The organism is Burkholderia sp. BCC0398 (assembly GCF_902833245.1).
Classification (GTDB): Bacteria; Pseudomonadota; Gammaproteobacteria; order Burkholderiales; family Burkholderiaceae; genus Burkholderia; species Burkholderia sola.
Map to the genome: position 1 here is coordinate 56,411 of NZ_CADFEM010000020.1, position 56,015 is coordinate 112,425.

General features: G+C 67.4%; 54 protein-coding genes and 2 pseudogenes (1 of these 56 cut by a window edge). 33 read left to right on the forward strand and 23 right to left on the reverse strand.

Annotation, left to right across the window (positions count from 1 at the left end):
• Positions 1–48: 48 nt before the first annotated feature.
• Positions 49–1,698, reverse strand: coding sequence for an IclR family transcriptional regulator C-terminal domain-containing protein (locus tag HWX76_RS32270; protein WP_050010981.1), 1,650 nt, complete (start codon positions 1,696–1,698; stop codon positions 49–51).
• 177 nt (positions 1,699–1,875) lie between these two features.
• Between HWX76_RS32270 and HWX76_RS32275 the strand changes: the two genes are divergently transcribed.
• The 3 genes from HWX76_RS32275 to HWX76_RS32285 all read left to right on the forward strand — a co-directional run bounded on the left by HWX76_RS32275 (position 1,876) and on the right by HWX76_RS32285 (position 5,815).
• Positions 1,876–2,835, forward strand: coding sequence for an MBL fold metallo-hydrolase (locus HWX76_RS32275; protein ID WP_176016883.1), 960 nt, complete (start codon positions 1,876–1,878; stop codon positions 2,833–2,835).
• Positions 2,836–3,018: 183 nt separating this feature from the next.
• Positions 3,019–4,371 carry an MFS transporter gene (locus HWX76_RS32280; RefSeq protein ID WP_050010983.1) on the forward strand — a complete coding sequence of 451 codons (1,353 nt, stop codon included), beginning with the start codon at positions 3,019–3,021 and terminating at the stop codon, positions 4,369–4,371.
• Between the two features lie 94 nt (positions 4,372–4,465).
• Positions 4,466–5,815: an MFS transporter gene (locus tag HWX76_RS32285; protein ID WP_050010984.1), complete on the forward strand. Its 1,350-nt coding sequence runs from the start codon at positions 4,466–4,468 to the stop codon at positions 5,813–5,815.
• Here HWX76_RS32285 and HWX76_RS32290 read toward each other — a convergent pair.
• The gene (locus HWX76_RS32290; RefSeq protein WP_050010985.1) at positions 5,812–6,612 is read right to left on the reverse strand and encodes an SDR family oxidoreductase; all 801 of its coding nucleotides are present in this window, start codon (positions 6,610–6,612) and stop codon (positions 5,812–5,814) included. The genes HWX76_RS32285 and HWX76_RS32290 overlap by 4 nt on opposite strands.
• 133 nt (positions 6,613–6,745) lie before the next feature.
• On the opposite strand from HWX76_RS32290, the gene HWX76_RS32295 reads away from it, so the two are divergent.
• Both HWX76_RS32295 and HWX76_RS32300 read left to right on the forward strand, forming a co-directional pair.
• Positions 6,746–7,705: a GlxA family transcriptional regulator gene (locus HWX76_RS32295; RefSeq protein ID WP_050010986.1), complete on the forward strand. Its 960-nt coding sequence runs from the start codon at positions 6,746–6,748 to the stop codon at positions 7,703–7,705.
• 78 nt (positions 7,706–7,783) lie between these two features.
• Positions 7,784–8,932 carry an epoxide hydrolase family protein gene (locus HWX76_RS32300; protein ID WP_089489342.1) on the forward strand — a complete coding sequence of 383 codons (1,149 nt, stop codon included), beginning with the start codon at positions 7,784–7,786 and terminating at the stop codon, positions 8,930–8,932.
• A 101-nt stretch (positions 8,933–9,033) separates the two neighbouring features.
• Here the strand turns inward: HWX76_RS32300 and HWX76_RS32305 are convergent, their stop codons facing one another.
• Entirely contained in the window at positions 9,034–9,525 is a 492-nt protein-coding gene (locus tag HWX76_RS32305) for a 2,4'-dihydroxyacetophenone dioxygenase family protein (RefSeq protein WP_124630260.1), read from the reverse strand.
• Between the two features lie 168 nt (positions 9,526–9,693).
• Between HWX76_RS32305 and HWX76_RS32310 the strand changes: the two genes are divergently transcribed.
• Genes HWX76_RS32310 through HWX76_RS32320 form a run of 3 tightly spaced genes read left to right on the forward strand, consistent with a single transcriptional unit; the run spans position 9,694 to position 11,775 of the window.
• Positions 9,694–10,164: a MarR family transcriptional regulator gene (locus HWX76_RS32310; protein ID WP_050010989.1), complete on the forward strand. Its 471-nt coding sequence runs from the start codon at positions 9,694–9,696 to the stop codon at positions 10,162–10,164.
• 37 nt (positions 10,165–10,201) lie between these two features.
• Positions 10,202–10,537 carry a hypothetical protein gene (locus HWX76_RS32315; RefSeq protein ID WP_050010990.1) on the forward strand — a complete coding sequence of 112 codons (336 nt, stop codon included), beginning with the start codon at positions 10,202–10,204 and terminating at the stop codon, positions 10,535–10,537.
• On the forward strand, positions 10,534–11,775 hold the full coding sequence (locus HWX76_RS32320; protein WP_050010991.1) for an MFS transporter: 1,242 nt from the start codon (positions 10,534–10,536) through the stop codon (positions 11,773–11,775). The genes HWX76_RS32315 and HWX76_RS32320 overlap by 4 nt, the downstream gene beginning before the upstream one ends.
• A 12-nt stretch (positions 11,776–11,787) precedes the next feature.
• On the opposite strand, the gene HWX76_RS32325 is transcribed toward HWX76_RS32320, so the two are convergent.
• Entirely contained in the window at positions 11,788–12,738 is a 951-nt protein-coding gene (locus tag HWX76_RS32325; protein WP_050010992.1) for a LysR family transcriptional regulator, read from the reverse strand.
• A 105-nt stretch (positions 12,739–12,843) separates the two neighbouring features.
• On the opposite strand from HWX76_RS32325, the gene HWX76_RS32330 reads away from it, so the two are divergent.
• Together HWX76_RS32330 and HWX76_RS32335 are read left to right on the forward strand one after the other, a co-directional pair.
• Positions 12,844–14,199: an aspartate aminotransferase family protein gene (locus HWX76_RS32330; protein WP_050010993.1), complete on the forward strand. Its 1,356-nt coding sequence runs from the start codon at positions 12,844–12,846 to the stop codon at positions 14,197–14,199.
• Positions 14,200–14,248: 49 nt separating this feature from the next.
• Positions 14,249–15,766 carry a CoA-acylating methylmalonate-semialdehyde dehydrogenase gene (locus tag HWX76_RS32335; RefSeq protein ID WP_089489344.1) on the forward strand — a complete coding sequence of 506 codons (1,518 nt, stop codon included), beginning with the start codon at positions 14,249–14,251 and terminating at the stop codon, positions 15,764–15,766.
• A gap of 128 nt (positions 15,767–15,894) precedes the next feature.
• Here HWX76_RS32335 and HWX76_RS32340 read toward each other — a convergent pair whose 3' ends face one another.
• Positions 15,895–16,269: a hypothetical protein gene (locus HWX76_RS32340; RefSeq protein ID WP_050010995.1), complete on the reverse strand. Its 375-nt coding sequence runs from the start codon at positions 16,267–16,269 to the stop codon at positions 15,895–15,897.
• Positions 16,270–16,676: 407 nt separating this feature from the next.
• Between HWX76_RS32340 and HWX76_RS32345 the strand changes: the two genes are divergently transcribed.
• Complete coding sequence (locus tag HWX76_RS32345; RefSeq protein ID WP_124630258.1) at positions 16,677–17,054, forward strand: nuclear transport factor 2 family protein; 378 nt, start codon at positions 16,677–16,679, stop codon at positions 17,052–17,054.
• Between the two features lie 97 nt (positions 17,055–17,151).
• Here the strand turns inward: HWX76_RS32345 and HWX76_RS32350 are convergent, their stop codons facing one another.
• Positions 17,152–17,955 carry a helix-turn-helix transcriptional regulator gene (locus HWX76_RS32350; RefSeq protein WP_050010997.1) on the reverse strand — a complete coding sequence of 268 codons (804 nt, stop codon included), beginning with the start codon at positions 17,953–17,955 and terminating at the stop codon, positions 17,152–17,154.
• A 132-nt stretch (positions 17,956–18,087) separates the two neighbouring features.
• Here HWX76_RS32350 and HWX76_RS32355 point away from each other — a divergent pair, with 132 nt between their 5' ends.
• Both HWX76_RS32355 and HWX76_RS32360 read left to right on the forward strand, forming a co-directional pair.
• Positions 18,088–19,494 carry an APC family permease gene (locus HWX76_RS32355; protein ID WP_089489345.1) on the forward strand — a complete coding sequence of 469 codons (1,407 nt, stop codon included), beginning with the start codon at positions 18,088–18,090 and terminating at the stop codon, positions 19,492–19,494.
• 64 nt (positions 19,495–19,558) lie between these two features.
• Positions 19,559–20,668: a P1 family peptidase gene (locus HWX76_RS32360; protein WP_176016884.1), complete on the forward strand. Its 1,110-nt coding sequence runs from the start codon at positions 19,559–19,561 to the stop codon at positions 20,666–20,668.
• Positions 20,669–20,836: 168 nt separating this feature from the next.
• Here the strand turns inward: HWX76_RS32360 and HWX76_RS32365 are convergent, their stop codons facing one another.
• Together HWX76_RS32365 and HWX76_RS32370 are read right to left on the reverse strand one after the other, a co-directional pair.
• Entirely contained in the window at positions 20,837–21,049 is a 213-nt protein-coding gene (locus HWX76_RS32365; RefSeq protein ID WP_012338215.1) for a hypothetical protein, read from the reverse strand.
• A 136-nt stretch (positions 21,050–21,185) separates the two neighbouring features.
• A complete protein-coding gene (locus HWX76_RS32370; RefSeq protein WP_176016885.1) occupies positions 21,186–23,369 on the reverse strand; it encodes an FUSC family protein in 2,184 nt (727 codons plus the stop codon).
• A gap of 198 nt (positions 23,370–23,567) precedes the next feature.
• Between HWX76_RS32370 and HWX76_RS32375 the strand changes: the two genes are divergently transcribed.
• Positions 23,568–24,515, forward strand: coding sequence for a LysR family transcriptional regulator (locus HWX76_RS32375; protein ID WP_050011002.1), 948 nt, complete (start codon positions 23,568–23,570; stop codon positions 24,513–24,515).
• Positions 24,516–24,625: 110 nt separating this feature from the next.
• On the opposite strand, the gene HWX76_RS32380 is transcribed toward HWX76_RS32375, so the two are convergent.
• Positions 24,626–24,928: a DUF4148 domain-containing protein gene (locus tag HWX76_RS32380; RefSeq protein ID WP_050011003.1), complete on the reverse strand. Its 303-nt coding sequence runs from the start codon at positions 24,926–24,928 to the stop codon at positions 24,626–24,628.
• A 213-nt stretch (positions 24,929–25,141) separates the two neighbouring features.
• Positions 25,142–26,284, reverse strand: coding sequence for a porin (locus HWX76_RS32385; RefSeq protein WP_050011004.1), 1,143 nt, complete (start codon positions 26,282–26,284; stop codon positions 25,142–25,144).
• Positions 26,285–26,619: 335 nt separating this feature from the next.
• On the opposite strand from HWX76_RS32385, the gene codA reads away from it, so the two are divergent.
• From codA to HWX76_RS32410, 5 genes and pseudogenes are all read left to right on the forward strand, one after another.
• Positions 26,620–27,861, forward strand: a complete 1,242-nt coding sequence (codA, locus tag HWX76_RS32390) for a cytosine deaminase (protein ID WP_050011005.1) — start codon at positions 26,620–26,622, stop codon at positions 27,859–27,861.
• Positions 27,862–28,025: 164 nt separating this feature from the next.
• A complete protein-coding gene (locus HWX76_RS32395; protein ID WP_176016886.1) occupies positions 28,026–29,360 on the forward strand; it encodes a chloride channel protein in 1,335 nt (444 codons plus the stop codon).
• Between the two features lie 255 nt (positions 29,361–29,615).
• A complete protein-coding gene (locus tag HWX76_RS32400) occupies positions 29,616–29,927 on the forward strand; it encodes a helix-turn-helix transcriptional regulator (RefSeq protein ID WP_332371493.1) in 312 nt (103 codons plus the stop codon).
• The gene (locus HWX76_RS32405; protein WP_176016887.1) at positions 29,924–31,183 is read left to right on the forward strand and encodes a type II toxin-antitoxin system HipA family toxin; all 1,260 of its coding nucleotides are present in this window, start codon (positions 29,924–29,926) and stop codon (positions 31,181–31,183) included. The genes HWX76_RS32400 and HWX76_RS32405 overlap by 4 nt, the downstream gene beginning before the upstream one ends.
• A 115-nt stretch (positions 31,184–31,298) precedes the next feature.
• A pseudogene (locus tag HWX76_RS32410) lies at positions 31,299–31,445 on the forward strand (TIGR00366 family protein); the annotation flags it as partial.
• A 14-nt stretch (positions 31,446–31,459) separates the two neighbouring features.
• Here the strand turns inward: HWX76_RS32410 and HWX76_RS32415 are convergent.
• The 4 genes from HWX76_RS32415 to HWX76_RS32430 form a co-directional block, all read right to left on the reverse strand.
• Entirely contained in the window at positions 31,460–32,788 is a 1,329-nt protein-coding gene (locus HWX76_RS32415) for an MFS transporter (protein WP_050011009.1), read from the reverse strand.
• 223 nt (positions 32,789–33,011) lie between these two features.
• A complete protein-coding gene (locus tag HWX76_RS32420; protein ID WP_050011010.1) occupies positions 33,012–33,944 on the reverse strand; it encodes a 3-keto-5-aminohexanoate cleavage protein in 933 nt (310 codons plus the stop codon).
• Positions 33,945–33,979: 35 nt separating this feature from the next.
• On the reverse strand, positions 33,980–34,786 hold the full coding sequence (locus tag HWX76_RS32425; protein WP_050011011.1) for an SDR family oxidoreductase: 807 nt from the start codon (positions 34,784–34,786) through the stop codon (positions 33,980–33,982).
• A 73-nt stretch (positions 34,787–34,859) separates the two neighbouring features.
• Positions 34,860–35,570: a GntR family transcriptional regulator gene (locus HWX76_RS32430; protein WP_050011012.1), complete on the reverse strand. Its 711-nt coding sequence runs from the start codon at positions 35,568–35,570 to the stop codon at positions 34,860–34,862.
• A 287-nt stretch (positions 35,571–35,857) separates the two neighbouring features.
• Here HWX76_RS32430 and HWX76_RS32435 point away from each other — a divergent pair.
• Positions 35,858–36,309: pseudogene (locus tag HWX76_RS32435) on the forward strand (type VI secretion system amidase immunity protein Tai4).
• 54 nt (positions 36,310–36,363) lie between these two features.
• Here the strand turns inward: HWX76_RS32435 and HWX76_RS32440 are convergent.
• A complete protein-coding gene (locus HWX76_RS32440; RefSeq protein ID WP_176016888.1) occupies positions 36,364–37,155 on the reverse strand; it encodes an IclR family transcriptional regulator in 792 nt (263 codons plus the stop codon).
• A 159-nt stretch (positions 37,156–37,314) separates the two neighbouring features.
• Here HWX76_RS32440 and HWX76_RS32445 point away from each other — a divergent pair, with 159 nt between their 5' ends.
• From HWX76_RS32445 to HWX76_RS32465, 5 genes are all read left to right on the forward strand, one after another.
• Positions 37,315–38,091 carry an ABC transporter substrate-binding protein gene (locus HWX76_RS32445; protein WP_089489349.1) on the forward strand — a complete coding sequence of 259 codons (777 nt, stop codon included), beginning with the start codon at positions 37,315–37,317 and terminating at the stop codon, positions 38,089–38,091.
• Between the two features lie 88 nt (positions 38,092–38,179).
• On the forward strand, positions 38,180–38,836 hold the full coding sequence (locus HWX76_RS32450; RefSeq protein ID WP_050011016.1) for an amino acid ABC transporter permease: 657 nt from the start codon (positions 38,180–38,182) through the stop codon (positions 38,834–38,836).
• Positions 38,833–39,588 (forward strand): amino acid ABC transporter ATP-binding protein, encoded by a 756-nt coding sequence (locus HWX76_RS32455; protein ID WP_176016889.1) that lies wholly within the window; start codon positions 38,833–38,835, stop codon positions 39,586–39,588. Before HWX76_RS32450 ends, HWX76_RS32455 begins: the two co-directional genes overlap by 4 nt.
• A complete protein-coding gene (locus HWX76_RS32460; protein ID WP_050011018.1) occupies positions 39,585–40,895 on the forward strand; it encodes an FAD-binding oxidoreductase in 1,311 nt (436 codons plus the stop codon). The genes HWX76_RS32455 and HWX76_RS32460 overlap by 4 nt, the downstream gene beginning before the upstream one ends.
• A 78-nt stretch (positions 40,896–40,973) precedes the next feature.
• Positions 40,974–41,705 carry a class I SAM-dependent methyltransferase gene (locus HWX76_RS32465; protein ID WP_050011019.1) on the forward strand — a complete coding sequence of 244 codons (732 nt, stop codon included), beginning with the start codon at positions 40,974–40,976 and terminating at the stop codon, positions 41,703–41,705.
• Positions 41,706–41,729: 24 nt separating this feature from the next.
• Here HWX76_RS32465 and HWX76_RS32470 read toward each other — a convergent pair whose 3' ends face one another.
• Together HWX76_RS32470 and HWX76_RS32475 are read right to left on the reverse strand one after the other, a co-directional pair.
• On the reverse strand, positions 41,730–43,151 hold the full coding sequence (locus HWX76_RS32470) for a cytochrome c peroxidase (protein WP_050011090.1): 1,422 nt from the start codon (positions 43,149–43,151) through the stop codon (positions 41,730–41,732).
• 96 nt (positions 43,152–43,247) lie between these two features.
• Entirely contained in the window at positions 43,248–44,921 is a 1,674-nt protein-coding gene (locus HWX76_RS32475; protein ID WP_089489351.1) for an alkaline phosphatase family protein, read from the reverse strand.
• A 401-nt stretch (positions 44,922–45,322) separates the two neighbouring features.
• On the opposite strand from HWX76_RS32475, the gene HWX76_RS32480 reads away from it, so the two are divergent.
• Positions 45,323–46,180: an EamA family transporter gene (locus HWX76_RS32480; protein WP_089489352.1), complete on the forward strand. Its 858-nt coding sequence runs from the start codon at positions 45,323–45,325 to the stop codon at positions 46,178–46,180.
• 70 nt (positions 46,181–46,250) lie between these two features.
• Here HWX76_RS32480 and HWX76_RS32485 read toward each other — a convergent pair whose 3' ends face one another.
• From HWX76_RS32485 to HWX76_RS32495, 3 genes are all read right to left on the reverse strand, one after another.
• On the reverse strand, positions 46,251–46,604 hold the full coding sequence (locus tag HWX76_RS32485; RefSeq protein ID WP_235356118.1) for a hypothetical protein: 354 nt from the start codon (positions 46,602–46,604) through the stop codon (positions 46,251–46,253).
• Positions 46,591–47,451, reverse strand: a complete 861-nt coding sequence (locus HWX76_RS32490; RefSeq protein WP_244138050.1) for a hypothetical protein — start codon at positions 47,449–47,451, stop codon at positions 46,591–46,593. Before HWX76_RS32490 ends, HWX76_RS32485 begins: the two co-directional genes overlap by 14 nt.
• A 309-nt stretch (positions 47,452–47,760) precedes the next feature.
• On the reverse strand, positions 47,761–48,234 hold the full coding sequence (locus tag HWX76_RS32495; RefSeq protein ID WP_050011023.1) for an Lrp/AsnC family transcriptional regulator: 474 nt from the start codon (positions 48,232–48,234) through the stop codon (positions 47,761–47,763).
• 322 nt (positions 48,235–48,556) lie between these two features.
• Here HWX76_RS32495 and HWX76_RS32500 point away from each other — a divergent pair, with 322 nt between their 5' ends.
• From HWX76_RS32500 to HWX76_RS32525, 6 genes are all read left to right on the forward strand, one after another.
• Positions 48,557–49,942, forward strand: coding sequence for an amino acid permease (locus HWX76_RS32500; RefSeq protein ID WP_050011024.1), 1,386 nt, complete (start codon positions 48,557–48,559; stop codon positions 49,940–49,942).
• Between the two features lie 46 nt (positions 49,943–49,988).
• Positions 49,989–51,191 (forward strand): amino acid aminotransferase, encoded by a 1,203-nt coding sequence (locus HWX76_RS32505; RefSeq protein ID WP_124554254.1) that lies wholly within the window; start codon positions 49,989–49,991, stop codon positions 51,189–51,191.
• Between the two features lie 167 nt (positions 51,192–51,358).
• A complete protein-coding gene (locus tag HWX76_RS32510) occupies positions 51,359–51,757 on the forward strand; it encodes a DUF488 family protein (RefSeq protein WP_050011026.1) in 399 nt (132 codons plus the stop codon).
• Positions 51,758–51,877: 120 nt separating this feature from the next.
• Positions 51,878–52,168, forward strand: a complete 291-nt coding sequence (locus HWX76_RS32515) for a DUF1488 domain-containing protein (RefSeq protein WP_050011027.1) — start codon at positions 51,878–51,880, stop codon at positions 52,166–52,168.
• Positions 52,169–52,184: 16 nt separating this feature from the next.
• Positions 52,185–52,424 carry a hypothetical protein gene (locus tag HWX76_RS32520; protein ID WP_006479066.1) on the forward strand — a complete coding sequence of 80 codons (240 nt, stop codon included), beginning with the start codon at positions 52,185–52,187 and terminating at the stop codon, positions 52,422–52,424.
• 153 nt (positions 52,425–52,577) lie between these two features.
• Entirely contained in the window at positions 52,578–52,928 is a 351-nt protein-coding gene (locus HWX76_RS32525) for a metal ABC transporter ATPase (RefSeq protein ID WP_176016890.1), read from the forward strand.
• Between the two features lie 28 nt (positions 52,929–52,956).
• Here HWX76_RS32525 and HWX76_RS32530 read toward each other — a convergent pair whose 3' ends face one another.
• The 3 genes from HWX76_RS32530 to lhpI form a co-directional block, all read right to left on the reverse strand.
• Positions 52,957–53,733 carry a helix-turn-helix domain-containing protein gene (locus HWX76_RS32530; RefSeq protein WP_176016891.1) on the reverse strand — a complete coding sequence of 259 codons (777 nt, stop codon included), beginning with the start codon at positions 53,731–53,733 and terminating at the stop codon, positions 52,957–52,959.
• 16 nt (positions 53,734–53,749) lie between these two features.
• Complete coding sequence (locus HWX76_RS32535; RefSeq protein ID WP_050011030.1) at positions 53,750–54,154, reverse strand: response regulator transcription factor; 405 nt, start codon at positions 54,152–54,154, stop codon at positions 53,750–53,752.
• Positions 54,155–54,323: 169 nt separating this feature from the next.
• A complete protein-coding gene (gene lhpI, locus HWX76_RS32540) occupies positions 54,324–55,259 on the reverse strand; it encodes a bifunctional Delta(1)-pyrroline-2-carboxylate/Delta(1)-piperideine-2-carboxylate reductase (protein ID WP_050011031.1) in 936 nt (311 codons plus the stop codon).
• A 263-nt stretch (positions 55,260–55,522) separates the two neighbouring features.
• On the opposite strand from lhpI, the gene HWX76_RS32545 reads away from it, so the two are divergent.
• Positions 55,523–56,015: the 5' portion of a GntR family transcriptional regulator gene (locus tag HWX76_RS32545; protein WP_176016892.1), read on the forward strand. Its footprint extends 245 nt past the window's final position; 493 of the gene's 738 nt are visible here — the first part of the coding sequence; its start codon is at positions 55,523–55,525; the stop codon falls past the right edge of the window.

Below are 56,015 nucleotides of genomic sequence, written 5' to 3' on the forward strand. Positions count from 1 at the left end.
CAGAAAGAAGCGGAATCGAACGTACGTACGTCGGGGAAAAGGGCGCGGCTACCGGCCGATCCACCCGAAGCGCCAGGACAGCCGTCGCGTCGCGGCGCGCAGCGTCTGCGCCAGCGCGCTGTCCGGCCCGCGCGGGAAGCCGCGCGACGAGCCGATGATCGCGATCACGAGCCGGATGCTGCCGGTGTGATCGAACACGGGCGCGGCAATCGTGCCGATGCCCGGCACCGGCGCGTCGAACGCGAAATCGAGTTCGTCCGCGCGGATCGCCGCGAGCCGTGAGCGGAAGGCCGCGTCGTCCGGCGCGGTGCGCGCGCCGGCGAGCCGCACGGGCTCGTCGGCGAGCAGGTCGGCCAGCACGTCGTCGGACATGCCGGACGCGAAAACCCGACCGATCGCCGTATTGACGAGGGACATCACGGTGCCGACCTGCAGGCTCACGTGCTGCGGCCGCGCCGATTCTTCCAGCCGGATCACGGTCGGCCCGAGCGGCCCGAGCGTCGCGGCGGCCACGCTCATGTCGGTCGCGCCGGCGAGCGCGACGATCTCGGCTTCCGCGTCGCGCGTCGGCGACACGCGCTGCATCGCGATCAGGCCGAGCGCCTGCGCGAGCGGGCCGCCGTCGAAACAGCCGGCGTCGTCGCGGCTCAGCAGGCCGATCTTCTGCAGGCTGACCAGATGCGGAAACGCCTTCGCCGCCGGCATGCCGGCCACCGTCGCGAGATCGCGCAGCGGCAGCGCGCGGCCCGCCGACACCAGCGCGAGCAGCAGGTCGCCGGTGCTGTCGAGCGCATTGATCCCGCGCTGCGCCTTCGCGTCGTCGGCGAGCGCGGGCGGTACGCGCGCGGTGCCCGGCGCCGGTGCGGGCGCCGGCTCCGCACGCACCGCACCGAGCGACGCGGTGGCCTGCCGCGCCGCGTCGCGCAACGCCGCGGCGATCGGGCCGTTCCAGTCGACATCGATCGAACCCGTCGAACCGATGACCGTCAACGCGAGCTGCAGGCGCCCGTGCGCATCGAAGACGGGCACGCACATTCCGCTGACGCCCGGGCTCGGCCGGTCGATGCTGCGTTCGATGCCGCGCGCGCGGATCGCGTCGAGTTCGACGTGTTGCGCAGCGGCATCCGGCACGACCGGCTCGCGTTCGGCGCCCGCCAGCGTACCGCCCGCGCCGGCCTGGCTGGCCGCCATCGCGTTGATGTGCGCGGCGTCGCCGAACGCGCGGAACACCCGGCCGGTCGCCGTGGTGTCGAGCGACATCACCGAACCGACGTGCAGGTTCATGTGCAGCGGATAGCCGCCGTGCTCGATGCGCACGATCGTCGGGCCGAGCACGCCCGGCACCGACAGCGCGACGCTCAGGCCGACCGTTTCCGCGAGCCGCGCCGCATGCGGCAGCGTCGCGCGGTAGGCCGGCTGGCGCTCGATCGACATCAGCCCGAGCCGCAGCGACAGCGGGCCGGGCTCGTAGTTGCCGGTGATCGCATCGCGCTTCACCAGCGCGAGCCGCGTCAGGCTCACGAGATAGGTGTGCGCCTGCGCGGTGGAGAGCTCGGCCGCCGCGGCCAGTTCCGACAGCCCGAGCGGCTTGCGCCGGCGCGCGAACGCGTCGAGCAGCCGGCCGCCGACCTCGACGCTCTGGATGCCGCGCTGCGCCTTGGGCTGCGCGTCGTCCGCGCTGACTTCGTGGTTCTGCACGCGATGATTCTTCCGTTGACGAAACCCCGCATGGTATCCGACGCCGTTTTCAGCGCCAGCCCGCAGGTTTACCCGTATTAGACAATAGCAAGCTCGTTTGCCATTGACAAATATTCAACGCAAGCCGATGATCCGCTCATTCCCCTCAACACATGGCTCGCAGCCACGGAACGCACAATGGCCAAAGCATTCGCCTCCCAAGCCGATCTGGAAGAGAAGAAAGTCACCTGGACGAAGCTGTCCGAGAACGCGTACGCGTACACCGCCGAAGGCGACCCGAACTCGGGCGTGATCATCGGCGACGACAGCGTGCTGATCGTCGACACGACCGCGACGCCCGCAATGGCGCAGGACCTGATCGCGAAGATCCGCAGCGTGACCGACAAGCCGATCAAGCACGTGGTGCTGTCGCACTACCACGCGGTGCGCGTGCTCGGCGCGTCCGCGTACTTCGCCGAAGGCGCGCAGCACGTGATCGCGAGCCGCGGCACGTACGAGATGCTCGTCGAGCGCGGCGAGGCGGACATGAAGTCGGAGATCGAGCGCTTCCCGCGCCTGTTCGCCGGCGTCGAGACGGTGCCGGGGCTGACCTGGCCGACGCTCGTGTTCGAGCGCGAGATCACGCTGTTCCTCGGCAAGCTCGAAGTGAAGATCATGCACGTCGGCTCGGGCCACACGAAGGGCGACACGATCGTGTGGCTGCCGTCGCAGAAGGTGCTGTTCTCGGGCGACCTCGTCGAATACGACGCCGCGTGCTATTGCGGCGACGCACAGCTCGAACAGTGGCCGGCCACGCTCGAGGCGCTGCGCGCGCTGGGCGCCGAGAAGCTCGTGCCCGGCCGCGGCCCCGCGCTGCTGAATCCGGTCGAAGTGAACAAGGGCCTCGACTACACGAAGGATTTCGTGACGACGCTGCTCGCGCAGGGCCGCAAGGCCGTCGAGCGCAATCTCGACCTGAAGGCGGCGATGGCGCTCACGCGCGAGGCGATGGACCCGAAGTTCGGCCACGTGTTCATCTACGAGCACTGTTTGCCGTTCGACGTGTCGCGCGCGTTCGACGAAGCGAGCGGCATCGCGCATCCGCGCATCTGGACCGCGCAGCGCGACAAGGACATGTGGGCCGCGCTGCAGGAGTGAATCGCACGCGGCGGGGCGGCATTCGCATGATCGCCTCGCCGTTTCACTGAGGGTTGCGGCATTCGCGGCGGTATCGTGCCGCGGCGCCGGCAGCCGTATCCGGTCTCACAAGAAAGCAGGGCGCATGCACGCCCTCGGAGACTGCCGCGCGCTCGATATCGCGCGGCCCGTTTGGAGAGAGACATGCCCCAATCGCTTCCCGCCGAAGCGACGCTCGCGCACGCGAGCGCTTCGGCGCCGACTTCCGCATCCGCATTCGGCGATGCGCTGCTGTTCCGCAAGATCGCGTGGCGGATCGTCCCGTTCCTGTTCCTCTGCTACGTCGTGTCGTTTCTCGACCGCATCAACATCGGCTTCGCGCAGTTGCAGATGAAGCACGATCTCGGCTTCAGCGATGCGATGTACGGCCTCGGCGCCGCGGTGTTCTACGTCGGCTACGTGTTTTGCGAAGTGCCGAGCAACATGCTGCTCGCGCGGTTCGGCGCACGCCGCACGTTCACGCGAATCATGCTGCTGTGGGGCCTCGCGTCGACCGGGATGATGTTCGTGTCGCAGCCGTCGCATTTCTACGTGCTGCGCTTCCTGCTCGGCGTGTTCGAGGCCGGCTTCTTCCCCGGCATCGTGCTGTACCTGACCTACTGGTTCCCCGCGAACCGGCGTGCGGCGGCGATCTCCGTGTTCTTCGCGGGCGTCGCGGTGGCCGGCGTGCTCGGCGGGCTGCTGTCCGGCTGGATCATGCGCGACATGAGCGGCGTGCTCGGCCTGCACGGCTGGCAGTGGATGTTCGCGATCGAAGGCGCGCCGGCGATCCTGCTCGCGTTCGCCGCGTTCACGTTGCTGGTCGACCGGCCGCAGGACGCGACCTGGCTCACGGCCGACGAAAAGGCGCGCGTCGCCGCGCTGTGCGCCGAAGGCCGCGCACACGGCGGCGCGCACGACGGGCGCAGCGTGCTGGCCGCGCTCGCGAACCCGCGCGTGTACCTGTTCGCGTTCATCTATTTCTCGCTGACCTGTGCGTCGCTGACGCTCAACTTCTGGATGCCGCTGATGATCCGCGACTTCGGCGTGACCGACGTCGTGGCCGTGAGTCTCTACACGGTCGTGCCGAATGCGGTGGGCGCGGTGGGGCTGGTGCTGATCGCGCGCCGCTCGGACCGCACCGGCGAGCGGCGCAAGCACTTCGCATGCTGCACGATCGGCGGCGGCCTCGCGCTTGCGGCGCTGACGCTGCACCTGCACAGCTTCGCGGCGATGCTCGCGTGCCTGTCGGTCGCGGCGACGCTGGTCTTTGCCGCGCTGCCGATCTTCTGGGCCGTGCCGACCCGCTACCTGTCCGGCAATGCGGCCGCGGCCGGGATCGCGCTGATCAGCAGCATCGGGATCACGAGCGGCATCGTCAGCCCGTGGGTGATCGGGATGATCCGCACGCGCACGGGCAGCATGGATCTCGCCGTGTACCTGCTCGCCGCGCTGCTGGTCGCGAGCGGCGTGGCGCTGATGGTGGGCGTGAAGGGAGAATCCGTGCGGCGCGGCTGAACGTCGGCTTTGGCCGGTCGCCGTCGGTGGGCGGCGGCGACTGGCGTCGCGGTTCCCGCCCGGCCCGTATTCGCATCCATCGAGGAGACGATCGATGTCCATCCCCTTGCAAGCGGACGCCGCGCACGCGGCTGAGTCCGGTTCCGCCGCGCCCGGCAACGACGCGCTGTACCGCCGCATCGGCATCCGGATCGTGCCGTTCCTGTTCGTCTGTTACATCGTGTCGATTCTCGATCGCAGCAACATCGGCTTCGCGCAGTTGCAGATGCGGCAGGATCTCGGCCTGACCGATGCGATGTACAGCCTCGGCGCGGTACTGTTCTTTGTCGGCTACGTGCTGTTCGAGGTGCCGAGCAACGCGCTGCTGCGCCGCTTCGGCGCAAGACGCACGTTCGCGCGGATCATGGTCCTGTGGGGTGCGGTGTCGGTCGCGATGATCACCGTCGACAGCGCGAAGCAGTTCTACGTGCTGCGGTTCCTGCTCGGGCTGTTCGAAGCCGGTTTCTTCCCCGGGGTGGTGTTCTATCTGACGTACTGGTATCCGGCGCGCCGGCGCGCGTCGGTGCTGTCGATCTTCTATGCGGGCGTCGCGGTGGCCGGCATGATCGGCGGGCTGCTGTCGGGCTGGCTGATGCGCGCGATGTCCGGCGTGCTCGGGCTGCACGGCTGGCAATGGATGTTCGCGATCGAGGGCGCGCCCGCGATCCTGCTCGGCGCGATCGCATGGTTCTGGCTGTGCGACCGCCCCGAACACGCGCGCTGGCTGTCCGACGACGACCGGCAACGGCTCGCGGCCGACCTGGCCGCCGATCGTGCCGGTGCGCCCGCGCACGCGGCTGCTTCGCTGCGGCGGGTATTGGCCGAGCCGCGTACCTACCTGTTCGCGTTCATCTATTTCTCGCTGACGACCGCGTTGCTGATGCTGCTGTTCTGGATGCCGCTGATGATTCGCGAATTCGGCATTCACGACGTCGTGCACGTCAGCCTGCTGTCGATCGTGCCGAACGCGATAGGCGCGGCAGGCCTGATCGCGATCGCGCGGCGCTCGGACCGCAAGCGCGAACGCCGCCGGCATTTCGCCGCGTGCGCGTTCGGCGGCGCGGTGGCGCTCGCGTTGCTGACGCTGCACCTGCCGAGCATCGTCGCGATGATCGCGTTGCTGTCGATCGCGGCGATGCTGATCTTCGCCGCGCATCCGGTGTTCTGGGCCGTGCCGTCCGCGTATTTCGCGGGGGCCGGCGCAGCGGGCGGGATCGCGCTGATCAGCAGCATCGGCGTATCGAGCGGGATGATCACGCCGTGGATCGTCGGCGTGATCCGCACGCGCACCGGCAGCATGGATGCGGCGATGCTGATGATCGCCGGATTGCTGGCCGCGTGCGCGGTCGCGATGCTGCTTGGCGTGCGCGCCACGCCGCGCGGCGCAGGCCCGGCCGACACCTAGCGAGCCGCAGTGTAGCGCGGGGCCGGCGTATCGGCCGACAAATGCGGCGCCATCGTGCGGCGCGCGGCCTCGTACGCGTCCCATTCGTCACCCGCATGCAGCGAAGGGATCGTCACGAGCTCGCCGCGATCGAATCCGACCAGCGCCGCATCGACCATGTCCGGCGCCGTCATCACGATTTCCTTCGGCAGGTGCTCCAGCGGCAGGCCGCCCGTCTGCCAGAAATCGGTGGCCGTCGCGCCGGGCAGCACGGCCTGCACCTGCACGCCCTTGTCGGCGAGCTCGTGATGCAGCGACTGGCTGAACGCGAGCACGAACGCCTTGCTGCCGCCGTACACGCCGTTCAGCGTTTCCGGCGAGATCGCGACGATCGACGAAATGTTGATCACCGCGCCGCGGCCGCGCGCGACGAAGCCGGGCACGGCCGCATAGGTCAGCCGCGTGAGCGCGGTCACGTTCAGGTCGATCATCCGCGTCATCGCGTCGACGTCGCTGTCGAGCAGCGGCGCATGCGTGCCGATGCCCGCGTTGTTCACGAGCAGCGTGATGCTCGCGTCCTGTTTCAGCTTCGCTTCGACGGCGGCGAGCGCCGCGCGGTCGTTGAGGTCCGCGTCGACGATCTCGACGCTGCGCTGCGTGTCGTTCGTGATGCGCTCGGCGAGGGCGCTCAGCCGGTCGCGGTTGCGCGCGACCAGGATCAGGTCGTAGCCGCGGCGCGCGAGGCGGTCCGCGTAGACGGCGCCGATGCCCGACGACGCGCCGGTAATGACAGCGGTACCGCGATGTGCTTGCGTCATGATGTACTCCGTTTTGATGAGAATGGCCGGATGGCGTGAAGGCATTCTGGCCTCGAAGCGCGGCGACACAAATGACGTAGATGGGTATGATTTCGGACATCGGGGCCAATCGGCACGAAACCGGAGAACGCGGATGCACCGAATCGGCTTTCTGATCAGCGACGGCTTTCAGATCATGGCGCTCGCCGCGCAGTCGGTGTTCGAGTACGCGAACATGGGGATGGACGCGCCGTTCTACGCGATGGACAGCTATTCGGTCGACGGCGGCGACGTGCGCTCGTCGCTCGGGCTGCCGGTCGCCACGCGCGCGCTGCGCGGGCGGCTCGGCGTCGACACGTGGATCGTCGCGGGCGTCAACGATCCGCTCGCCTCGCCGGCGCCGGCCGGCGTCGTTGCCTACCTGCGCCGCGCGAACGGGCAGGCGCGGCGGATCGCCGGCATCTGCACGGGCGCGTTCGTGCTGGCCGAGGCCGGGCTGCTCGCGCAGCGCCGCGCGACCACGCACTGGGCGTTCGGCCGCGACATGCAGCGGCACTACCCGGAGATTCGCGTCGAGGACGACCGGATCTTCATCGTCGACGGCCCGATCTGGACGTCGGCCGGGATGACGGCCGGCCTCGATCTCGCGCTCGCGATGGTGGAAAAGGACCTCGGCGCCGACGCCGCGCGCTCGGTCGCGCACAAGCTGGTGATGCATCAGCGCCGGGCCGGCGGCCAGTCGCAGCATTCGGAAATGCTCGAGCTGGCGCCGAAATCCGACCGGATCCAGAACGCGCTCAACTACGCGCGGCAGAATCTCGGCCGCGCACTGACCGTCGAGGAGCTGGCCGAGGCCGTGCACCTGAGCCCGCGCCAGTTCAGCCGCGTGTTCACGCTCGAAACCGGGCAGTCGCCGGCGAAGGCGATCGAGCGGCTGCGGCTCGAATCGGCGCGGCTGATGATCGAACAGAGCCGCCATCCGCTGGACGTGATCGCGAAGGAGAACGGTTTTCGCGACCGCCGGCACATGCGCGACGCGTTCGTGCGCGGGTTTGGCGTGCCGCCGCAGGCGCTGCGGCGCGATGCGCGGGCGGGCGAGCGGGAAGCGGGCTGACGGGCGCAGCCGTATGCCGCCAGCGCCGGTCGGGAAAATCGCGCAGAATCCCGTCGACATGTTTCGCGAGGAGACACGATGCACGCCGAGCCGTTCGACATTGCGATACCCGATCAAGCACTTGACGACCTGCGTCGACGTCTGCACGACACCCGCCCGCCGAACCTGGCGCCTGCCGAGCCGTGGCAGCAGGGTGTAGACGGCGCGTGGCTGCATGAGCTGGCCGCGTACTGGGCCGACGGCTTCGATTGGCGCGCGGCGGAACGCGCGCTGAATCGGCTGCCGCAGTTCGTCGCGGACGTCGGCGGCCGGCGCGTGCACTTCGTGCATCGGCGCGGCACAGGCCCGAAACCCTATCCGCTCGTCGTCACGCACGGCTGGCCCGGTTCCGTATTCGAATTCCATGCGTTGATCGATCGCCTGTGCGATCCGGCCGCGTTCGGCGGCGATCCGGACGACGCATTCGACATCGTCGCGCCGTCGCTACCGGGCTTCCTGTTTTCTCCGGCGCCTGCGGTGCCCGGTACATCGGCGCTCCAGGTCGCCGACTGCTGGGCGGAATTGATGGCCGGCCTCGGCTACCGACGCTTCGGCGCGCAGGGCGGCGACCTGGGCGCGGGCGTGTCGGTCGCGCTCGGCGCGCGGCACGAGGGCGTGGTCGACGGCATCCATCTGAACTATCTGCCCGGCAGCTACGAACCGCCGATCGACGCGGCGCGGCCGCTGACCGACGACGAACAGGCGTTCCTGAAGCAGCGCGGCGACTGGGCGGCGCTGGAAGGCGGGTACGCGCACGTCCACATGACGAAGCCGCGGACGCTGGCCGTCGCGCTCAACGATTCGCCGCTCGGGCTGGCCGCGTGGATCGCCGAGAAATTCCGTGCGTGGAGCGATTGCGACGGCGACGTCGCGCGGCGGTTTTCGTACGACACGCTGTTGACCGGCATCTCGCTCTACTGGTTCACCGGCTGCATTGGCTCGTCGATGCAGATGTATTGGGAGAACCGGCTGCAGCCGATGCGGTTTACCCCCGGGCAACGCCTGGCGGTGCCCGTCGGTTTCGCGCGCTTCCCGAGGGAAATCAGCCGCCCGCCGCGCAGTTGGCTCGAACGCGTATTCGACGTGGTGCAGTGGACCGACATGCCGAGCGGCGGCCATTTCGCGGCGATGGAGGAGCCGGATTTGCTGGCCGACGATATTCGGCGGTTTTTCAGGCGTTTTCGATAACGAGCGGGGCGGTCGGCGACGCGTGCGAAGTACGCCGGTGGCCATCCTGGCAACCGGGTGCGGCCGCATCGCGCGGATCGCGCCGACGCCTATCTCGAGTCTTACCGCGTAACGAACGCCGTGGCCGCATCCGGCGCCGTACGCGCATGCTTGCGCTGGCGCAGCAGCGCGACGCGGCAGTTCTCGCGCGCCGTTTCGCGGCCGTCGTCGTCGAGCAGCACGAGGTCGCCGCGCATCACGTTCAGCGTGATCACATCCTCGCCCGGCGCGCCGAGCGTTTCCGGCGTATGTACCGAGCCGGCCGGTTCGAGCACCGTCGAACCGGCGTGCGCGACCCAGTCGTATTCGCGGTAGCGCCACGCACCCTGCAGCGTATGGACGAATACCTCGCCGTCGTGCCGATGGCGCGGCAGCCTGCCGCCGGCCGGCATCTTCAGCAGCGCGGTGAGCGTGTCCTCGGCCGCATTGATGTGCAGGTATTTGATCGCGAGCCCCGGCAGGTCGGCGCTCATCGGCAGCCACGGCAGCGCGTCGCCGGGCAGGCACGAGATCGGCGGCAGGTCGGTGGAGAGCGGGGCGGACGGCTGCGTCATGGCGGAAGGCGGGGTGGAAACGGGAAGCCCGCATTATCGCAGAGGCGGATCGCGCGGCCGAACGGGACACGACCGCGTGCCGAAAACGGGGGCGACAGCCGGCTCCTTGCACGATGAAATATACAGTCAAACTGTACAGTTTGACTGTCGATGTGTTATCTTGAATTGATGAACTCGCCATCGTCTCCCCCCGACACGCTCCCCCTGGCCGGTCTCGCCGGCGACCTCCGCATCTCGGTCGGCAAGCTGATGCGGCGGATGCGGGAGCAGACCCATCCGAACGACCTCACGTCGTCGCAGAAATCGGTATTGCTGCGGCTCGATCGCGACGGCCCGGCGACCGTATCGGCGCTTGCACGCGCCGAAAGCGTGCGCCCGCAGTCGATGCGCGTGACGGTCGCGACGCTGGAGGCGCTCGGCGCGGTCGCCGGCGCGCCCGATCCGACCGACGGCCGGCAGACGCTGATCGCGCTCACGCCCGGTTTCCGCAAGGTGCTGCAAGCGAACCGCGCGGCCAAGGACGACTGGCTGTTCCGCGCGCTGCACGCGCAACTGTCGGCGGCGGAACAGGCCGAGCTCGCGGCGGCCGTGAAGCTGCTGCAGCGGCTCGCCGAATTCCAGGACCCGGCGCGTTCGTAAACCGTATCGACCCGCTCGCTGAAAGGATGGCTCGCCCATGAACTTCCTGCATCTCGTGTCGTACTTCTTCGGCGGCGCGTTTCTCGCGAATGCCGCGCCGCATCTCGTCAGCGGGCTGCGCGGCGAGCCGTTCCAGACACCGTTCGCACATCCGCCCGGGCGCGGACTGTCGTCGTCGACCGTGAACGTGGTGTGGGGCGTCGTGAACCTCGTCATTGCTTATGCGCTCGTGCGCCGGGCCGGCGATTTCGACCTGAAGATCACGGCCGACGCGGCGGCGTTCGGCCTCGGCATCCTCGTGCTGGGGCTGTTCCTTGCGCGCCATTTCGGCGAACTGCACGGCGGCAACGCGTCCGACCGGGAGCGGCGATGAGCGTGCCGGCCGCGGGCGTGTTCCGCTCGCTTCGCAGCTTCAACTATCGCGTGTGGGCGATCGGCTCGCTGGTGTCGAACATCGGCACGTGGATCCAGCGCACCGCGCAGGACTGGCTCGTCCTCACGCAGCTCACGCATCACGACGCATCGGCGGTCGGCACGGTGATGGCGCTGCAGTTCGGCCCGCAACTGCTGCTGTTGCCGTGGACCGGCTACGCGGCCGACCGCTTCGACCAGCGCAAGCTGCTGATGGCGACGCAGGCGCTGATGGGCGCGCTGGCGCTCGTGCTCGGCGTGCTGACGGTCACCGGCGCCGTGCGGCTCGAGCACGTTTACGTGTTCGCGTTCCTGTTCGGCTGCGCGTCGGCGTTCGACGCGCCGGTGCGGCAGACCTTCGTTGCGGAACTGGTCGGCGACCGCGAACTCGCGAACGCGGTCGCGCTCAATTCGACGTCGTTCAACGCCGCGCGGATGGTCGGCCCTGCGGCGGCCGGCTTCCTGATCGCATCGGTCGGCACCGGCTGGGCGTTTCTCGCGAACGGGCTCAGCTTCTTTGCGGTGCTGGCGTCGCTGTCGCGGCTTCGGGAAGACGAATTGCGCGCGAACGTGCGGGCAGGCCGCTCGCGCGGCAGCCTGCTCGACGGGTTCCGCTACGTATGGCATCGCCCGGACCTGACGGCGATCCTCGTGATGCTGTTCCTGATCGGCACGTTCGGGCTCAATTTCCCGCTGTTCATTTCGACGATGGCCGCCAGCGTGTTTCACGTCGATGCGCGCGGGTTCGGCTTCCTGTCGTCGATGATGGCGGTCGGCACGATCTCGGGCGCGCTGCTCGCCGCGCGCCGCGAGCAGCCGCGGTTTCGTCATCTGTGGATCGGCGCGGCGCTGTTCGGGCTCGGCTGCACGTTCGCCGCGCTGGCGCCCGGCTACTGGTCGTTCGCGGCCGCACTGGTGCTGACCGGCATCGCCGCGATCACCTTCATGAATTCCACGAACAGCCTGATGCAGCTCTCCACCGAGCCGGCGATGCGCGGCCGCGTGATGGCGCTGCGCCTCGCGGTCGCATTGGGCGGCACGCCGATCGGCGCGCCGGTGGCCGGCTGGGTCGCGAACCATCTCGGCCCGCGTTGGGCGCTCGGCCTCGGTGCGGCGTCGGGCTTTGCCGCGGCGCTCGTCGCGACCCATTTCGTCACGCGCGAGCGCGCGCAGCCGCGCGCGGCCGACGATGGGGCCTGAACGAAGCCGCCGCTACGCCGCCGGCAACACCGCCGCATGCGCGGCTTCGAGGCACGTCTGGAACAGCAGCGCCGCCCGCGACGGCTGCGGCGAGCGTCGCAGCAGGCTCACGAACCGGCACCGGTAATTGAACCGGTGCGGCGCGATCGGCTGCATCAGCCCCTTGTTGTCGAAACTTTCCGCGTAGTGATCGGGCAGGAAGCCCAGATAGCGGCCCGACAGGATCAGCGTTGCAATCGATTCCTGGTCCGACGCGGTCGCGCTGCGCGTGAGCTTCGCGCGATGGCTCAGCTCCATGTTCGGCGAATGGAAACCGAGCCCCGCGAACGCGTGGTGGCGGATCGTCGTCCACGTGAGCTTGCCGTGCGGCGCGTCGAACAGCGGATGCTGGCGGCCGCAGTACAGCAGCATCCGTTCGTCGAACAGCGCCGAATACACGAGGCTGCCGGAGTTGCGGTGCGCGGGAATGATCCCGACGTGGTAGCTGCCGTCGATCACCCCGCGTTCGACCTCGTTGATCGACGCGACGTGCAGGTTCAGCGCGACGTCGGGCGCCTCGTCCGCGAACTGGCGGATCGCGTCGCCCAGGCGCGCATGCGGGTTGGTCGCCGTCTTGTCGAACACCGCGATGTGCAGTTCTCCGCCCATCTTGTCGTGAATCCCGTCGATTCTGCTGCGAAATGCCTCCATCGACGCGAGCAGCCGCAGCGTTTCCTCGTACACCGTCTGCCCCTCGGGCGTCAGCGTGAAGCCCGCGCGGCCGCGCCGGCACAGCACGAGGCCGAGCCGCGTTTCGAGATCCTTCACGTGCCGGCTGATCGTCGAGATGCCGATATTCAGTTCCAGTTCGGCCGCCGCCATCCCGCCGCACTGCACGACGCCCTTGAAGACCCGCAGCAGGCGGAGATCCATGTCGCTGAGCTGCCCGAGCAACGCGCGGCTCTTCGGTTTCTTTGCTTGCATAGTTGCGCAAGTGAACATTGATATTGCGATATTCAAAAGACTAATTGGCGTCCCGACAATGCGCAATATCAATACGAGAAGGAGGGGCGCGCCGCGCCGACCGACATGACCGACATCACCACCGCGCAGCACGACGAAACCAACCTCCGCACCGACGCCGCCTGGCTCGACGCGCACTGGATGCCGTTCACCGCCAACCGCCAGTTCAAGGCCGATCCGCGCCTGATCGTATCGGGCAAGGGCGCGTATTACACCGATGGCGAAGGGCGCAAGATCTTCGACGGCCTGTCGGGCCTCTGGTGCACGGGCCTCGGTCACGGCCGCACGGAAATCGTCGAAGCGGTGAGCCGCCAGGTCGCGCAGCTCGACTACGCGCCGGCCTTCCAGTTCGGCCATCCGAAATCGTTCGAGCTCGCCAACAAGATCAAGGAGCTGACGCCGGCCGGCCTCGATTACGTGTTTTTCACGGGGTCGGGCTCGGAAGCGGCCGACACGTCGCTGAAGCTGGCCCGTGCGTACTGGCGCGCGAAGGGCAAGGGCACGAAGACGCGCCTGATCGGCCGCGAGAAGGGTTATCACGGCGTGAACTTCGGCGGTATCTCGGTCGGCGGGATCGGGCCGAACCGCAAGCTGTTCGGCCAGGGCCTCGACGCCGATTTCCTGCCGCATACGCAACTGGCCGAGAACAAGTTCTCGCGCGGGATGCCCGAACACGGCGCCGAGTTGGCCGACCGCCTGCTCGAGTTGATCGCGCTGCACGACGCGTCGAACATCGCGGCCGTGATCGTCGAACCGTTCTCCGGTTCGGCGGGCGTGGTCGTGCCGCCGAAGGGCTATCTGAAGCGCCTGCGCGACATCTGTACCGCGCACGACATCCTGCTGATCTTCGACGAGGTCATCACGGGCTTCGGCCGGGCAGGCGCGATGACGGGCGCCGATGCCTTCGGCGTGGTGCCGGACATCATGAACTTCGCGAAGCAGGTGACGAACGGCGTGCAGCCGCTCGGCGGCGTGATCGCGACGAAGGAAATCTACGACACGTTCATGGCCGCGGGCGGTCCCGAGTACATGCTCGAATTCCCGCACGGCTACACGTATTCGGCGCACCCGGTCGCGTGCGCGGCCGGCGTCGCGGCGCTCGACCTGCTGGTGAAGGAAGACGCGGTGGCCCGCGTGCGCGATCTCGCGCCGCATTTCGAGGCGGCCGTGCACGGGCTGAAGGGCCAGCGTCATATCACGGACATCCGCAACTACGGGCTGGCCGCCGGCCTGACGATCGCCGCGCTGCCCGGCGAACCGGCACGGCGCCCGTACGAGATCGCGATGCGCTGCTGGGCGAAGGGCTTCTACGTGCGCTACGGCGGCGACACGATCCAGCTCGCGCCGCCGTTCATCGCCGAGAAGCGCGAGATCGACAATCTCGTGAACGCGCTGTCCGACGCGCTGAACGAAGTGGATTGAGCCCGCGCTCGCTTCCGGCCATAACCGAATTCAAGCAAGAGTCAGACACATGAAACACGACAGCAATGTGACCTCCACCGTCGGCCACCTGATCGACGGCAAGCGCGTCGACGGCGGCAGCCGGGTCCAGCCGGTGTTCGACCCGGCCACCGGCGAATCGCACAAGAGCGTCGCGCTCGCCGACAAGCTGACCGTCGAAGCCGCGATCGGGTCCGCGCAGGCCGCGTTCCCGGCATGGCGCAACACGCCGCCGCTGAAGCGCGCCCGCGTGATGAGCCGCTTCAAGACGCTGCTCGAGGAGCACGCGGAAGAGCTGTGCGCGCTGATCACGGCCGAGCACGGCAAGGTGCTCGCCGACGCGATGGGCGAACTGCAGCGCGGGATCGAGAACGTCGAATACGCGTCCTATGTGCCCGAACTGCTGAAGGGCGAGCACAGCAAGAACGTCGGCCCCGCGATCGATTCGTGGAGCGAGTTCCAGGCGCTCGGCGTGGCCGCCGGTATCACGCCGTTCAACTTCCCGGTGATGGTGCCGCTGTGGATGTGGCCGATGGCCGTCGCGTGCGGCAACACGTTCGTGCTGAAGCCGTCCGAGCGTACGCCGTCGTCGACGCTGCGCATGGCCGAGCTCGCACTCGAAGCCGGCCTGCCGCCGGGCGTGCTGAACGTCGTGAACGGCGACAAGGAAGCGGTCGACACGATCCTGACCGATCCGCGCGTGAAGGCCGTGAGCTTCGTCGGCTCGACGCCGATCGCCGAAACCATCTACTCGACCGGCTGCGCGCACGGCAAGCGCGTGCAGGCGCTCGGCGGCGCGAAGAACTTCGCGGTCGTGATGCCGGATGCCGATATCCCCAACGCGGTGAACGCGCTGATGGGCGCCGCGTACGGCTCGTGCGGCGAGCGCTGCATGGCGATTCCGCTCGTCGTCGCGATCGGCGACGAAACGGGCAACCAGGTCGTCGCGGGGCTGAAGGCCGAGATCGAGAAGATGAAGGTCGGCCCGGGCAACGGCGCGGGCGTCGACATGGGCCCGCTCGTCACGCAGCAGCATTTCGAGAAGGTGACGGGTTTCGTCGAAGCGGGCGTGGCAGCGGGCGCGACGCTCGTCGTCGACGGCCGCGGCGTGAAGGTCGACGGCCACGACGGCGGCTACTACCTCGGCCCATGCCTGTTCGACAACGTGAAACCCGGCATGCCGATCTATCAGCACGAGATCTTCGGGCCGGTGCTCGGCGTGATCCGCGTGAAGTCGCTCGACGACGCGATGGCGCTGATCGACGCGCACGAATATGGCAACGGCACGTGCCTGTTCACGCGCGACGGCGAGGCCGCGCGCTACTTCAGCGACAACATCCAGATCGGCATGGTCGGCATCAACGTGCCGCTGCCGGTGCCGGTCGCGTATCACTCGTTCGGCGGCTGGAAGCGTTCGCTGTTCGGCGATCTGCACGCGTACGGTCCGGATGCGGTGCGGTTCTACACGAAGCGCAAGACGATCACGCAGCGCTGGCCGTCGGCCGGCGTGCGCGAAGGGACCGTGTTCAGCTTCCCGTCGAACCGCTGAGTTGACGCGCGCGCCGGCCGCATGCAGCCGGCGCGACGTGCAAAGCCGCAAAAGCCCGCCCCGATCGACGATCGGCGGCGGGCTTTTTTACGTCCCGGCGAAACGCGCGGAACGCGGCGCAAGCCGGCTCAAGGCGCGACCACGTGCCACACGTTCTTGAAGTTGTCGCCGTTGCGTTCGCCCTGTTTCATGTCCTTCGAATAGAAGTACAGCGGCTTGCCCTTGTATGCCCATTGCGGGCTGCCGTCGTCGCGCTTGACGATCGTGTAGGGGCCGACCGGTACGTCGGTCGCGCTGGCCTTGTACGGCGGCCAGAGGGTTTCGCATGGGCCCGAACAGGCGCTGGTGCCGGCGTTGGGCTTGTCCTTGTCGAACGAGTAGACGGTCATCCCGTTCGCGGCGACGAGTGCGCCGTTTTCTTCCTTCGTGATGGAACCCTGGGCCGTGGCCGAAGCTGACGCAATGGCGAGCAGGGCGGAGCTGACGAGCAGCGCGGCTTTCATGAGTGCCTCCTGATAATCCGGTGGGCGGCCGCGATTGCGTGCACGGGCGAGCGTGCGCCGGAATCGCGATGAATGGTGCCGGAGCACGGCGCCGTCGCCGCCGGCCCGCGCGAGCCGCAGCGGGGCGAATGGCGGCGAACGGAGCGCCTTATTCACGATAGGCGGTTTTTGGCGGTGCTGCGAGAAGATCGGGGGGCATATCGGCGGCACGCACGCGGCGCGCAACGGCGCGACGATCGTCGTCGTGCCCGGGTATTCCGCATCCGTCCCCCGAGCCCGCGCCGGGGGTGCGTTGCGGCGGCAACGACCCCGATACGGGTTTGCGTGGATGACATCGCGCGCATTCCGCCGGAATATCTTCGTCAGCGCGAGCCGGGCTCGCGCCGATCCTTCCGGGAGGGACGACGATGCTTCAGGATCCAGGCGATGTTGCGCGCGCCAGCTATCGCGCGTATGTCGACAAGGACCGCGACGCGATCGAAGCGCTGATCGCGCCGGATTTCCATTTCACGAGCCCGCTCGACAACCGGCTCGATCGCGATGCGTATCTCGCACGTTGCTGGCCGAACAGCGCGATAGTCGCCGCTTTCGAGTTCGTCGACGTCGCTGTGCACGGCGAATACGTGTACGTCGTGTACGAAGCCGTGACGACCGCCGACAGGCGGTTCCGCAATGCCGAACGGTTGCGCGTGCGCGATGGCCGGCTTGTCGAGGCCGAGGTGTATTTCGGCTGGTATGTGCCGCACCCGGCGCCCGATGGCGGGTTCGTCGAATCGGGCAGGTGAATGCAATCGCGCGGCGCGAAGCTGACGTTTCGCCGTCGCGAGGGGCCCGCGCAGGGCGGCCCGCCGGGGCGTCGCCGGTTGACGGCGTGCGCGCCGCTCAACCGGCTGCATCGTCTTCCCCCAGCGCCCGAATGAACCGCGAAAACAGCTCAGGCTGCGACGAGATTCCAAGCTTCGCGTAAAGGTGCCGCCGATGCACCTTCACCGTCTCCGGTGAAATCGCGAGCCGCTCCGCGATCGCCTTCGACGAATTGCCGCGCAGCACCATTCTTGCGATCGCCATCTCGCGATCGGTCAGCACGCCCGCGCCGAAGCGCGCGAGCGCCTGCTCGACGCGCGCACCGAGGTCCGCGTCGGGCGTGGCGCGCGCGGCATCGCCCACCAGCCGCCAATGCTGCCGGATGACCGCGAGCACCCACGGCATCGCGGCCGTCAGCTTGCCGAGCGGCTCGACGTCGAAGCGCGTCGACGCACCGAGCGACAGCGACAGCAGCGTGTCGGCGTTCGGTCGCACGAGAATCTGGATCTCGTCGTCGCCGACCGCGTCGCGGAAATAGCTCAGGAAATATTCGCTCTGCCGGAACAGGTCGGGTGCGACTTCCTCGAGCCGGTAGCAGCCGTCGGCGAGCCCGTCGTGCGCGGCCTGCAGGAACGGATCGAGCAGATATAACCCGTTCAGGTAAAGCGGCACCGGCGACGCGGTGTCGGCGCCGCCCGTGTCGTATTCGTCGAGCACGAGCGGCACGCCGTCGCGGCCGATCGCGGTCGCGAGCGCGTTGTCGAACGGCGCCATTTCGTTGAGCAGCAGCACGAGGAACCGCCAGAAGCGCGGCTGGCCGAGATGATCGATCGCGCGGCCGAGCGCCTGGTGCATCGCGATTTCGGAAAAGAGACGATCCATACCACCACCGGAAGGGCGTAACACGAAGGGGGAATAGCGGTCCTGAAATTGGCTTCCTAGACTGCCACGCAATCAATCGGGCCCGAGTATGGGTGTTCAAAAAAAGGCGGCAAAGGAACAAAGGAGCACGAAATGGCGATGATGTCGGAATCGACGGGCACGCTGCAAGCGGCCTCTGCAACGGAAGACGCGCCGCGCGCGCTGTCGCAGACGCTCAGCGTGCGCGACGCTGTGATGATCACCGTATCGGGCGTGACCCCGGCCAGCTCGATCTTCGTGATCGCGCCGTTCGCGATCCAGCAGGCCGGCAGCGGCGCGGTGCTGTCGTTCGTGCTCGGCGGCGTGCTCGCGCTGGCATTCGCGCTCTGCTATGCGGAACTCAGCGCCGCGCACCGCAGCGCGGGCGGCGAATACGTGATGGCCAAGCGCGTGTTCGGCACGCTGCCCGGCTACCTGACCTTCATCACGGTGCTGTCCGTCAGCGTGTTCATCCCGGCCGTGCTCGCGAGCGGCGCCGCGCCGTACCTGAACAGCGCGCTCGGCACGCACTTCGGCAATCAGTCGGTCGCGCTGACGATCGTGCTGCTCGGCTATCTGCTCGGCATGCTGAACATCAAGACGAATGCGTGGATCACCGGCGCGTTCCTGGTCGTCGAAATCGGCGTGCTGATGCTGATCGCCGGGCTCGGCTTCGGGTCGCCGCATCGCGGCGCCGACGTCCTGATCGCACCGGTCGTCGCGAGCGGCAATGCGCTCGTGCCGGCCACGCTCGCGGCCATCGTGCCCGCGATCGGCACCGCGATCTTCTGCTACAACGGTTTCGGCTCGGCCGCCTATCTCGCGGAGGACTTGCGCGGCGGCAACCGCAACGTCGCGAAGGCGGTGATCTATTCGCTGCTCGTGATCCTCGTCGTCGAACTGGTGCCGCTCACCGCGATCGTGCTCGGCGCGCCTTCGCTGACGGAACTGACGAAGAGCGCCGATCCGATCGGCTATGTCGTGCGCTCGCTGAGCAATCCGGCCGTGTCGCGCGTGGTCAGCGGCGGGATCTTCCTGTCGGTGTTCAACGCGATCATCGCGATCGTGATCGCGATGGGCCGCCTGCTGTACAGCAGCGGCCGGCATGCGCTGTGGTCGCGCACCTGCAACCGCGCGTTCTCGACGATCCATCCGCGCCTCGAATCGCCGTGGCTCGCGACGATCGCGCTCGCGATACCGTCGGCCGGGCTCGTGTTCGTGTCGAGCCTCGATGAACTGACCGCATTCACGGTCGACCTGTTGCTGCTGATCTACCTCGTCGTGGGGCTGGCCGCGCTCGCGAGCCGGTTCGTGCGCCGCGACGTCGAGCATCATTACCGGATGCCGCTGTGGCCCGTGACGCCGCTCGTCGCGGTGGCGGGCGCCGCGTATACGCTTTACACGACGCTGGCGACGGCGACGAAGCCGACCGACCTGATCATCATCGCGGGGCTGCTGGTCGCGGCGCTCGTGATGTACGTCGTATGGGCGCGCCACAGCGCGGCATTCCGCGCGCTCTGAGCATCGGCTCGACTCCGTGCATCACCGATACACCGAATCATCGAAAGACAGGAGGAATTGCATCATGCGCACGAGGGATCTCGGCATCCGCATCGGACTCGGCACGCCGGGCCGCTTCAACGCGATCACGGACGTGCCGGGCGTGCGGGTCGGACATTGCACGCTGAACGTCGAGAACGGCGACGCATCGATCCGCACCGGCGTCACCGTCATCGAGCCGCGCGCGGGTGCCGCGCACGATTCGCCGTGCTTCGCGGGCGTGCACGTGCTGAACGGCAACGGCGACGCGACCGGGCTCGAATGGATTCGCGAAGCCGGCCTGCTGACCACGCCGATCGCCTATACGAACACGCACAGCGTCGGCGCGGTGCGCGACGCGCTGGTCGCGAACGAACGCGAAGCGGCGGCCGGCCGCGTGTACTGGTGCATGCCGGTCGTGATGGAGACCTACGACGGACTGCTGAACGACATCTGGGGGCAGCACGTGAACGCCGCGCACGTGCAGCGCGCGCTAGCAGCCGCGCAGTCGGGGCCGGTCGCCGAAGGCGGCGTGGGCGGCGGCACGGGCATGATCTGCCACGAGTTCAAGGGCGGCATCGGCACCGCGTCCCGCGTGCTGGCGAGCGATGCGGGCGGCTGGACCGTCGGCGCGCTCGTGCAGGCGAACTACGGCGTGCGCGAGATGCTGCGCGTGGCCGGCTACCCGGTCGGCGAAGTGCTGCGGCACGTGCATTCGCCGTTTCGCGAAGCCGAAGCGAAAGGCGAGGCCGGCATGGGTTCGATCGTCGTCACGATCGCGACCGACGCACCGTTGCTGCCGCATCAATGCACGCGTCTCGCGCAGCGCGCGAGTGTCGGGCTCTCTCGCGTCGGCGGCGGCACCGAGGATTCGAGCGGCGACATCTTCCTCGCGTTCGCGACCGGCAACGCCGGCTTGCCGGCGGTGAACTACGGCAGCAAGGGCACGCCGACCACCGACGTGCGGATGGTCAACAACGACCATATCTCCGCGCTGTTCGTCGCGGCGGCGGAAGCGGTGGAGGAAGCGATCGTGAATGCGCTGGTTGCGGGCGGCGACGTCGCGTCGCGCGGGGTGCGGGTCGAAGGGCTCGGGCCGGCGCGCTTGCTGGATGCGTTGCGCGAAGTAGGTTGGCGGCCGGGGCGCGGCGCCTGAAACGGCACGCGCCGCTTCAATCGAAGCGGCGTGGTGTAGGACGGCGATGCGGCGATCGGCCGGGCCGCGATCGGCCGGGCCGCGATCGGCCGGACCGCCGTCCGTCCGCGCACGTCATGCATGCGGTGCGGGCGATGCGGGCCTGGCCGTGACGACGCGGCGTCATGCTCAGCTGCCGAAGTAGATGTTGCAGAAGCTGACGGGGCCGACGCACGCGTTCGGGTCTTCCTGCTTCGATTGCGCACGATCGACGCGGCCGGCGGCCTGGATCGCCTCGGCGCGGTTCGCCTGTTGCGGTGCGGCGTCTGCCGGCGCCGGCTGCGCGTGAGCGACGGCAGCGGTGAGCGACAGGGCAACGAGGGCGAGGTGCAGCGGCTTCATTTTGTTTCTCCTGGGTGAGTGCCAGTCTCGCTGGCAGTGAGGAAACTATAGGCTCGCACTGCTTAAAGATTAATCACCGCGCCTGTAGAGCTTATTTCCATCCGGAACAAGGATCCCGTTGCGCGCGCATCGATCTTCAATGGCGGTGCCGGTTGAACGGCGCGTCCTTGTCGAGCAGCGCGCTGCGCATGAAGTGCAGGCAGCCGACGATCCGCTGCATGTTGCGACGCGCGTCGGGCACCGCGTACCACGCCTGCAGCGCGTGCTGCGCCGCGCGGATCGAGAGATTCACGGATTTCAGCGTGCGCGCATGGCGGGCGGGCGTCGGATCGTCGAAGAAGCGCGGCAGTTCGAGCAGCACCGCCTCGATCGAACCGGTCCAGCGCAGCGTCTGCGGCGGTCTCGCTGCGCAGAACATGTGCAGCTCGTCGCGCAGGTCGATGACCGCGTGGCCGATCTCGAGCGTCGACAGCATCCAGCGCAGTGCATCGCGATGCTGCCGCGTGCGGCGCACCAGCAGCGTACGCAGTTGCGCCATCAGGTCGTGCGTGCTCGACTGGAAGCGCTGCGCGAGGCCGTCCGGCGCGCCTTCGCACGCAAGCCTCACCTGGCGGCGCAAGTCGTGCGCGATCCGGCCGGTGAGCCAGGGCATGTGCGTCGGGAACACGACGGCGAACACGAGCGAGCACGCCAGCATCGCGACGACGACCGCCAGCCCGTTGTTGATCAGCACTTCGGGCGTATACGCGATGGTGTTGTCGGGGCCCGCGAGCAGGCAGAAGAACACCGCGAAGCCGATCCCGTAGCCGGACAGGCCGGGCCGCATCGCGAGAAACGCGCCGAGGCCGAGCACCGGCGCGAGCGCCGCGCACAGCAGCGGAAAGCCGTCGATGTTCGGATAGACGTAGCACAGGAACAGGTAGCCGACCGCGGTCGCGAACGCCGCGCCGACGCCCATCTGCGCGACGAACTTCGGCGCGCGCGGCGACGTCGAGCTGAGCGCGCACGCGATCGCGGTGGCGATCACCGCGAGCGAGCCGCTCGGCCATTCGGACGCGATCCAGAACGCGCTCATCGCGCCGACGGCAACCACCGTGCGCAGGAACGCGAAACCGACGAAGAACGCATTGGTTTTCACCGCGTAATGCGTGACCGAGCGCTCGAACGCGTGATCGTCCTGGTCGAGCGACGCATAGGTGTCGACGTAGCCGAGATATTCGCCGATGAACCGGTACAGCAGTTCGATCGCGGTATCGAAGTCGAGCAGGCCGCCGGCCGCGTGCTCCTCGATGGCTCGCCGCGATGCGCGCGCGGCCTTCGGCAATGCACCGTGGAAGCGGCGCAGTTCGAGCAGCGCGCCGGTGGCCGGCGCGATGCCGCGCTGGCGTTCGTCGCGCAATGCGGCGAAGCGCAGTGCGAGCGCGTCGACGTGCGGCGCCAGCGCGTCGAGCACCGCGTCCGACTGATTCGCACGCAGCCGCTTGACGAGCTGGTGCAGCGCATGCAGCCGCGTGCATGCGTTCATGAACTCGCTGTTCAGCCGTGCGAGCCGGCGGCTGCGCGCGCGAATGTGCGGATCCTCGAACGACGCGAATGCACGGTTCGCTTCGAAGCCGACGATGTCGTCGACGAAATCGGCGAAGCGCCGCTCGAAATCGCCGCGCGCGACGTCGCCCGACAGCGCGCCGGCCGTGAACGCCGCAAACGTCGCGTGGCGCGCGCTCAACGAGCGCATCAGCGCCTTCGCGGAACTCAACGGCAGGATCAGCGCGCTGACCGCGCCGGAGCATGCGATGCCGAGCGCGACTTCCGCGGCGCGCGTGAGCGCGGACTGGAACAGCGTCTGCGGCATCATCACGGCCGGCAGGCCGATCAGCGCGGCCGTGTAGCCGGCGAGCACGAAGCCGTACCAGCGGAAGTGGCGGTTGCGCACCGCGAGCGCAATGCAGCCGCCGATCCACAGCGTGATGCCGGCCATGTACAGCTCGGGCTGCTGCGCGAACAGCCCGCCGAGCGCGAGCGCGCCGACGAGGCCTGCCGCCGTGCCGAGCACGCGGTAGAAGCTTTTCGCGAACACCATCCCTGACAGCGGCTGCATCAGCACGAACACGGTGGTCATCGCGGTGCGCGGCTGCGACATCTCGAGACGCATCGCGATGCCCATCGCCAGCAGCGCCGCGAGCACGGTTTTCGCGAGGTGTAGCCAGATCAGCCCGTCGGTCACGACCCAGTCGCGCGCCGCATTGCCGAGCGGATCGAGCCATCGCCTCCATCGTGCCGGTTCGATGGAAGGTCGCGCGATCGCAGGTGGTGGCTTCATGAAAAGGGGCCCAAGGCCGCCCGCGCGAGGTGCCGCGGTGCGTCCGAACGGGTCCGTTCGACTGGTGAGGCGCCGATTGTAGGAGCGCGGCGCCCGCGCATTAACGCAGTTGCGGGGAAACGATAGTTGCAGCCCGAGTAACAATCTGTCGCATCCAGTGGAGGAAAATGGCGGCTCCGCTACAGGTCGCTCACAGGAATGGATACCCTACAAAACATGCGGGTGTTTACGCGCGTCGTCGAGACGGGCAGCTTCACCGCCGCCGCGCAATCGCTGAATTCGACGACGGGCGCGATGTCGCGTGCGGTGTCGGAGCTCGAGGCGCGTTTGCGCACCCGTCTGATGAATCGCTCGACGCGCCGTCTCGCGCTCACGTCGGCCGGCGAAAGCTATCTGCGGCGCTGCCGCCAGATCCTCGCCGACGTCGACCGCGCGGAAGAAGAGGCGAGCTGCGCGCACGAGCGCCCGGCCGGCGTGCTGCGCATGCACAGCTTCGCGAGCGTCGGTCATCACTATGTATTGCCCACGCTGACGCGCTATCACGCGCAATTCCCGGACGTGTCGATCGAACTGTCGCTGTCGCAGCGCATGCCCGACCTGTTCGACGGCACGAGCGACACGGCCGTCGTCACCGCGTCGTCGCTGCCCGATTCGGAACTCGTGTCGCACCTGCTCGGCTCGACGTTCAGCATTCTGTGCGCATCGCCCGACTACGTGAAACGGCACGGCGTGCCGGCCCGCCCGCAGGATCTCGCCGCGCATGCGTGCCTGACGCTGTGTACGCCGGCGTTTCCGACGCACGAATGGGTGCTCGAAGGACCCGAAGGCGTCGAGCAGATTCATGTCGCCGGGCCCGTGCAGACCAATACCGCCGAATCGCTCGCGCTTGCGATCCGCGACGGCATCGGGATCGGCATGCTGCCGCTGTATTCGGCGATCGACGCGCTGCGCGACGGCTCGCTCGTCCGCGTGCTGCCCGCGCATATCCTGCAGAAGATGAACGTGTATGCGCTGTACCCGTCACGCCGCTTCGTCGATGCGAAGGTGCGGACCTGGGTCGAGATGCTGCGTGCACAGGTGCCGACGATGATCGCGCGCGACGTCGAGATGCTGAACGCGATCGATCGCGAACCGCAGGCCGCCTGAGCGCAAGCCGCCTTGACCCCGCGCGCGCATCGGCGCGCGGCGGGTTGCTTCATGCCCATGCCGGAACCGCGTCACTCGCCATCCATGCTGGATGCGAGCGACGCGCGCCGTCACAGCGCGGGCTTGGCCGCCGCGCCCGATTCGGTTGCCGGCTCGCCGGTCGGGCCGTAGGCGGCCCGCGCCGCTTTCCGTTCGGCGAGACGCTTCGCCTGCAGTCGTTCCTGCGCCGCGAGAATGTCGTCCGGATAGTTGCCGATTTCCCCGCGCGCCGGGTTGTAGCCGACCGATTCGAGGTCGATCAGCTCCTGCAGCACCTGCGCGCGCGTGACGGGCGACTTCGCCTGCTGGGCGAACGACAGGGCCGGTGCGACAAGCAGGACGGCAGCGGCGGCGGTAACGACGAGCGATTTCACGAGGTTCTCCTGAATAAGGGGTGGGTGGCCGGATCGACACGCTGCGCGCGGCGCCGACCTTGGACGTCAGTCTACGGAGCGAGTCCGCGTGCAAACACCCCGATTCCAGGAGGGCTGCGTTCCAGAAGCAACAACATTGGCGGCGTCGCCCGCGGCTACTGAACCCGTGTGTGCACACGGCTCCTGCAGGCGGACGACGTCGCGCGATGCCGGTCAGAACCGCGTGCGCATGCCGATCGTGCCGACCACCTGGTTCGCCGTGCTCGACGCGCCGCCCGACGTGTTGATGAACGCCTGGTAGCCGCGGCCCGACGCATGCTGGAACATCGCTTCCGCGTACAGGTCGGTGCGGCGCGACAGCTTGTACACGGCCTGCAGGTTGGCCTGATGCCACTTCGGATCGCTGCCGTGCTTGCTGTCGGGATTCGACACGCTGGCGTCCGTGTACACATAGGCCGCGCCGACGCTGACGGCCGGCGTCACCGCATAGCGCACGTTCACGTCGTAGTTGTTGAACGCGATCTGGCCGCTGGAGCCGAACGCGCCCGTGTTGTCGTACTGCGAGCGCGTGTAGACGAAGCCGACGGTCGCCGGGCCGAACACGTAGCTGACGCCGCCGCCGTAGCTGCGCATGCGGTCCGAGCCGATCGACCAGCCGCCCTGGTTCAGGCTTTTCGCTTCGGCCGAATCGGTCGCGCCTGGGCTCGCGCTCGTCGAGCCCTTCGTGCCGTTCATCTGCAGGTACGCGCCGGCCAGCTTCAGCGGGCCGTTCGTGTAGCTCGCGGCCACGCTGTACGCGCGGTTCGCGCTGAAGTTCGCCGAGTTGGAGAACGCGTACAGCGCGCCGACCTTGAAGCCCGCGATCGTATCGCTCGTGTACTTGACCGCGTTGTTGATACGCAGCGAGTGGTTCAGGTTGTCGTTGTCGAACGGATGCGCGAAGCCCGTATCGCCGAAATCGCCGGACGTCGCGGACAGCGGCGCGACGAAGTCGACCATCGTGTCGTACTGGCGGCCGAGCGTCAGCGTGCCGTAGCCGGCCTGGCTGAGGCCGACATATGCGTGCCGGCCGAACAGCTTGCCGTCCTGGCCGAGCCCGCCGTTGTTCGCGTTGAAGCCGTTCTCGAGCACGAACAGCGCCTTCAGGCCGCCGCCGAGATCCTCGGTGCCGCGCAGGCCGAAGCGGCTGCCGTTGATCGTGCCGGTCGCCATGCGCCACTGCGACGCACCGTTCACGTTGTTGGTATAGGCGATGCCGGCGTCGATCAGGCCGTACAGCGTGACCGAGCTTTGCGCGTGGGCGAGCGGCGCGAACAGGGCGGCGGCGCACGCGCCGGCGATCAGGGTTTTTTTCAAGGTGAAGCTCCTGCGTGTGGGACGGGAAACCAAAGTTCGGCGCAAGTATAGGAATGCGCGGCGCGCGCAAGGGCCGGGCGGCCGCGAGCGCACTGTTCCGGATCCTGCAAGAGTCGTTCACAAAACCGACACGACGCGATGCGCCCGCGCCGGCCGGCGGTTCTTGCGCGACGGCAGGCCCGCGGCTGCTGTCCGGCCCGGCCCGGCTGTCGTGTCGATGCAACATGCACGGTACGTGCGCGCATCGCTGCTTTTCCTCCATACTGGTTGCCCGGACCACACGGCCGCCGACTCGGATCGCGCGGCCGTGTCAATGCATACGACAAGAGGCCCCCATGAACCTGTTCAACGTACGCCTGCGCGGCCGCGACGGCCTGTTCACGATTGGCGTCGATGCCGGCAAGATCGCGCGGATCGATGCGCAAACCGCACCGATCGCGTCCACGAACCCCGACCATATCGATGGCGGCGGCCGGCTCGCGATTGCGCCGCTCGTCGAACCGCATATCCACCTCGATGCGGTGCTGACGGCCGGCGAACCCGCGTGGAACATGAGCGGCACGCTGTTCGAGGGCATCGAGCGCTGGGCCGAGCGCAAGGCGACGATCACGCACGAGGACACGAAAGCACGCGCGCATGCGGCGATCGGCATGCTGCGCGACCACGGGATCCAGCACGTGCGCACGCACGTCGACGTGACCGATCCGACGTTGGCCGCGCTGAAGGCGATGCTCGAAGTGAAGGACGAGGCGCGCGGGCTGATCGACCTGCAGATCGTCGCGTTCCCGCAGGAGGGCATCGAATCGTTCGACGGCGGCCGCGCGTTGATGGAGCAGGCGATCGAACTCGGCGCGGACGTCGTCGGCGGGATTCCGCATTTCGAAAACACACGGGAGCAGGGCGTCAGCTCGATCCGCTTCCTGATGGATCTCGCGGAACGCACGGGCTGCCTCGTCGACGTGCACTGCGACGAGACCGACGATCCGCATTCGCGCTTTCTCGAAGTGCTCGCGGAAGAGGCGCGCGTGCGCGGCATGGGAGCGCGCGTCACCGCGAGCCACACGACCGCGATGGGTTCGTACGACAACGCGTACTGCTCGAAGCTGTTCCGGCTGCTGAAGCGGGCGGGACTGAACTTCATCTCGTGCCCGACCGAGAGCATCCATCTGCAAGGGCGCTTCGACACGTTTCCGAAGCGGCGCGGCGTCACGCGCGTCGCGGAACTCGACCGTGCCGGGATCAACGTGTGCTTCGGGCAGGATTCGATCAAGGACCCGTGGTATCCGCTCGGCAACGGCAACATCCTGCGCGTGCTCGACGCGGGCCTTCATATCTGCCACATGATGGGTTACCAGGACCTGCAGCGCTGCCTGGACTTCGTGACCGACCACAGCGCGACGACGATGCATCTCGGCGATGGCTACGGCATCGCGGTCGGGCGGCCGGCCAATCTCGTCGTCCTCGACGCGGACAGCGACTACGAAGCCGTACGCCGGCAGGCGAAGGCCACGCTGTCGATGCGCCACGGGAAGGTCATCATGCGGCGCGAACCGGAGCGCGTGACGTATCCGGATTGACGGGAAGGCGGGCGAGCGCGGCTCGCCGGCCTTGAGTATTCGTGAAATGCATCAGTCGATTCGAAAAATACGTTTGTCTCATGAGAGGCGCGGGCCTACGATTCGGTCCTGACGACGGCGTGCCACTTGCGCGCCGTCCTTTTTCCTCTTCGTTCGCCGATCCCATGCGCCTCGATCTTCCGTCCGCTCCCGCTGCTGCTTCGCCGACCGCCAGCCCGTTCGCGCGCATGGCCGTCGTCACGGTCCTGACCGGCATCGGCGCAGGCCTCGGCGGCATGCTGCTCGCGTTGCTGCTGCATGCGATCCAGCACGTCGCGTACGGCTACAGCGTCGCGCACGTGATCGGGTCCGAGAGCTTCCTCGCTGGCGTGACCGCGGCCGAGCCGCTGCGCCGGGTCGCGGTGCTGGCCGTCTGCGGGATCGTCGCCGGCGGCGGCTGGTGGGCGCTTTACCGGTATGGCCGGCCGCTCGTCAGCATCCGTCGGGCGGTGCGTGCGGCCGATCCGCGGATGCCGTTCGTCAGCACGACGGTTCACGCGCTGTTGCAGATCGTGACCGTCGCGCTCGGCTCGCCGCTCGGCCGCGAAGTCGCGCCGCGCGAGATCGGTTCGCTGCTCGCCGGGCGGTTTGCCCATGCGGCGCGGCTCACGCCCGACGACTGCCGGCTGATGGTCGCGTGCGGCGCCGGCGCGGGGCTCGCGGCCGTCTACAACGTGCCGCTCGGCGGCGCGATCTTCGTGCTCGAGGTGCTGCTCGGCACGTTCGAACTGCGCGCGCTGATCGTGGCGGTCGTGACGTCCGCGATCGCGGCGGTCGTCGCATGGATCGGCCTCGGCAACGAGCATCAGTACACGGTGCCGGCGTTCGTGCTGAGCACGCCGCTCGTCGCATGGTCGATCGTCTGCGGGCCGCTGTTCGGTTTCGCCGCGTACGGTTTCGTGCGGCTCACGAGCCGCGCGCGCGCGAACGCGCCGAAGGACTGGCGGCTGCCGGTGTTCGCGCTGCTCAATTTCGCGGTGATCGGCGTGCTCGCGATGGGGTTTCCGCAACTGCTCGGCAACGGCAAGGGCCCGGCGGCGCTGGGTTTCGACGGCACGCTGACGATCGGCTTCGCCGCGACGCTGCTCGTGCTGAAGGTACTGATCGAGGCCGGCAGCCTGCGGGCCGGCGCGGAAGGCGGGCTGCTGACGCCGGGTCTCGCGAACGGCGCGTTGCTCGGCGTCGTGCTCGGCGGATTGTGGAGCGCCGTGTGGCCGGGCGCATCGCTCGGCGGATGCGCGCTGATCGGTGCGACCGCGTTTCTCGCCGCATCGATGCAGATGCCGATCACGGCCGTCGTGTTGATGCTCGAATTCACGCGTGCGAATCACGACAGCCTCGTGCCGATGTTGCTGGCAGTGGCGGGTTCGCTTGTCGCGTATCGGCTTGCGCAGAAGCTGGCGGAGCGGCGAGCGACCGCGATCGCGGCCGTCGGCACGCCGGAGGCGGTTGCTCGCTAGCGGGCTCACGCCAGGGCTCGAGTACGCATCGATGCGCGCGGCGATCCATCCACGACGTGGCGTATCTGGAGGGCGACGGGTGGGTACGGGAAGCGCATGCATCGCTGACGCATCACTTCCGTTTCAGAGGGGATTATCCGGGAAATTCTCCCCATAAGATACAACATCAGGGAATTATATTTTCTAAGTACATCCCTTCTATAACTCTGTGATATTGTGAGTTACGAGAGATATCACGCCGGAAGCCCCCCTATGTTGGAATTAAGTTTTCGCAAGCCCAATGAAATCGTCACGCTGCTTTGCGCCAGGCTTCGCACGGAGCGGCTGGCGTTGCAACTGACGCAGAGCGACGTAGCCGCGCGTGCCGGCGTGGGTTCCAATACCGTGTCCAATCTGGAAGCCGGACGCAATGTGAGCCTCGAGACGGTAGTTCGTGTAGCCATGGTCCTGGGACGAAGCAAGGAACTCGAAGGACTGTTCCTGCCGAAGCTCGATAGCCTGGAAGACGTTCACCGGTATGAAAAAAGTGCCAAACGTCAGCGCGTCAAGAGGGGCAACCAGAAATGATCGAGCGGATCGATGTCTACTATGACGGCTGGGGGGAGCACTGGCTGTGGGGATCGATGGTTTCTACGACGGCGATCACGGGGCGCCCGTTGATCGTATTCGAATATAGCGATGACGCGCGCAAGAGGGGGCTGGAACTGTCGTCTTATGCGCTCCCATTGCATGGGGCGAGGCTGCGCAAGGACTTTCCGTCCCACCAGCTGGGATTGCCCGGCCCAGTCTATGACGCGCTGCCCGACGGATGGGGCATGTTGCTCATGGACCGCTGGTTCAAACGCCGCGGTCTCAACGCGGCACGCATCGGGCCGCTGGAGCGGTTGGCTTACATTGGCAACCACGCAATGGGCGCCCTGTCGTTCGAGCCGGTCGCGCTCGAGATCCAGGCACCGCAGCCGGATATTCCTCTCGACCGGCTCGCGGCCGAGGTACAGGAAGTCCTCAATGGTGAGGGCGGCGAATTCCTTCATCAACTGCTGCAGGTGGGCGGCTCTCCGCAAGGTGCCAGGCCGAAGGCCCTGGTCTATCGTGATCCGCAGTCCGGCGTTTTTACCACGGCCGCGGTGGCGGGTTTTGAAGCATGGCTGGTCAAGTTCCCGGCCCGGCAAGAGCATCCCGAGGTGTGCGCGATCGAAATGGTCTACGCCGAGTGCTTGCGCATGTGCGGCATCGAGACCCCGGACACGCTGCATTTCGATTTGCCTGACGGGATGGCGGCATTTGCGTCCAGGCGTTTCGATCGACGGGACGGTCTGCGCGTGCCCATGCAAAGCGTTGCCGCCTTTACCGGTGCCGACTACAAAACGCCGGGTGCGCTGGACTACGTGAACTTCTTGCGCGCGACTCACATGTGCACCAACGACGTACGCGAGAAGGCGCGGGCGTTGGAACGGGCTGTCTTCAATGTCGCGTTCAACAATCGCGACGATCATCCGAAAAACTTCGCATACGTCATGTCGCGATCCGGCCAGTGGAAACTCGCGCCGGCCTACGACGTGACATTCTGCGAGGGACCGGGCGGTTACCACCAAATGGACGTCATGGGCGAGGCGCTGCGGGTCGACCGGGTGGCATTGGTCGGACTGGCAAAGGAAGCGGAGCTTTCCGCAGCGGCTGCCGGCGACATGATCGACGCAATGTGCGGAGTGGCCAGCCAGTTCTCGGCCATTGCGAAGCGCCGCTACGAGGGGATCATCACAGAAGACACGCTGACGGACATTCAGCGTCGAATCGACGAGAACGTTGCGCTGCTGCGCTAGGGCGTGAACATGCCCTCGGGGGGCAGGGGTTGCCGAAAGAGAAGCGGCGAGACGGGCGTTCGTCGGCTCACGGTCTCGCACATGCATGATGGGGATCGGCTCTTGGCAGCGGGGCGCCATCGCGGGGCTCGCCGTGCGCGACATCATAGGATATTGCGTGACGACGCTGCTGTTCGCGGGCGTTGTGTTCGTCGCGCGAATGTACCTGTTCCGACGGCGTGAGGCGCGAGGGGCGGGGGGAACCCGCCTCCCGCCAGCTTGATTCCAGCCGGGCCTTCAGCCGCGCGACCGCACGTCGGCGCGCTCGTGCCCGTGACGCAACGCGAGGCTCGCGAACGCCGCGACGACGAGCGCGGCCGCGAGCAGCGTCAGCCCGTTCTTCGCATTGCCGGTCGTCTGTTCGATCGCGCCGACGACGGTCGGCCCGACGAAGCCGCCGAGCAAACCGCAGGTATTCACGAGCCCGAGCCCGCCGGCCAGCGCACTGCCCGCGAGCCGCGACGCCGGAAACGTGAACACGATCGACTGCACGACGAAGAACATCGACGCGGCCACGCACACGCAGAGCAGCCCCGCCAACGGCGATGCATGCGCGGCGCCGACCATCCCGGCCGCCATGATCACCAGCCCCGCACACAGCATCCGCCGCGAATGACGCGATTCGCGGGCGAAGCGCGGCAACGTGCCTGCGCCGAGCGCGGCGGCGAGCCAGGGCAGCGACGTCAGCAACCCGACCGCGACCGGCGACAGGCGCCCCGACGCGCCGATGATCCCCGGCAGGAAGAAGATCACCGTGTAGATGGTCAACTGATGGCAGAAGTACACGAAGATCGCGAGCCAGATCTGCGGATCGCGCAGTGCGGCGCCGAACGCATGGCCGCCGTGCGCGGCGACGCCTGCGTCCTGCTCGGCGGCCAGCTTGCGCTCGAGCGCGCGGCTGGTTTCCGCGGAGAGCCACGGCGCGGCGCTCGGCCGATCCGGCAATCGCGTCCACACGACGAACGCGAGCAGGATCGCCGGAATGCCTTCGACGACGAACAGCCATTGCCAGCCGTGGAAGCCGAGCGTGCCGTCGAGCTCGATCAGCGCGCCGGCCAGCGGCCCGCCGACGATATTCGCGATGCACACGCCGAGCAGGAAATAGCCGGTCGCACGCGCACGCTCCTCGCGGCCGAACCAGTACGTCAGATACAGCATCACGCCGGGAAACAGGCCGGCTTCGGCCACGCCGAGCAGCAGCCGCATCACGTAGAACGACGTCTCGCCGCTCACGAACGCCATCGCGACCGACAGCGCGCCCCACGTGATCATGATCCGCGTGATCCAGAAGCGCGCGCCGACGCGATGCATGATCAGGTTGCTCGGAATCTCGAAGAGCGCGTAGGTGAGAAAGAACAGCCCCGCGCCGAGCCCGTACGCGGCCGATGAAATGCCGAGATCGACGCCCATCGAATGTTTGGCGAACGCGATGTTGGTGCGGTCGAGAAAACTGATCACATACGCGGCGATCAGCAGCGGCATGAGTTTGCGGAACAGCAGCCGGTTCAGCGACGCGTTCGCGTCGGTCGCGGCGGACGACAAGGCCTGAGCGTGATGAGTGGACATGCGGACGACTCCGGTAAGGGGCGAACCGGCGCGCACGGCAAGCACGGCGCGCCGCGTTCGGCAAATGCCGCTGCGGCAAGGCAGCGGATGGGCAGTCGACGGAGCCGCGCCGGCGGCGCTCGAACGGAGCGGGGCGATCAAGGGCGTCCTGGCGCCGGCCGGCTCGGGCCGGCGCCTTGTCACTGCGCTTGCGGATGCTCGTGTTGAGGGCGGGACCCGGCGATCAGAAATTCACCGCGTCGCCGCCCTTGAGCGCGAGCATCGCGCGCGCCTCGGCCGGCGTCGCGATCTCGAGCGACAGGCCTTCGAGCACCTGACGCATTTTCAGGACTTGCGCGGCGCTCGATTCCGCGAGCTTGCCGGGCGCGATCCACAACGAATCCTCGAGCCCGACGCGCACGTTCGCGCCTTGCGCGGCGCCGATCGTCGCGAGCGGAATCTGGTTGCGCCCGGCGCCGAGGATCGACCACACGTAATCGCCGCCGAACAGGCGGTCGGCCGTGCGGCGCATGTGCATCAGGTCCTCCGGATGCGCGCCGATCCCGCCGAGCAGGCCGAACACGCTTTGCACGAAAAACGGCGGCTTCGCGAGCCCGCGGTCGACGAAGTGCGCGAGGTTGTACAAGTGCGAGATGTCGTAACACTCGAATTCGAACCGCGTGCCGTTCGCGCCGCAGCGCGTGAGGATCGTCTCGATGTCCGCGAACGTGTTCTTGAACACGAGATCGCGGCTTTTCTCGAGATGTTCGCGCTCCCACGGATGCTTCAACTCGGTAAAGCGCTCGAGCATCGGATACAACCCGAAGTTCATCGAGCCCATGTTCAGCGACGCGACCTCGGGCTGGAAATGCAGCGCCGGCTGCAGCCGTTCGTCGACCGTCATGTGCGGGCTGCCGCCCGACGTGAGGTTGATCACCGCGTCGGTCTGCGCCTTGATGCGCGGCAGGAACTCGGCGAACACGGACGGATCCTGCGTCGGTTTGCCGTCGGACGGGTTGCGTGCGTGCAGATGCAGGATCGCCGCGCCGGCCTGCGCGGCCGCGACCGCGGCCGTTTCGATTTCGTGCGGCGTCACGGGCAGATACGGCGACATCGACGGCGTATGGATCGCGCCGGTCGGCGCACAGGTGATGATGACTTTGCGAGCGTTGGCCACGGATGGATTCCTTTCGATGAACGATGCAGGACGCGTCAGAGCACTTCGACGTTGCCGCAGACGGAGATCGCCTGCCCGGTGATCCCGTGCCCGCCCGGCGAGCACAGGAACAGCGCGGTCGCGGCGATTTCGGACGGATCGGTCATGCGCCGCAGCGAGATCTTCTCGAGATAGCGCTTTTCCATTTCGTCGTAGCCGATGCCGAGCTGCTGCGCGCGCGCGTCGATCACGCGGCGCATCCGCGGACCGCGCACGATGCCGGGCTGGATCGCGTTCACGCGGATGCCGAGCGGCCCCAGTTCGATCGCGAGGCTTTTCACGAGGCCGACCACCGCCCATTTGGTCGCCGCATACGGCGTGCGGAACGCGTAGCCGAGCCGGCCGGCGACCGACGACAGCGCGATGATCGCGCCACCGTGTTTCGCTTCGCGCAGCAGCGGCACCGCGCGGCGCGCGAACTGGAATTGCGCGTTCAGGTTGATCGCGACGGTCTGCTCCCACTGCACGGGGTCGATTTCGTCGATGCCGCCGGTCGGGCCGGCGATGCCCGCGTTGTTGACCAGCACGTCGAGGCCGCCGAGCCGCGTCGACACGTCGGCGAACACGCGCTCGACGGCGGCCGGGTCGGATACGTCGGCCAGCGTCGCGCTGATCGCGCCGGCCGCGGCGTGCGGCGGCCGGTCGGCGAGCGCCGCGATCGCGGCTTGCGACGCGTCGCACACGTGCACGCGCGCGCCGCATTCGGCGAACGCGTCGGCGATTTCGAGACCGATGCCCGACGCGCCGCCCGTCACGAGGACGCGCAGGCCGTCATAGGGTTTCAGCAGGTCGGAAGCTGTCATGCCGGGTTGTCTCCATCGTTGATGTAGTGGGATGGCGGCCGCTCGCGTGTCGGGCGGCCGTCGCAAGCGGCCGCTACGGCTTCGCGTTCACGGTCCGCGGCGTCTGTTCGGCCCGCAGCGTCTCGGCGAGATCGTGCGCGGCGCCGCCGATGTCGAGCGCGATGCCGGCCCGCACGCCCGCGCCGTCGCGACGTTCAAGCGCATCGACGATCGCGCGGTGCGCATCCATCGAGCGCCGCATGTGCGGGATGTCGAGCGCGACCATGTTGAGGAACGGGCCGACGCGCATCCACAGGTTCTCGACGATCGCGAGCGTGTTTTCGCTGGCGCCATGCGCGTAGATCGCGCTGTGGAACGCGAAATTGCTTTGCAGGTAGGCGCGCGAGCGGCCGGCCTCGACGTGTGCCTGCATCGTCTCGCAGGTCCTGCGCACGGCCGCGATCTGCGCGTCGGTCATCCGCTCGCACGCACGCTCGGCGATGCAGCCTTCGAGCGCGATCCGCACGTCGCGCAGTTCGTCGAGCATGTCGAGCGTCATCGGCGGGACGACGAGCGCGCGATTCGGGCCGTCTACCAGCGCGCGTTCGGCGCGCAGCCGCGTGAGCGCGGCACGCACGGGCATCGTCGACGAGCCGACCGCCTCGGCCACGCTGCGCAGGCTCAGCGCCTGGCCGGGCGCGAAGCGGCCGCTCATCAGTGCTTCGCGCAGTTGCTGGTAGACCTTGTCGGCCATCGTTTCCTGTTCGATGGCTTTCAGTGCGGGCGGGACGATACGGGGCGGCAAGGCGTGGCTCCTGGGTTTGATCTGCGATCTGTGATCACACTGGTGATGTGCGAAGTTTTGTCGATCGGCGGAGCCGAGTCAAGGCGAACAGGATCGGGGAAAACCAGGGGATGGACGAAGAGGCTGTCGGCGACAGTCGGCAATACTTTTCCGCGTCGGGGTTGGATCCGATCATCGAGGCACGACTGCGGATGGCGATGGAGGCGACAATCCAGGGGCGCGGCCAAGTTACTTCAACGAACCGGGTGCGCGGTATCGTACCGATCGCGCAAATTTTGGAGCCTGTCATGAGGCGAATCTGGATCGCTGCCGCGTTGGCGTGCATCGCGTTTCAACGGCGATGATCGTGGCGAAGGACGTCGCACAAACCTCGCCTGAGGCCGGCTCACGAACTTACCGCCAGAACTTCAAGGACATGGTGCTCGCGGAGTGCCTGGCTACCGCATACAAGCAGGCGCCCGGCGCGAGCAAGGACATCGGCAGCAGCATCGGCGCTTTGCGCGACTGGACCTACTACGACATGGAACGTGCGCCGGACGTGATTCACGCGCTGGTCGCGAAGTATCTGGCTCGCGACTATCGGAATCCGGTCGTCGAACCGGAAGTCGCGGATGTGAAGTTCGACTTCCTGAAGTGCATCGATCTGTATCACGGCAAGGCACTGGACGCTGCGGCGAAGCAATTCGTATCGCGCCCGAACCGTACCTACCGGGTCGAGCATCCGCCGAAGCCGCAGTAGCGATCGAACGTCGTTGCGCGATGCAACGGCGCGCCGTATGCCATTTCGCCGCCGCTATTCAAGCGTCCGGATCGAATTGCTGATCCCGCGCGCACAGTCGATCACCGCCGGCGCGAGCTTGCGACGCGCGTCGTCGAACGTCCAGCGGCTTGTCGGCGCGACCACGTGCACGGCCGCGACCGGCTGCCCCTGGCTGCCGAGCACGGGCGCCGCGATCGACATGTCGCCGATGAACAGTTCTTCCTGGTTGGTCGCATAACCTTCGCGCCGTGCGCTGTCGAGCAACGCGACGAGATCGTCGAGCGCCGTGACCGTGCGCGGCGTATGCGGCGTGCGCGCCATGCCGTCGAGCCGCACACGCGCTTCTTCCGGCGCCAACGCGCTCAGGAACGCGCGCCCGGAGCCGGTGCAGTACATCGGGATGCGGCTGCCGATCGGCATGTGGATCGGCACGAACTTCGTCGACACGAAGCGCGCGACGTACACCATTTCATCCTCGTCCGGCTCGGTGAGGTTGGTGGTTTCGCCGGTCAGGTTCGTGAGCTCGGACAGGAACGGATTCGCGACGTCGATCAACGTATCGGCCGCCAGATAGTTGAAGCCGATCCGCATCACGTGCGGCGTGAGCTGGTAGCGCCGCGTGACCGGATGCTTGCGGATGTAGCCGAGCTTCTCGAGCGTATAGACCATCCGCTGCGCGGAGCTTTTCGTCATCCCCGCCGCGTCGGCCACTTCCGCCAGCGTCATCGTGCGCCGCTTCGCGCTGAACGCGCGCAGCACGTTCAGCCCTTTTTCCAGCGACTGGTTGAACAGCAGATCGTTTGCTTGGTCGGGCGACGTTTCCATGGCGAAGGGCGGAATCGATTCGATATCGCATCATAGCGTATCGAATATCGATACGCAAAAATCTGTTTGCGATGTTTTTGATTCGTTTTAAGATCAAGTCATCGTCGCAGTGTCGATCAGCGACCGGCCGGCGCCCGGATTATTCGAGAAGGAGTCACCATGGTTCCGTTCATCAAGCGGTTCGGCGCACTGGCCGCCGGTTTCGCCATCTGTATCGCACTCTCCACGGCATCGGCGGGCGCCGTTGCGGCCGAGCCCACGCTGAAGGTCGGCGCGACGGCCACCGGCGTGCCGTTCACGTTTCTCGACGTCAAGAGCAATTCGATCCAGGGGATGATGGTCGATGCGATCACGGCGGCCGGGAAGTCGGCCGGGTTTCGCGTCGACGTGCAGCAGACCGTGTTTTCCGCGCTGATCCCGTCGCTCACCACGCAGAAGATCGACATCATTTCGGCCGCGATGCTGAAGACGCCCGCGCGCCAGCAGGTCGTCGATTTCTCCGACACCGTCTACTCGTTCGGCGAAGGCCTGATCGTGAAGGCCGACGATCCGGGCCGCTATACGTCGATGGACGATTTCAAGGACCAGGTGGTCGGCGCGCAGGTCGGCACGGCGTTCGTCGATGCGCTCAACAAGAAGGGCATCTTCAAGGAAGTCCGGACCTACGATTCGATCGCCGACATCATGCGCGACGTCGCGCTCGGGCGCATCAAGGCCGGTTTCGCCGACCAGCCGATCGTCGCGTACCAGATCGAGCACGGCGTCAATCGCCAGGTGCGGCTCGTGCCCGAATACCAGAGCGTCGTGAAGGGGCAGGTGTGCTTCATCGTGCGCAAGGGCGACACCGCGACGCTCGAACAGCTCAACGGCGCGATCCGCAAGATGAAGACCGACGGCACGCTGCAGCAGATCCTGCAGAAGTGGCACATGAGCTGAGCGTCGGCATTCGCTTCCCGACCGGCATCGCCCGCGCGTCGCGGGCATCCCCAGCGGCGGTCTGTCCGGACGTTGCATAGGAGACCTCATGTTTTTTCAGAACGCGATCGATTTCCTGCCGATCCTGCTGAAGGGTGCGGTGGTCACGATCGAGATCACCGCATGCGCGTTCGTGCTCAGCTCGGTGCTCGGGCTGATCCTCGCGCTGCTGAAGGTGTCGCGCAATCGTGCCGTGTCGACCGCCGGCAGCACGATCGTCAACGTGATCCGCGGGCTGCCGATCATCGTCCAGCTGTTCTACATGTACTTCGTGCTACCTGATCTCGGCATACAACTATCGGCGTTCCAGGCCGGCGTGCTCGGCCTCGGCATCGCGTATTCGGCGTATCAGGCCGAGAACTTCCGCGCGGGCATCGAGGCGATCGACCGCGGCCAGATCGAAGCCGCGCACGCGATCGGCATGCGCGGCCCGATGATCATGCGGCGCGTGGTGCTGCCGCAGGCGTTCCGCATCGCGCTGCCGCCGTACGGCAACACGCTGGTGATGCTGCTGAAGGATTCGTCGGTCGCGTCGACGATCACGGTCGCGGAAATCACGCGCGCCGGCCAGTTGATCGCGTCGTCGACGTTCCAGAACATGAGCGTCTACACGCTCGTCGCGCTGCTGTATCTCGCGCTCGGCCTGCCGCTGATGTTCGGCGTGAACCGGCTCGGCAAGCGGCTCGCACTGAGGAGGGGCGCATGATCCGGATCGATTCGATACACAAGCGGTTTCAGCAGCACGCGGTGCTGAAGGGCGTGAGCCTCGACGTGCAGGCGGGCGAAGTCGTGTGCCTGATCGGGCCGTCCGGTTCCGGCAAGTCGACCGTGCTGCGCTGTATCAACGGCTTCGAGACGTATGACGAAGGGTCGATCACGATCGACGGCGTGAAGGTCGACGCGCATTCGAAACGGATCCACGAACTGCGGATGCGGGTCGGCATGGTGTTCCAGCGTTTCAACCTGTTCGCGCACCGCGCGGCGCTCGAGAACGTGATGGAGGGGCCTGTGCACGTGCGGCGCATGCCGGCCGCGCAAGCGCGCGAGCAGGCCCGCGTGCTGCTCGACAAGGTCGGGCTTTCGCACCGGATGAATGCGTATCCGTCGGAACTGTCGGGCGGACAGCAGCAGCGCGTCGCGATCGCACGCGCGCTCGCGATGGCGCCGCAGGCGATCCTGTTCGACGAGCCGACGTCGGCGCTCGACCCCGAGCTCGTCGGCGAAGTGCTCGGCGTGATGCGCGGGCTCGCGCGCGACGGGATGACCATGGTGGTCGTCACGCACGAAATGGCATTCGCCCGCGAGGTGGCCGATCGCGTGTGCTTCCTGCACGACGGCACCATCTGCGAAAGCGGGCCGGCGCGCGACGTGCTCACGCAGCCGGCCCATCCCCGCACGCAGGAATTCCTGCGCCGCCTGCTGGCGTCGGACGGCGCCGACCACCCGGATCGAACATGAGCGCAACGCACGCGGCACCCGGATGGCCCGACTCGCCGTGGCCCGATTCGCTGTGGGCAGCGACCGCCGCGCCGGCGGCCGATACGCCCGCGCTCGACGCGTCCGTGTCGTGCGACGTGGCGATCGTCGGTGCCGGCTTCACGGGCCTGTCGACCGCACTTCACCTGGCCGAACGCGGCGTGAACGTCCGCGTGATCGACGGCGCGCAGCCGGGCTGGGGCGCATCGGGCCGTAACGGCGGGCAGGTGATTCCCGGGCTGAAATACGACCCGGACGAACTTGTCCGCCGATTCGGCGACGAGGCCGGCGAGCAGCTTGCCGGCATCGTCGGCGGCGCGGCCGATACCGTGTTCGACCTGATCGCGCGGCACGGAATCGACTGCGATGCGCGTCGCGCCGGCTGGATCCAGCCGGCGCCGACCGCCGCGATGCTCGACACGGTCGCACGCCGTGCGCAGCAATGGGCGGCGCGCGGCGCGCCGGTCGACGTGCTCGGCCGCGACGACGTCGCGCGGCGGCTCGGCACGCCGGCGTATGCGGGCGGATGGATCGATCGCCGCGCCGGCAGCGTGCAGCCGCTCAGTTATACGCGCGGCCTCGTACGCGCCGTGCAGGCGAGCGGGGCGGTCGTGCACGGCTTGACCCGCGCCGTCGGGCTGACGCGCGCCGACGGCCGCTGGCGGATCGCGACGTCCGGCGGCGCGACGCTGTCGGCCGAGCGCGTCGTGATCGCGACCAACGGCTACACGGACGGGCTGTGGCCTGGCTTGCGTCAGTCGGTGATCGCCGCGAACAGCTTCATCGTCGCGACGGAACCGCTCGCGCCAGCGCTCGGTCGCGACATCCTCGCCGGCGGCGAGGTCGCATCGGATGCGCGGCGTCTGCTGCTGTACTTCCGCCGCGACGCGGCCGGGCGCCTGTTGATGGGCGGCCGAGGCCCGTTCGCCGACCCGCGCGCGCCGAGCGACTGGCGACATCTCGAACGCGCGACGACGCTGTTGTATCCGCAACTGAAGGGTGTCCGGTTCGACTACCGCTGGGCGGGGCGCGTCGCGATCACCGCGGATTTCCTGCCGCACGTGCACGAGCCCGCGCCGGGCGTGACGATCGCGCTCGGCTACAACGGCCGCGGCATCGCGATGGCGACGACGCTCGGCAAGCATCTGGCCGCGCATCTGTCGGGCGATGCGCAACTGCCGCTGCCGTTCCGGGTCACGCCGATCCGGCCGATCCCGTTGCACGGGCTGCAGCGCTTCTATATCGCGGCCGGCGTCGCGTGGTATCGCTTGCTCGACAGCCTGTCCTGACGCAAGCGTGACGGCAGTCGCCATTCGTCGTCCGATCGGGCAGAATCGGCCTGCCCAGTGTCGACCGACGGATGCCGCATGACCGAACCGAACGAACCGCCCGGCCGCCGCGCGTACGCGAGCTTCGCGCAACGCTATGCGGATCTCGCGCCGACGAAGGCGCACAACGCGCTTTACGAGCGTCCGGCAACGATGGCGCTGCTCGGCGACGTCGACGGCCTGACGGTGCTCGACGCCGGCTGCGGGCCCGGCATCTGCAGCGCGCATCTCGCCGGTCGCGGCGCGACCGTGCATGCGTTCGACGTGACGCCGGAGATGGTTGCGCTCGCGCGAACGCGCTGCGCGGGCCTGCCGGTCGACGTCAGGGAAGGCGATCTCGAAGCGCCGCTCGCGTGGCTGCCCGATGCGTCGGTCGACAAGGTGCTGTGCTCGCTCGCGCTCGACTACGTGCGCGATCTCGCGCCGACGCTGCGCGAATTCCGGCGCGTCGCGCGTCCGGGAGGAACGCTCGTGTTCTCGATGGCGCATCCGATGCGCGACTGGATGGACGAACGCACGCGCGGCGACGGCACGTACTTCGACACGTCGCGCTTCGGTTTTCACTGGTCGGGGTTCGGCGAACCGAGGCCGTACGTCGAAGCGTGGCGGCGGCCGCTCGGCGACATCCTGAACGCGGTCGCCGACGGCGGCTGGCGGCTCGACCGCTTCGTCGAACCGAGGCCGCTGCCGGAGATGAAAGCCGTATCCGAACGGCTTCATGCGGAGCTGTCGCTGGCGCCGGCATTCCTGTGCATCCGCGCGCGCTGCTGATGCGGCGCGGCGCGCGGCCGGCGCTCAGTGCTGCGCGGGCGCGTCCGTCAGCGTGCCGAGAAACGCTTCGATATCCTTGATGTCCTGCGCCGTCATCGCAGGCTTGTCGCCCGGCTTGCGATCGAACGGCGCGTCCGTCACGTCGACGTTCGCGCGATATTTCGGCGGGATGTCGTCGTATTCGTCGACCTTGCCGTCCGCACCACGCGCATAGAACTTCTGCGGCGAAATGCTGCGCTCGTTGTAGAACGCCATCACCTGATCGAGCGTGTGGAACACGCCGTTGTGGAAGAACACGCGGCGCGTCGCCGAATTGCGCAGCGTCGGCGTCAGGAACATCCCGCAATACTGCGTCTGGTCCTTCAGGTCGTCGCGGAACGGCCCGCACACGCCGAGATCGTAGAACGCCGGGTTGCGGTTCTGCGCGAGCGCCCGGTTGCGCGGCGCGCCGAGCGCCTCGTACTGGTAATCGGTAAACATCGGCGGCAGCCCGTCCTTGCCGGGTTTCGACAGGTGGCAGCCCGCGCAATTCGCCTTGTCCGGATCGTTGAACAGGCGCAGCCCGCGCAGTTCGGCCTGCGTGAGGCGCGCGCGGCCTTCGAGCCAGCGGTCGTACTTGCTGTCGTACGGATGGAACGACGGATCCTCGACCTGATAGCGCGCGATCGCGAACATCGCCTCCGACACCGCGAGCTGCGGGGCGGAGAACACGCGCGGCCCGAACAACTGCTCGAACTGCGCGCGATGCGACGACTGCGCGAGCTTGCGGGCGACATCGTCGACGCTCGCGTTCGCCATCTCGACCGGATTCAACAGCGGGCCGAACGCCTGCTGCTGCAATGTATCGGCGCGGCCGTCCCAGAACATCCCGCCCTGCGGCACGAGTTGCGGCGCGGCCGACGTGCCGGCCACCTTCTGCGCCTTGACGACGCCGGCCGCCGCCGTCGCCTGCTGCGCGACGCTGGGCGCCGCGTCGTTCTCGCCGGCATCGGGGCCGATGCTGAAGTTCGGCTGGCGGTACAGGTACATCAGGGACGGCGGCGGACGATAGCCCTGCTGCGTCATCGCGAGGCCGCCCGGCTGCACGTCGAGCGCATTCGGCGGGCCGTACGCGTGATCGGGGCTGTGGCACGACGCGCACGATTGCTTGCCCGATGCCGACAGCGACGGATCGTTGAACAATGCGCGCCCGAGCTGCGCGACCGCCGACAGCGGCTGCGCGGCGGGCCGCTGCAGCACGACCGGATGCGGGTTCGCGCCGGTCCAGTCGGCGACCACGGTACCGATCGCCGTCGGCACCCGCGCGGGAAACGCGACGGCGAACGCGCCATAGCCGAGCACGGCCGCGCCGAGCGCGAACGCCGCGCGGCGCAGCAGGCGGGAACGAGCGCGCGGCGCGGGCGTGCCGGCGGCATCGGGAGACGGAAACGCGGGGCGAGCTGTCATGCTGTCGGTCGAAAAAACGGGCGTCGCACGAAGCGACGCGTTGAAATGGAAACGGCCGGCGCGTGATGCGCCGGCCATGCGGTCAGGCCGTGACGGTCAGATCGCCGGGGCCGCGCTCAATGCGGTGCCGAGCGTCGGGTCGAGATACAGCGGCGTCGTGTTCGGCCTCGACGTGAAGTCGAACAGGTTGCGCAGGTCGCCGGCCGTCGCATCGAACGAACCGCCGCCGATACGCTGGCCGCCGAGCCAGTTGTCCTCGATGAAGCGCACGACGGACGCCTGGTCGAGCATCGTGTGATCGACGTAGTTCTGCTTCGCGTACGGCGAGATCACGACGAGCGGAATGCGCACGCCCGGGCCGCAGCGGCCGTTCACGGTCGCGCCGTTCACGCCGGTGGTGCCGCCCGTGCCGCACTTGCCGGCGCCGTTGAGCTGGTCGACCGGGTCCGACGACGCGTGCGTCGGCGGCGTGTACACGTGGTCGTACCAGCCGTCCGAGTCGTCATAGGTGACGATCACGGCCGTGTTCTGCCAGTCCGGCTGCTGCTGCAGGAAGTTGACGACCTTCGTCACGAACGCCTGCTCGTCGAGCGGATCCGAGTAGCCCGCGTGGCCGTCCTGCGCGGCCGGCGCCTTCAAGTAGCTGACCGACGGGAAGTTGCCGGCCTTCACGGCGGCGAAGAAGTCGTCCGTGTCGTACTGGTGGTTCGCCGGTTCGGCCGTCTTGCCGTCGGTCTCGACGCTCGAGCCGATCGCCGCGATCGAACTCGGGCGCGTGTGTTGCGGGTTCGCGGTCGACGCGTAGTACTGGAACCAGTTGTGGTGCGGGATGTAGTCGGCCGTCGCGGCATTCACGGCGGTCGCGACCGTGCTGCGCGCGCAGCCCGTCGTGCCGTTGCCGTTCGTCGTCGACAGGTTGAAGCCGCCCATGAAGCCGCCCCACGTGATCTTCGCGGCGTTCAGCAGGTCGCCGATGTTCTTGCCGGTCATCATCGCCTGGTCGGTCGTGCTCGAACACACGTCGAAGCCCGGGTCGACGTCGTTGATCATCGTGAGGCCGCCCTGGCCGTCATTGATGTAGTACGAGCTGGCGGCGAGCGTCGACGGCTGCTTCGACGTCTTGACGATCTGCATGCCGTTGGTCTGCCCCGCGACGACGTTCAGCGCGCCCGGCGTCGACGGGCCGTAGACCGTCGTGAACGTGTTGTCGCTCATCGCGAAGCGCTGTGCGTAGTTCCACAGCGCGGTCACCGTGTTGCCGTCGAAGTAGCCCATCACCTGGCCCTTCGTGCCGAATGCGCCGGCGCCGCCGGACGAGCCCTTGCCGGTGTATTTCGGGAATAGATCCGCAAGACCGTTGTCCTCGGCCTGCTGTTCGGCCGTGTACGCGTGGTTCTGGTCGGCGGTCGCGGCCTGCGTGCGGTCGAGACGGAACGGGTTCGCCGCGTCGGTGCCGTTGGCCGTGTTCGTGAAGTTCGGGTTCGCGGTGAGCAGCGTGCCCGTCAGGCCGTTGGACGTCGGCGTGCCGGACTTCGCGGTGAACGCCGGTTCGCCCGACGGGTTCGTCGCGTTCGGATAGGTGCCGAAGTAGTGGTCGAACGAGATGTTTTCGCCGTAGATCACGACGACGTGCTTGATCGGCGTGGCGGTCTGCAGCGCATCCTGCGACGACACGGCGGGCGTCGGCGTGGAATCGTCGCTGCCGCCACAGGCGAACAGCGCCAGCGCTGCGGCTGCGCAGGCGGTGACGAGCAAGGCTTGACGGAACATCGGGAAACTCCAGGGTAAGGTCTTCGATGGTGGAGAACGGCCCCGTCGCCGTGTCGGTTCGGCGCGAAGCTCGTGAGGGAGCACGCGCATTGGAACAGCCGCGTATGAAAATATGGGGACGGAGTGTTTTCGCGACGGTTGCGCTCCGGTATCGGTTTCATTACGGTGCGGCGCGAGGCGAAAGAGAACGGAAAGGGGCGGACCGCCCTCAATCTCGCGTCACATGTCGCGGCTGGGCGGCTGCTTGCGGCGCAAGCGATGCGGGGCGGGCGATGGAGAGCCGGCGGCCGGATCGTTGACGGCGCGCCGTGCGTCGCTTTTTTGACAATCCGGTGACGCATTCATACGATGGACGCCTGCCGCGCACCGCGCGGCCTCCGACCCGTCAGCGAGGTTTCAGCGTGCCGATCCCCGTTCTGTTTGCCGTTCTGTGCGCGGCATTCCTGCATGCGTCATGGAATGCGCTGGTGCGCAGCAGCGGCGACCGGCTGCGCTCGGCCACGGTGCTGCAGATCGCGATCGGGCTGTTCGCGCTGCTGTTCCTGCCGACTGCCGCGCCGATCGCGCCGGCGAGCTGGCTCTGCGTCGTCGCGTCGGCCGTGATCCACGTCGTCTATACGCTGCTGCTCGTCCGTGCGTACGAGCACGGCGACCTGAGCGTCGCGTACCCGGTCGCGCGCGGCACGGCGCCGCTGCTCGTCACGCTCGGCGCGGCGGCGTTCGCGGGCGAGCACCTGAACGTCGGTGCGCAAGGCGGGCTGGTGCTGATCTGCGCGGGCATCCTGGCGATCGGGCTGGATCGCGGGCGCGGCGCGAAGCACCGGATGATGCAGGTGCTGCCGACCGCATTTGCGACTGGCGTGTCGATCGCCGCGTACAGCGTGGTCGACGGGATCGGGGTGCGCGAGAGCGGCAGCACGGTCGGCTATACCGCGTGGATGTTCGTGCTGACGGGCGCGCTGATGGCCGTGTACTACCGGCTGCGGGCGGGGCCGCTGCGGTTGACGCAGGCGGTCGGCGAAACCGCGAAGGCTGCCTGCGGCGGCGTGTTCGCGGCGCTCGCGTACGGCATCGTGATCTGGGCGATGGACCGTGCGCCGATGGGGCCCGTGTCGGCGCTGCGGGAGACGAGCGTGGTGTTCGCGGCGCTGATCGCGCGCGTGTATCTCGGTGAGCGGCTGACGCCGCGCCGGGCGGCAGGGTGCACGGTGATTGCTTGCGGGGCGTTGTTGATCAGTGCGTTCGAGGCGGTGCGGTGAGCAAACGCCAAGATGGCCCCGTTCGGACGCCGTGTACGTACGCGCGCAGCCGACAAATCGTCATTGCCCCTCACAGAATCGCCTTGCTTCGGGGCGTAACGCGCGGGTCGTCGCAAAGCCTTTGACACCCGCCTCGGCAAAGGGGGGTTAGCTCGATGTCGATCTGGTACAGGGTTAGTGTTCCGTCGCTGTTCCGCACCATGGCATCGGTGAAAGTTTTTTTGTCGATGATGATGTGTTCGTTCCTGATTCCAAGTTGCTTCAGATATTCGCTCGCGATCTTGGCTCGCTCGGTCTTCAGGCGCTCGCGGTTCCGTTCCGTCGTATATGCACCGGATATGACAACGGCCTGAATTTCTGCATCCGGCCATTTTCGCGCCTCGATTACAGCATTTGCGATTTTCAGCCTGTCAGCATTGGTCACGTCGACGCTGTTGAGCGGTAACGGGATTCGCACCGATTCCCCAATCGTGCATGCATGCGCTGGAAAGATGCCGGCGCATGCCGACAGTGCAATCACCCGTGAGATACCGGAAAATACGGCTTTGATATGGACTCTCATTCCATGATTCTCTTGTCGAAGGTTGCGATGTATCCCGTAATACTGTCCGCATTTCTAATGGCGACGTCGGCATTGCTTTCTGCAAAAGCCCTAGCCCTGATCCTGTGTCGGAATATATGATGTCGCCGGAATTGAATGTGTCGACATAGTGCGTGCATTCATGGATCAGTGTTTTAACCTTTGATGCCGTCCATAGGTCTCCGTTTGAAATTGTGCAGAATTTTGAATAGATGGCGATGATCCGCTTCTCAGAGTCCGGCTTGCATACCCCTGCGATGTTGTTACCGCTGTCGGGCACTACACTGCAGGTAAGACGTCTGTTCATGGAGTCGTCCCATCGAACGATCTTCTCCGGCACGAGCGCCCGCATCGCATTAAGTAGTCTAGGCAAGCCACCGGCAAGGACTGATCTGACATCATTGTCGGAGCGGCCGAAGTAGAGTCGAGCCCGCGCTTGTTCAGCCTTGTCCCAAGCTGTGACGCCCTCAATGCGCTGTAGTATCAGAGAGATTGCTGCATCACGAGCCTTCATGATCAGCTTTCGGAATTCTCTGTTACTCATATTCGAGCATATGGGAGTCGTGTTGATTGACACATACACCATTGAGCCGGGGTTGGTATTGGTGATGGCGCCGGAATGTACCAAAACCCAATTCTCACTGTCGTCAATGTCGAAGTCGTACGGTTTTTTGTCGAAAAAATTGGTCATGCGTCAGCACCCCTTTACATGGATTCTCAAGGGTCAAGCTGAGTTCTTGAGGAATGCTCTAGGGTCGCCAGAAGGGCGATTATTGTCCATCGGACGTATTCGAAATTTTGATTGAATCCGCCCGTGGCTCGTAGCGGGCCGCGCGCATACGAACATGAGATCGTAGCGCTCGATGCAATGCGGATGAGCTGCGAGGTGTGCTACGCGAGGTGGGAATAGGCCGACGAGGGATTCGAGCCTATTCGGGGCGACCACGTGCTGCGGATGCCGGGCGCGCGAATGGCGCCGCCGAGAATCCACGTGTGAAGGTCAGCCCTCCACCGGCATCGCACTCGTGCACTTGATCTCGTCGAGGCACACGCTCGAATGCACGCCGCTCACGCCGGGAATGCGCATCAGCGTCTCGAGCAGGAATCGCGACAGCCCCTTCAGATCGTGCGCGACGACCTTCAACACGTAGTCGATGTCGCCCGTCACCGAGAAACATTCCTGGATCTGCGCGAGATCCGACACGAGTTTCTGGAATTTCGACAAATCGCGGATATGCCCGCGCTCCATCGTCACGTGCACGAACGCGGTGACGCCGAAGCCGAGCGTGTCGGGGCAGAGCCGGGTTTCGTAACGCCGGATCGCGCCGATTTCCTCCAGCCGGCGGTGACGTCGCAGCGTCTGCGCGGGCGACAGCCCCACGGCCTTCGCCAGATCGAGGTTCGACGCGCGGCCGTTCTCCTGCAGCACCGACAGCAACTGACGATCGATACGATCGAGAACCGGGTCAGGCATTTTTGTTTCCTCATTCGTCTCCCGGATGCAATCTTATCTCATAATGTAGGGTTTGCATGAGCGGGTTACGCAACCCGATTTCGCGGTCGCGACGCTAAACTGACGCCGGATTTTCGTGTGCGGCCGCAGCAGTGCGGCGTGAGCGGGCGAGTCGGCGGCCAGTCTGACCGGCGCGCTGACGCGAATCGGTTGCCGCCGCACGCGAAAATTGCAGTCCCCAACCCGGCGCCCCCACGAACGGCCGCCGGCACAGCAAAACAGCGCCCGGCACACCGAGGCGCGCCGCACCGCTTCCGGCGGAGGCGGGCAGAATGGAGAAGACATGGTTTCTGGAAACGAGAGCGACGGCCTGAAGCGCGGGCTGAAGAACCGGCACATCCAGCTGATCGCGCTCGGCGGCGCGCTCGGCACGGGGCTGTTCCTCGGCATCGCGCAGACGATCAAGATGGCCGGCCCGTCCGTGCTGCTCGGCTATGCGGTGGCCGGCATCGTCGCGTTCTTCATCATGCGCCAGCTCGGCGAGATGGTCGTCGACGAGCCCGTCGCCGGCTCGTTCAGCTACTTCGCGAACAAATACGTCGGCCACTTCACCGGCTTCCTGTCCGGCTGGAATTACTGGGTGCTGTACATCCTCGTCAGCATGGCCGAGCTGTCGGCCGTAGGGATCTACGTGCAGTACTGGTGGCCCGGCGTGCCGACCTGGGTGTCGGCGCTGGTGTTCTTCGTCGCGATCAACCTGCTGAACCTGGCCAGCGTGAAGTCGTACGGCGAGACGGAATTCTGGTTCTCGATCATCAAGGTCGCCGCGATCGTCGGGATGATCGGCTTCGGCGGTTGGCTGCTCGTGAGCGGCCATGCCGGGCCCGAAGCGAGTGTCGCGAACCTGTGGCAGCACGGCGGCTTCTTCCCGAACGGCGTGTCCGGCCTTGTGATGTCGATGGCCGCGATCATGTTCTCGTTCGGTGGGCTGGAGTTGATCGGCATCACCGCGGCCGAAGCCGACGATCCGAAGCGCAGCATTCCGCGCGCGACCAACCAGGTCATCTACCGCATCCTGATTTTCTACATCGGCGCGCTGGCCGTGCTGCTGTCGCTGTATCCGTGGCAGAAGGTCGTCACCGGCGGCAGCCCGTTCGTGCTGATCTTCCACGCGCTGAGCAGCAACCTGGTCGCGAACGTGCTGAACGTCGTCGTGCTGACGGCCGCGTTGTCGGTCTACAACAGCGGCGTGTACAGCAACAGCCGGATGCTGTTCGGCCTCGCGCAACAGGGCAACGCGCCGAAGGTGCTGTGCTCGGTCAACAAGCGCGGCATCCCGCTCGCCGCGCTCGGCGCATCGGCGCTCGCGACCGGCGTGTGCGTGCTGGTCAACTACTTCATGCCGGGCAAGGCGTTCGAGGTGCTGATGGGCCTCGTCGTGTCGGCGCTGATCATCAACTGGGCGATGATCACGGTGATCCACCTGAAGTTCCGCCAGGCCAAGCGTGCTGCCGGGGAGCAGACTTCCTTCCGCAGTCTGGGCTATCCTTTCACGAATTACCTGTGCCTGGCGTTCATGGCCGGCATTCTCGTCGTGATGTACCTGACGCCGGATCTCCGTCTGTCGGTGTACCTGATCCCGGTATGGCTCGCGGTGCTCGCGATCGGGTATCGCTTCCGTCAGAAGAATGCCGGCTTTGCGGTGCACGACGGTGCGTCCGCACGCTGACGCAGGCCACGACCGACCATTCTTCCAAACGAGACCGATTCAAGCCATGTTCGAACACATCGACGCGTACCCGGGCGACCCGATCCTGACGCTCAACGAGAACTTCCAGAAAGATCCGCGCGACCAGAAGGTCAACCTGAGCATCGGGATCTATTTCGACGCCGAAGGCCGGATTCCGGTGCTGGGCGCCGTGCGCGAAGCCGAAACCGCGCTGCAGCGCGACAGCGGCCCGAAGCCGTACCTGCCGATGGTCGGCTTGGCCGCGTACCGCGACGCCGTGCAAGCGCTGGTGTTCGGTGCGGATCACCCGGCTCGCGCGGCCGGCCGCATCGCGACGCTGCAGACGCTCGGCGGCTCGGGCGCGCTGAAGGTCGGCGCCGATTTCCTGAAGCGCTATTTCCCGGATTCGCAGGTGTGGCTCAGCGATCCGAGCTGGGAAAACCATCGCTTCATCTTCGAGCGCGCCGGCTTCACGGTGAACACGTATCCGTACTACGACGAGGCCACGGGCGGCCTGAAGTTCGACGCGATGCTCGCGGCGATCGACGCGCTGCCGGCGCGCAGCATCGTGCTGCTGCACGCGTGCTGCCATAACCCAACCGGTGTCGATCTCGACGAAGGCCAGTGGGAGAAGCTGATCGACGTGATCGAGGCGCGCGGGCTGCTGCCGTTCGTCGACATGGCGTACCAGGGCTTCGGCGCGGGCCTCGACGCGGACGCGTTCGCGGTGCGCGAACTGGCCCGCCGCGGCGTGCCGACGCTCGTCGCGAACTCGTTCTCGAAGAACTTCTCGCTGTACGGCGAACGCGTGGGCGGCCTGAGCGTCGTCTGCGAGGACGCGGCCGCGGCCGAGCGCGTGCTCGGCCAGCTGGCCGGCGCCGTGCGCTCGAACTACAGCAACCCGCAGACCTACGGCGCGAAGGTCGTCGCGGCCGTGCTCGGCACGCCGGCGCTGCGCAAGCAGTGGGAAGAGGAGCTGTCGGCGATGTGCCGCCGCATCGCGCGGATGCGCCAGTCGATCCACGACGGCCTGCGCGACCACGTGAGCGGCGAAGCGCTCACGCGCTACGTGAAGCAGCGCGGGATGTTCACGTACACGGGCCTGACCGAAACGCAGGTCGACGCGCTGCGCGAGGTGCACGGCGTATACATCCTGCGCTCGGGCCGGATGTGCGTGGCGGGCCTGAACGACTCGAACGTCGGCATCGTCGCGGACGCGATCGGCAAGGTACTGAAGAGCGGCGTCTGAACGCGGCGCGCCCCGGCGCGCAACGCTGAAGAACCGGCTGTTTCCCGTCGCGGGAACAGCCGGTTTTTTGTTGGGCGGCCGTCATGTGCGAGGCGCGGATGACGCACGGGCAGGCGCGGCGGTACGATCACGGGATCGTACGCAATGCAGGGGAGCAGAGGAGCGACATGGGCATCCGGATCATCCAGCTCGGCACGCCGCGCGCGGCCGGCGAGGGCCTGCGGATCGGCACGGTGCGGCGGCCGCCGCGCGGCGTACCGAAGGCGGAATTCGCGTCGCGCAACTACTATGATGTATGGTTGCCGACGTTGTCGCCGAGCCCCGAGCTCGTCGCGCAAGCGCAGGCCGCCGAAACCGACGCCGAATGGAACGCGTTCAAGCGCCACTTCCGCGCGGAGATGGCGCATGGCGATCCGGCCAAGGTGCTGGACCTGCTGGCCGCGCTGTCGGCGACGACTGCGTTCTCGATCGGCTGCTACTGCGATGACGAAAACCATTGTCACCGCAGCGTGCTGCGCGAGCTGCTCGCGCAGCGCGGCGCGGCGATCGAGCCCGACGCCGGCTGAAGCAGAGGAAGCGGCGGCGCGCGGCTACACCGCGATCGTGCGGTGCAGCCAGCCCGTTGACGTGGGTCAAGCGCGCGGCCGCGCGCGCCACTATGCTCTCGTCATGGAGCCATCACGACGATGACAGACCGACAGATGCACATCGTTTTCCCGTCCGAACCGCCGGAATACTGCGCGCGCGATCTGGTCGTCGCGTTTTCGGCGCTGGTCGACGGGCGTTGCGTCCAGTGCGCGGTCACGGCCGAGGCGCTGGAAGACCATTTCGGCGCGCAGTCGCTGCTCGAACGCGATCTGCTGGGCGCATTCGACGCGCACCGGTCGGCCATCGAGGCGATGGCACGACGAATGCTCGAGGAAATCGGCGGCCGGCCGGTGCTGCTGCACAGCGGGCACTTCCGGCTCGAAGGCTGATACCGCAGGAGGGCGCATGACACTGCAGGGCAACATTCACGAACGCGACTGGTCGGTCGAAGTGGAGACGCGCCCGTGCGAATCGGGCGAATTCCGCTGCCGCGTGTCGGTCGAGCACGGCGCCGGCGCCGCGCGGTTTCATCATACGTTCGAGCACAGCCACGCGTATCCGACGGAGCGCGAGGCGATGATCGAAGGGTTGCGGGCCGGCATGACGTGGATCGAGATGAAGGCGTCGCAGACCTTCAACGTCTGAACGGTCCCGCGCCTGTCGGGCGCAGGCAGACAATCGGCCGGCCGCGATCGAACAATGCGCGCCGCGCCACGGGAAACACGGGCCGCCCCATCGTGAGGCGGCCGGCACTTGCAAGGCGGTCGACGAGCGGGCGGCCCCGTCAGGAGAGACGACATGGGCGTGGGCATGCAGATCGCCTGCCTCGGATTCACCGGTTCGGCTGCGGTCGAGGCCGAAGCCGGCGCGCAACTGGTGCGACTTGAACGGTTTCGCGCGTGGATCGAAGGCTGCGATCTCGCGATCGAATCGCGCACGGCGGCCGATGGTGCGCGCCGGTACGACGTGCGGCTGGAGCTGGTGATGCGCGACGCGACGCTCCGGTCGCTGCCGCCGTGCGTCGGGGCCGACGTGGACGACGCATTGCGTCTCGCGTTCGCGCAGGCCGAACGGGCGCTGCTCGCGTGGCAGGCAGGCGCCGCAACGGTTGCGCTGCGCGACGCGGCGACCGGCGACGCGATGCGGTGACGCGGCGCCGGTCATCCGGCGCCGCGTGTCAGACTCGCGCGAGCGCTTGCGCGTCGATGATGCGCACGCGCTTGCCGCGCGTTTCGACGAGCGCGTCGCGATGAAACCGCGAGAACATCCGGCTGACCGTTTCGAGCTTCATCCCGAGATAGCAGCCGATTTCCTCGCGCGTCATCCGCAGGTTGAATTCGGTCGCCGAATAGCCGCGCGCCTCGAACCGCGACGACAGGTTCAGCAGGAAATGCGCGACGCGCTGCTCGGCCGACATCGTGCCGAGCAACAGCATCTGGCTCGATTCGCGGACGATCTCGCTGCTCAGCATCTGGTAGAGGAAGTGCTGCATCGGCTTGATCTCGCGGCACGCAGCTTCGAGCGCGCCGAACGGGATGATGCACACCACGCTGTCCTCCAGCGCGATCGCGTCGCAACAGTGCTGGCCGCTGCCGATGCCGTCCATCCCGAGCGTTTCGCCGGCGATCTGGAAGCCCGTCACGTGCTCGCGGCCGTCGCGATGCATCATCACCGTCTTGAACGAACCCGCACGCACCGCGTAGATGCTCTGGAACGGATCGTCGGTGCGGAACAGCGCGTCGCCCTGGCGAACCTGTCGCGTCGTGCAGATGATCGCGTCGAGGCGGCCGTATTCGGCGGGCGTCAGGTGCGGCGGCAGGCACATCGAGCGCATCGCGCAGGCCGAGCAGCGTGCGGCGGGATGCTTGGCGGCGTCGGCGCGTGCGGCCGGGCGCGGCGCAATCGTGGGCCGGGGTACGACGGATACGTCGGCGAAGGCGGTGGCGGTGGACATGAGGCGCTCCGGCTCGTCAGGGGCGGCGCACGCGAGCGTGCACCAGGGATTCGATGACACGGCATGCGGTGTCGAATTCGACGGTCTTGTCGAAGAAGTAGTCGGCTCCCGCCGTCGCGCATGCCTCTCTGAATGCCGGCGCCGAGTGGTTCGTCAGCACGATCGTGACGATGCGCGGCGCGGCCTTCGACAGCATCCCGATCAGGTCGAGACCGCTGCCGTCCGCGAGCCGCACGTCGACGATCACCACGTCCGCGCGACTGCTGCGGATATGCGTCCACGCGTCCTGGCCGTCTTCCGCTTCGCCCACGACGGCGACGCCGCGAATCGCGCCGACGAGCAGCGCGATCCGCTGGCGGACGGCAACCGCGTGATCGACGAGAAACACCCTGAGTGCGGCGGGTGACAGGCTGGCATTCATGCCGGCAGTATCGTGTTGCGCCGCCGAAATTGAAATCGGCCGAATTGGAACTTCGTGTAGGCCGCTTCGACGCGGTGTAGGGCGTTTCCTACACCGCGTACGGGAAATCGCCGGTGTGAATCCGACGATGCGATGCCGCGCGAGCGGCGCGCACGGTGGCGCGGCCGGGTCAGCCGGCGCGGCGCGCGGCCAGTGCGTCGCGCGCGGTGCGGCACGCGGCCAGGTCCCATGCGGCGCAGCCGACGCTCTTGAACAGCAGCGGGCCGCCGCGGGCGAAGGTGCCGTTCAGCACGTCGGCGAGCGACGCGACGTGCTGCCAGTCGACCTGCGCGACGATCAGGTCGCCCGCTTCGTGGCGCGCGCCGGCCGGATCGTCGACCACGAGCCGGCTGCCCCGCACCGTGTTCGCGTCGATCTCCGCGGCATCCGCGGTGAACGCGCCGACGCCGACCACGAGCCGGCCTTCGCGCGCGGCGTCGCGATAGACGGGCGTGCGGCTCGTCGTCAGCGTGACGACCACGTCGATCGCATCGGGAATCGCGTCGCCGTCGAGCGGCGCGAGCTGCGGCGCATGCGCGCGGTGGGCGGCGCAGAAGGCGGCCGCGCCGTCCGCGCTCGTGCCGCGCACGTGAAGGCGCGCGTCCGGAAAGATCGCGGCGAGCGCTTCCGCGTGATTGGCCGCCTGCTTGCCGGTGCCGATCAGCAGGATGTCGCGCGGCGCGTCGCCATGCAGCGCCTGGATGCCGAGCGCGGTGATCGCCGCCGTGCGGCGGCCGGTGACGGTCGGGCCGTCGAGCGCGAAGCGCATTTCGCCGGTCGTCGCATCGTACGCGGTGACCTGGCCGAGAATCGTCGGCAGCCCGCGTGCGCCGTTGCCGGGGCACACGTTCACGAGCTTGTGGCTCGCCAGATCGTGTGCGCTCGACGGCATCGACAGCATCACGCCGCCGCGTTGCAGCGGCACGACCAGGCGTTCGGGGCTGACGATGTCGCCTGCCGCGTACTCGACGACCGCTTGCCTGAGCGTGGCGAGCAGCGCCGGATAGTCGAGCAGCGCGGCCGTGTCGGCCGCATCGAAAACGGGAATCGGGGAGAAGGCGGTCATCGTGTACGTCTTGGCGGTCAGTGAGCGTGGACGGCGGACGCATGCCGCGCCCGCCGCAGGTCTGCCGGTACCGTGACACAGGGCAGTGTGGATCGAATCTATACCACTTTCTGGCGCGTCGGCAACCCAGAAAATAAAGCGTGCCGGTGATTTTGGTTCTAATATCTGGCCAGAAGGCTCGCCGCTGCCGCGCTGCCCGCGCCGCTCCGGTATAGTGCGAACCCATTCCAGATCCACGCCCGCGAACGGGCAGGAGCCACACGATGATGTCCGCGCGTCCCGACTCACTCGAAGGCGGTTTCAGGCCGCTGCAGATCTACGAGCAGGTAGCCGAAAAGATCCGCGACGAGATCCGCGCGGGGCGCTACGCGGCCGAATCGCGGCTGCCGTCCGAGCGCGAGCTCGCGGCGCTGTTCCAGGTCGGCCGGCCGGCCGTGCGCGAGGCGCTCGGCGCGCTGCAGAACGAAGGGCTCGTGTTCACGAAGCGCAATTCGGGCACCTACGTCGTCGCGGCCCCGCTCGACGTGCTCGCACAGCGCGGCGACGCGCACGCGGCGTCCGAGGCCGACTTCAGTCCGACGTCGACGCTCGACGTGCGGCTGATCCTCGAGCCCGCGATCGCGCGCCTCGCGGCCGCTCATGGCCGCGCCGACCCCGGCGCCGAGCGCTATCTCGCGCAAATGGAGACCATCACCGACGTCGACGATCCGCACCAGCGCGCGTTGTGGAACGAGAGTGACCGGCTGTTCCACCGGC

Coding starts and splice junctions, on each gene's coding strand:
- HWX76_RS32520 (WP_006479066.1), top strand. CDS start 52,185: ATGACACTGCAGGGCAACATTCACGAACGCGACTGGTCGGTCGAAGTG.
- HWX76_RS32365 (WP_012338215.1), bottom strand. CDS start 21,049: ATGAAGCCGCTGCACCTCGCCCTCGTTGCCCTGTCGCTCACCGCTGCC.
- HWX76_RS32490 (WP_244138050.1), bottom strand. CDS start 47,451: ATGACCAATTTTTTCGACAAAAAACCGTACGACTTCGACATTGACGAC.
- HWX76_RS32285 (WP_050010984.1), top strand. CDS start 4,466: ATGTCCATCCCCTTGCAAGCGGACGCCGCGCACGCGGCTGAGTCCGGT.
- HWX76_RS32295 (WP_050010986.1), top strand. CDS start 6,746: ATGCACCGAATCGGCTTTCTGATCAGCGACGGCTTTCAGATCATGGCG.
- HWX76_RS32325 (WP_050010992.1), bottom strand. CDS start 12,738: ATGCAAGCAAAGAAACCGAAGAGCCGCGCGTTGCTCGGGCAGCTCAGC.
- HWX76_RS32535 (WP_050011030.1), bottom strand. CDS start 54,154: ATGAATGCCAGCCTGTCACCCGCCGCACTCAGGGTGTTTCTCGTCGAT.
- HWX76_RS32405 (WP_176016887.1), top strand. CDS start 29,924: ATGATCGAGCGGATCGATGTCTACTATGACGGCTGGGGGGAGCACTGG.
- HWX76_RS32525 (WP_176016890.1), top strand. CDS start 52,578: ATGGGCGTGGGCATGCAGATCGCCTGCCTCGGATTCACCGGTTCGGCT.
- HWX76_RS32460 (WP_050011018.1), top strand. CDS start 39,585: ATGAGCGCAACGCACGCGGCACCCGGATGGCCCGACTCGCCGTGGCCC.
- HWX76_RS32315 (WP_050010990.1), top strand. CDS start 10,202: ATGAACTTCCTGCATCTCGTGTCGTACTTCTTCGGCGGCGCGTTTCTC.
- HWX76_RS32465 (WP_050011019.1), top strand. CDS start 40,974: ATGACCGAACCGAACGAACCGCCCGGCCGCCGCGCGTACGCGAGCTTC.
- HWX76_RS32360 (WP_176016884.1), top strand. CDS start 19,559: ATGCGCACGAGGGATCTCGGCATCCGCATCGGACTCGGCACGCCGGGC.
- HWX76_RS32505 (WP_124554254.1), top strand. CDS start 49,989: ATGTTCGAACACATCGACGCGTACCCGGGCGACCCGATCCTGACGCTC.
- HWX76_RS32275 (WP_176016883.1), top strand. CDS start 1,876: ATGGCCAAAGCATTCGCCTCCCAAGCCGATCTGGAAGAGAAGAAAGTC.
- HWX76_RS32450 (WP_050011016.1), top strand. CDS start 38,180: ATGTTTTTTCAGAACGCGATCGATTTCCTGCCGATCCTGCTGAAGGGT.
- HWX76_RS32440 (WP_176016888.1), bottom strand. CDS start 37,155: ATGGAAACGTCGCCCGACCAAGCAAACGATCTGCTGTTCAACCAGTCG.
- HWX76_RS32320 (WP_050010991.1), top strand. CDS start 10,534: ATGAGCGTGCCGGCCGCGGGCGTGTTCCGCTCGCTTCGCAGCTTCAAC.
- HWX76_RS32445 (WP_089489349.1), top strand. CDS start 37,315: ATGGTTCCGTTCATCAAGCGGTTCGGCGCACTGGCCGCCGGTTTCGCC.
- HWX76_RS32280 (WP_050010983.1), top strand. CDS start 3,019: ATGCCCCAATCGCTTCCCGCCGAAGCGACGCTCGCGCACGCGAGCGCT.
- HWX76_RS32510 (WP_050011026.1), top strand. CDS start 51,359: ATGGGCATCCGGATCATCCAGCTCGGCACGCCGCGCGCGGCCGGCGAG.
- HWX76_RS32340 (WP_050010995.1), bottom strand. CDS start 16,269: ATGAAAGCCGCGCTGCTCGTCAGCTCCGCCCTGCTCGCCATTGCGTCA.
- HWX76_RS32530 (WP_176016891.1), bottom strand. CDS start 53,733: ATGTCCACCGCCACCGCCTTCGCCGACGTATCCGTCGTACCCCGGCCC.
- HWX76_RS32500 (WP_050011024.1), top strand. CDS start 48,557: ATGGTTTCTGGAAACGAGAGCGACGGCCTGAAGCGCGGGCTGAAGAAC.
- codA (WP_050011005.1), top strand. CDS start 26,620: ATGAACCTGTTCAACGTACGCCTGCGCGGCCGCGACGGCCTGTTCACG.
- HWX76_RS32415 (WP_050011009.1), bottom strand. CDS start 32,788: ATGTCCACTCATCACGCTCAGGCCTTGTCGTCCGCCGCGACCGACGCG.
- HWX76_RS32395 (WP_176016886.1), top strand. CDS start 28,026: ATGCGCCTCGATCTTCCGTCCGCTCCCGCTGCTGCTTCGCCGACCGCC.
- HWX76_RS32335 (WP_089489344.1), top strand. CDS start 14,249: ATGAAACACGACAGCAATGTGACCTCCACCGTCGGCCACCTGATCGAC.
- HWX76_RS32455 (WP_176016889.1), top strand. CDS start 38,833: ATGATCCGGATCGATTCGATACACAAGCGGTTTCAGCAGCACGCGGTG.
- HWX76_RS32290 (WP_050010985.1), bottom strand. CDS start 6,612: ATGACGCAAGCACATCGCGGTACCGCTGTCATTACCGGCGCGTCGTCG.
- HWX76_RS32310 (WP_050010989.1), top strand. CDS start 9,694: ATGAACTCGCCATCGTCTCCCCCCGACACGCTCCCCCTGGCCGGTCTC.
- HWX76_RS32330 (WP_050010993.1), top strand. CDS start 12,844: ATGACCGACATCACCACCGCGCAGCACGACGAAACCAACCTCCGCACC.
- HWX76_RS32350 (WP_050010997.1), bottom strand. CDS start 17,955: ATGGATCGTCTCTTTTCCGAAATCGCGATGCACCAGGCGCTCGGCCGC.
- HWX76_RS32305 (WP_124630260.1), bottom strand. CDS start 9,525: ATGACGCAGCCGTCCGCCCCGCTCTCCACCGACCTGCCGCCGATCTCG.
- HWX76_RS32345 (WP_124630258.1), top strand. CDS start 16,677: ATGCTTCAGGATCCAGGCGATGTTGCGCGCGCCAGCTATCGCGCGTAT.
- lhpI (WP_050011031.1), bottom strand. CDS start 55,259: ATGACCGCCTTCTCCCCGATTCCCGTTTTCGATGCGGCCGACACGGCC.
- HWX76_RS32300 (WP_089489342.1), top strand. CDS start 7,784: ATGCACGCCGAGCCGTTCGACATTGCGATACCCGATCAAGCACTTGAC.
- HWX76_RS32370 (WP_176016885.1), bottom strand. CDS start 23,369: ATGAAGCCACCACCTGCGATCGCGCGACCTTCCATCGAACCGGCACGA.
- HWX76_RS32475 (WP_089489351.1), bottom strand. CDS start 44,921: ATGTTCCGTCAAGCCTTGCTCGTCACCGCCTGCGCAGCCGCAGCGCTG.
- HWX76_RS32515 (WP_050011027.1), top strand. CDS start 51,878: ATGACAGACCGACAGATGCACATCGTTTTCCCGTCCGAACCGCCGGAA.
- HWX76_RS32495 (WP_050011023.1), bottom strand. CDS start 48,234: ATGCCTGACCCGGTTCTCGATCGTATCGATCGTCAGTTGCTGTCGGTG.
- HWX76_RS32470 (WP_050011090.1), bottom strand. CDS start 43,151: ATGACAGCTCGCCCCGCGTTTCCGTCTCCCGATGCCGCCGGCACGCCC.
- HWX76_RS32375 (WP_050011002.1), top strand. CDS start 23,568: ATGGATACCCTACAAAACATGCGGGTGTTTACGCGCGTCGTCGAGACG.
- HWX76_RS32355 (WP_089489345.1), top strand. CDS start 18,088: ATGGCGATGATGTCGGAATCGACGGGCACGCTGCAAGCGGCCTCTGCA.
- HWX76_RS32425 (WP_050011011.1), bottom strand. CDS start 34,786: ATGACAGCTTCCGACCTGCTGAAACCCTATGACGGCCTGCGCGTCCTC.